Consider the following 55117-nt stretch of genomic DNA (forward strand, 5'->3'; position numbering starts at 1 on the left):
AATTAATGTATCGCACACTTAAAGGTCTTGGTCGCAGAAACTGCACTAACAACCATCAATTCGGTTATTCAGTTTTGCGATAGATTGTAGAACAACCCACCGACCAGAATTAACCGAACCGACAAAAATCCTCGTCAGACAGGAAACAACTCCCGTCTCCATTAAAAGATAACAGAGATTTGTTTGAACCATCACACTTTTGCTGTGTGAGGGATTGCTAACATAGCATTCTTGGTATATAAAGGTTTTGATTCAGGCAATTTTTACGCACAGTTTCAGACAAATTCAGAAGTTCTGCCCGAAATCATGTACTTTGCCTCCCGATCAGGAAAGATCGGATCATGGACCTTTGCTCACACAATTGAGCTGTGTGAGGGATTGCTAACATAGCATTCTTGGTATATAAACCTTCTCATCCAGGAGAAGATCGAACAATTTTAATGTGAATTTTGAAGAGCCAAAGGAATTCAAAAGAGTTGTACTTTCGAATCCATCAATTGGACCGTTTTTATGAGCCGCCATATTCAGGCAACTTATCCAAGTACCTTTTACTTCCGTTTTTTCAATTTCCGTCTTGGGGTACCTTTAAGCTCGTTTTTCTAATTCTGTTTTTACTTCCCGGATAGCTTGTTACGCTCTGAGAAGCAACCCTAGAATGGGGCATCTAGTATATATAGTTTCCTATTAAAAATCAAGAAAGTAAACTTACAGAATCCTATTGAAAAGTTCATTTAAATACTACGTGGCGTTTATATACCAGAAACATACATCCATGTAGATGATTACCATGGATGTAACAACTGAAAGAAGGGATCGATTTTTACATCGAACCCATGCAGAATAAGAAAGTAAGCGTTTTTGACACCACACTGCGTGATGGAGAACAGACCCCGGGAGTATCCCTGACTTCTACCCAGAAGCTGGAAATCGCCCATCAACTTGACAAACTCGGGGTAGACATTATAGAAGCGGGGTTCCCAATCTCCTCGGAAGGAGACAAAGAATCCGTAAGATCGATTTCTAATGCCGGGCTTGATGCGGTAGTCTGCGGACTTGCTCGAGTGCTGAAAAAAGATATCGATGCCTGTTTTGAAAGCGACGTTGGCCTTGTGCACACTTTCGTCCCGACCTCGGATGTACAGAGGATTTATACCATCAAAAAGAGCCGGGAAGAAGTCGTCGAACTGGCTGTAGAAGCTGTCCAGTACATCAAGGACCACGGGCTGAAATGTATGTTTTCTGCTATGGACGCCACAAGGACCGAACCTGCCTATCTCAAAGAGGTCTTCAAAGCTGTCCAGGAAGCAGGATGCGATATCATCAACGTGCCCGATACAGTGGGCATTATGGTTCCGTCCGCGATGTACAGGCAGATTAAGGACATTGCAGCCGAGATAACGATTCCCATAGATGTGCACTGCCACAACGACTTCGGGCTTGCGGTAGCAAACAGCCTGATGGCGGTGGAGGCAGGGGCGTCCCAGGTCCAGGTCACAGTAAACGGTATCGGAGAACGTGCAGGAAATGCTGACATTTCCCAGACCGTGATGGGCCTTACGGCAATCTACGGAGCAAAGACGAACATCAGGACCGAATACCTGGTTGAGACTTCGAAGATGGTGGAAAACTACACTGGAGTCAGGCTTCCGCCAAACACTCCGGTTGTCGGGCAAAACGCCTTTTCCCACGAGTCCGGAATACACAGCCAGGGAGTGCTTGAAAAATCCGAAACCTTCGAGCCGGGCATCATGACCCCGGAGATGGTGGGGCACAGGAGGCGCATAGTCCTTGGCAAACATACAGGCAAACACGCAGTTAAGCAGTCCCTCGAATCTGCTGGTATAAAAACAAATGACAAGCAGCTCGATGAGATTGTGTTCAGAATCAAGGAAATCGCAAACAAAGGAAAACAGATCACCGACGCCGACCTTTACGCGGTTGCTTCTGCCGTGCTCGGGAAGGCAAGCTCTGAGGAAGAGCTGATCAAACTTAAGGAAGTCTCGGTGATGACGGGCAACATCCTGACGCCCACTGCCGTAGTTAAAGCAGATATCGACGGCAAAGAAATAGTAGCCGCAAGAACAGGAGTTGGCCCTGTGGATGCCGCCCTCAAGGCTGTCCGGGATATCCTGGGCGAAAGCAACCACTTCAAACTCCATGAGTTTAGGATCGATGCCATCACAGGTGGGGCCGATGCCCTTGCAGATGTGTATATAGGCCTCGAAAACGAAAAAGGCAGGATCGTAACTGCCAGGTCCGCAAACCCGGACATTGTCATGGCCTCAGTAGAAGCCCTTGTAAACGCCATGAACCTGCTGTATAAAAAGTGAATTAATGAGCAAAAAGCAAGCATAAAACCAGATAAGGCAAGTGCCCTGTTAGTTTTTGGGCCTGTATTCCACAATGAATGTATAAAAAGTAAAATAAAATGAAATGGAATACAGGACCCATGCCTTATCCAATCATTGATTCCCACTGCCATCTTGATTTTCCCAAATTCAACCGCGACCGGCACGAGGTTATCCTCCGGGCCCGGGAAGCCGGGGTTGTCGGAATGGTCAACTCCGGAATTTCCCTGAAGGGAAACCTTATGAGCCTTGAACTTGCGGAGAGCTACGAGGACATCCATGCCGTCCTGGGCCTCAGCCCTGACATCGGAAGGGAAGGCAGCGCCGAAGAGATCGATGCAATCCTGGCCCAGATAGAAGCAAATGCCGAAAAAGCCGCAGGAATCGGGGAGGCTGGCCTGGATTTCCAGGACTGTAAAACAAATAAAGAGCGGGAAAGGCAGACCGCTTCGTTCGAAAAGGTCATCGAGCTTGCAAAAACCCTGGAAAAACCCCTGGTGGTGCACGCCCGGCTGGCCGAAGCTGAAGTCCTGGAACTTGTCAGGGGAATGGACACCGTTATCTACCACTGCTACAGCGGCTCTGTTGAGACCATGAAAGAAATCGTGGACGCAGGCTATTATATTTCCCTGGCAACCCTCGTCTGTTTTTCCGAACACCACCAAACCCTTGCAGCTGAAGTTCCCCTTGAAAACCTGCTCCTGGAAACCGATAGTCCTTTCCTCTCCCCCCGCAAAGGAAGAAACGAGCCTGCGTTTATAACGGACTCGATCCCCGTGGTCGCACAGCTTAAGGAGATGGAGCCGGCAGAAGTTGCAAAAGCCGCAACTGAAAATGCACACAGGGTTTTTAACATCTAAGACTTTAAGGTTTTAAGGTTTTAAGATTTTAAAACGTCAAGAGATTCCACATTGATAAAATGGCAAAAGAGAGGAAAAAAGGAGAAAACCATGGAAGTCCAGTACATTTGCCCTACGGCCTATGATTCCAGCGTCTACCTTGTAAACAGAAAGGTCCTGATTGATGCGGGTATGAACAGCGCACTGATCATCAAAGAACTGGAGAAATACATCAAGCTCAACGAACTTGAACTCATAATCCTGACCCACTGCCACTATGATCACACAGCTGCAGCCGCGTCCATTTCAGAAAAGAGTGGGGCGAAGGTAGGGATCCACAAAGCAGACCTTGAAGGCGTAAACGACGAGTACCTCAGTGTCTCCGTGCTTTTCGGAGAGAAATCCCCCACTGTCAAGCCTGTCATCACTTACGAGGAAGGGGACCAGATCCCAATAGGAAACGGGGAGTTCCTGGAAGTTATCCACACCCCAGGACATTCAAGGGGGAGCATCTGCCTCTACGAACCCGCCTCAAAGAGCCTTTTTTCCGGAGACACGGTGTTTCCCGGCGGAGGGTTCGGAAGAATGGACTTTGAAGGCTCGGAGCCTGAAAAGATGCTCGGCTCCGTGGAAAAACTCACAAAACTCGACGTGAAAAACCTGTACTCGGGGCACGGAGCTCCCACAGACAGGGACGGAAACAAACAGATCATGGCCTCTTACAGGATGTTAAGTATGATGATGGGAGTATGATAGCCGGGAGTATGATAGCCGGGGATATATAGTCGGAGACATATAGTCGGAGACATATAGTCGGAGACATATAGCCGGAGACATATAGTCGGAGACATATAGCCGGAGACATATAGCCAGGGGAAATGACAGGAACAGGAATAAGGAAACAATTAGAAATAGGGACCACCTGAACGGGAAAACTATTTAAAAGCTAAGAAAGAGGTACGGGAGCCTGGAAGCTGATCATGAAAAAAGAAGCAGAAGTTCCGAAGGAAAAGAAAAAGTTCCACAAAGAAAGGTCAAACAGGGAAAAGTTAGATGGGAAAAAACCAGACCGGGAAAATACAAACAAGGGAAGACCAGATAGAGAAAGGCAAGAAAGGGAAACGGGTTTTTTTGTTTCAAGAAAAACAATAAAGAAAACACAGGCACCTGAAACTGAAACAAAAAGAGAAGTAAAAAAAGAAGTTAAAAAAGAGAAAAAGACGGGCCCTGAAACAAAATACGGAGAAAAAACAGTAAATAGGGAGGTAACGAAGCCTGAAAGAAAGCCCGGAACAAAAACCCCAAAATACCTTTCTTCACCCTTATCCACTTCAAAATTCCTTCCCATGAGCCTGGAAGAAGCAAAAGCCCGGGGATGGAAGGAACTTGATATCATCCTGGTCACAGGCGACGCCTATGTTGACCACTCCAGTTTCGGGACTGCGATCATCGGAAGGGTGCTCGAAGATGCCGGCTTCAAGGTCGGGATCATTGCCCAGCCCCGCTGGGACAACCCTGAGGAATTTAAGAAACTGGGGAAGCCCAGGCTCTTTTTTTCCGTAAGTGCGGGAAACACGGACTCCATTGTCAGCAACCTGACGCCGGGACTGAAGCCGCGGGAAAAGGACGCATACTCCCCCGGAGGCAGGCCGGGCCTGCGCCCTAACCGGGCTGTGATCATCTATTCTAACAGGATAAAAGAGGCCTTCCCTGATGTACCCATTGTAATAGGAGGAATAGAGGCTTCCCTGCGCCGCTTTGCCCATTACGATTATCTTTCGGATAAGGTCAGGCAGTCCATCCTGGCCGATGCCCCGGCCGACCTGCTGGTCTACGGCATGGGAGAACTTCAGGTCGTAGAGCTTGCAAAGAGGCTGCAGGCGGGAGAAGATGTCAAAGAGGTAAGGGACATCCCCGGCACGGTCTGGAAAATGGAGGTTAAGGCCTGGAAAGACCTGAAAGTAGAGGGCAGAGAAAGAGATTCCGAAAACTGCATCGAAATCCCCTCTTTCTCCGAGGTCTCGCAGGACAAAGCTGCCTTCGCAAAAGCCTTCCGCATGTATTTCATGGAACAAAACCCTGTCACTGGAAAAAGCGTTATCCAGCCCCACCCGAAAACCGTGGTCGTGCAGAACAGGCCCATGCGCGCCCTGACTGAAGCTGAACTTGACCATGTTTATGAGCTGCCCTTCACAGGTGAAACCCATCCCTCTTACACCGAGACCGTCCCTGCCCTGGAGATGGTGAAGTTCTCCCTTACCACGCACAGGGGCTGCTTCGGAGGCTGCGCCTTCTGTGCCATTACCCAGCACCAGGGGCGCATGATTGCAAGCCGCAGCCCCGAGTCCTTGCTCCGCGAAGCAAGGAGGCTTACGGAAAAACCTGACTTCAAGGGCATTATCAACGGCGTAGGCGGGCCCACGGCCAACATGTACGGCATGGAGTGCAGGACCTGGGCAAAGAAGGGGGCCTGCCTGGACAAAGCCTGCCTCCACCCCGGGATCTGCCCTGCCCTTGACACGAGCCACAAAAAACTGCTCGAACTCCTCCGCAGCCTGCGAGAACTTCACGGGGTCAAACAGGTCTTTACCGGCTACGGGGTGCGTTACGACCTTGCCCTTGAGGACGAGGAGTACTTAGAAGAACTCTGCGCCCACCACATCAGCGGACAGCTCAGGGTCGCCCCGGAACATTTCTCAAAGCGGGTCACGGACGCAATGTGCAAGCCGGACAGGAAAGTCTACGAGAAGTTTGCCGAAAAGTTCAAAATCCTTAACAAAAAGTGCGGCAAGGAGCAGTACATCGTAAACTACCTGATGTCGAGCCACCCGGACTGCACCCTGGAAGACATGATCGAGATGGCCGAGTACATGCGGGACCGCGGCGGGTACACCGAACAGGTCCAGGACTTCACCCCGACCCCGATGACCGTGTCCACCTGCATGTATTATACAGGACTCGATCCCTTCACGGGTAAAAAAGTGTACGTGGCTCGGGACAAAAAAGAAAAAGCCATGCAAAGAGCCCTCATGCACTATAAGAATCCTGCAAATTACGAGCTTGTATATGAGGCCCTGGAAAGGGCAGGAAGGCTGGACCTTGTGGGAAATGCCTGGAACTGCTTGATAAGGAGAAGAGAAAGGAAAGAGAAGAAAGAGAGGAAAGAACAGGAAAGATAATTGCTTCTTAAGTACTTTGCTTCTAAGTACTCACCACGGGATCCGGGAAAATAATTTTCGGGAAAATAATTTTCGGGAAAACAGGATTAACTTTTTTTTGATTTTTGAAAAATCTCCCGGCATCTCCCGCCGCCTTTTCTGGCGGTTTCCCACAAAAGAAAAAAAATAAAAGATCTAAAGGGCTTTTTGGTGAGAATAATTTCATAAAGCCCTGATCATTCAGTATTATTTATTTAGGGCGGGACCAGCCTGATACAGTCACAGCCGTAATAATACTTATAGTAACAGCCATTCCAACACTTAAATACGATGTACAGTTTATTTGCATCCGGAGGGCATCCATAAACGTCCAGGTCTTTAAATTGCACAGTAATATCTTTACCGTACTTTACCTTATAGCAATCGTAATTCAGAGGAATTTTATTTCCATCCTTCAACAAACCCACGGCCACAACTTTAATACATTCACAATCTTGAAGCTCACAATCGCGGTCAATATTAACTGTTACTACGCCGTTGCTGCCAAGGTTGAGCGCATTAGGTTTGACATCTATAGATACTTCTTTATAACATCTATCATTTGAGCCTGTTGCACTGACGTTTGATGCAGAAGCCAGTAAAGCCAGCGCTACTAGCAAAGCTACAGTTAATTTAATCCCTTTCATATTTTTCCCCCTTTTTATAAAACAAACCACTGACCAGCAAGTATGGATTCGGGTTTAAATCCATTTAGAAAACGGTCAGGGGAAGGTTTTTATTTTTTTAAGGATTATAAAATTCGTTTTTATATTATTACAGGCAATAATATTCCCTTTGTATAGAAAAATATGCACTAAACTCAGGTTTGGAAGAATCATTCTGATAATTGATATGCTCATTGAAGCAAAATGAAGTAAATAAAAAATACGCTTCCAGAACTGTAAAAATCAGGATTTTTGTTTTAATACCCCTGACATTCCCTCATGAAAGACCTGAGTTTTCCGCTCACCTGTCCGCAGTAGAAATGCCAGGGCTTTTCCTTGACCTCAATTACAAGATGTTCTTCCCCGTCCCAGCTGAAATGGGCCACTATGCCGTTTCCTTCCAGCATTCCGGAATTTCCCGGCGTGACTTCCATCCCATATACCTGCAATTTTTTCTTCATGCAGGAAAAAACCTCAGGAGTTACGTCCTTAAATTTAATCCCCCGGCATCCTTCCTCTTTCAGTCTCCTTCCGCCCATATCCGGTTTCCTCCCTGTTCTTTCCGCAAATTATCCCGCTTCTTTTGCTGGTACAAAACAAAGTATAGAATTTTATTAATGCTCGGGACTATAAAAAATAATCTTAGACAAACCCAAACCAGAATATAATTTTTGGCTATACCCCCAGAAATCAATAGAAAAGAATTAAACAGATTGGAAGACCAGATTTTGAAGGAGATGCATGAAATTTCCGATGAAAAAAGAGGAGCAGGAAAAGTAAATTTTATAATTTCAGGGGAACTGCCCCCCACTAATTATGGATTTACATTTTCCTGCCTGAATGAAAAATCCTTCAAAAATATCATTTTTTTTGCTTTTCGTTACTATCAAGTTCATCGAAATTTACGGGTGCGAACCTGATTTCATCAAATGAATTAAAGATTTCATCACCGCAACTGCTGTATGCATATACATAGAAACGAACTTCTTTACCCTCATACATAGAAGGATCAAAACATCCAAAGATATCCTGAGTTCTGAATTTCATTATGAGATCTGGACAATCATCGGTACCATCATAATTTTCATAGCCTCTTTCTTCCACAGAACCTACAAGACATGTCACATCTTCGATGTTGAGCTTTAACTTATCAATGTCATTTTCCGTGAATTCCTTCCAGGTTGCCCATTTCCAACATGGCGTCTCAGCATCATTATCATAATATTTAATCACAACTTTAATCATTGCAATGTCATTTTTTAATTCCTCTGCTTCCAAGTTCACCGCTGAACACGCAATTCCCACAGGAATTACTCCATTGTTGCATACGTTAATGGAATTGGGCCATGAACCTGGTTTGACATCAACGAAACAAGCTGAGGCGCTTGGCATGGAACTCAGCAAAACTAACAATACCGCCAAAGGTAAGACAAATTTTATCCCCTTAATATTAAGACCCCCATTTGAATAAATAAAGCACTATAAACATTTTATACAGTGTTTATGGAAAAATACCATCATGGTATATTTATTTATATCACTCGTTTTATACACATAGTAAAATAATACAAATATGTAAAAAAGGATATGGGAAACAAAATTTATAAAAAATGATCCTGAACAAGATTATTTTTTTAAAAAAGATTGTATAAAATTCATTCATACATCTAGAATTTAAATAGCTGATTTTCCTTTCGGTAAGAATTTTCAGATACGTTTTCAGGTGTTACGGGCTTCAGGCTATTCCACACTTTCAGCCATCTTTCCGCAGGCCTTTAATTACCCTGAATCGGGAGAATAAATCCCCGAATTACCCGGGATACAAAAGAAGTAACTTTCCGCAACCCGGGTCCAGAGAATGAGACGTTTTTTAGAGAGCTGTACGTTTTACAGAGATGCGATTTTTACAGAGGCGAGACAAGAGGAATTCCCATACTTAAATTTTCAGCTTAATTTCCATGGCACTGGTGAACGAAATCCTGAATTTTTCCGATCACTGTTCCGCAGCTGATAAAGAAGGGTTTCTCTTTGACCGTAATCGTTAGATTTGTCGAACCGTCCCAGTCGAAATCGGCAACAACGCCCTGTCCTGAAAGTTCACCTTTGTTTCCTGGGGGTACGTGAATGCCCGCAGCCTCAAGTTTTTGTTTCATACAATTGAATACGTCCGGTGTGACACTGTGAAATGTTACTGGAGTACATGCCATAATTCTCTTTCTCCTTCTTATTTTTATAGAGGTTCTTACTTTTATCGGAGGCTCTTATTTTTATAAGGGGCAGATGTTTGGCTGTGCAACTTATAGACAGGAACACTGATAGAAAGTAGAATGTGTTCATAACAATAGCAGATGGAATTCATACCCGGCACACACCCGAACATCTGCAAAATAGTTTAACACTTCTAAGTATAAAAATGTTGCTAACATATTAAAAATAATTCATATTTTCATACGCCTGAAAGGGTGGAAAAGAAAAGGAAAAGAGTAAAGAGTAAAGAGTAAAGAGCCGAAAGGGCAAAGATACGTGCAGGACGCCCTGATTTTTACCTGGTATCAGGCCAGAATCCCGAAACTTCTCTCGGGAAACGTCTCCCGAATTTGTCCTCAGGACCCGTGGCACTCTTTTACGAAGCCCTTTATTTTCCCCGCGGCTGCTCCGCAGCTGACGATAAACGGTTTCTCCGTGATGGTGATGGTGAGGTGAGATTCCCCATCCCACTCAAACTCTGCAGTAACCCCTTTACCTGAAATTTCTCCCCTGTTACCCGGAGGGACATGGATGCCATATTCTTGAAGCTTTTTCTTCATGCAATTAAACACATCAGGCGGAACGTTGCGGAATTTAATCGGCGTACAACTCACGACCCTATCCTCCAATATATTTCTAAAGCTTATTCCCTCTATGATTCAATAAACAAAAGTCGCCTTCCAGAGATAAAAATATAGTGCTGGCAGATGGTGGACATCTTATCGTTGTGTGTATCAAAAATGATAAAAATTATACGACGTTTACGACTAAAAATAATTGAGATTAAAAAACGGAAAGTGCAAAAAAATAATTATTGAGTTTAAATAATTATTGACTTCACATCAGGAAAAACCGCTTCCTGGAGCAGAAAAAGAAATCAGTTAAGCCGGAGTGGGACCAGCCCGAGCCGGCAAAACCAATCAATACAAGGTCAATACACGATAAACCATAGCAGCTAAACTTACATCAGCAGCTAAACTTATTCCAGCGCCATTGCCACAAGCTCGACTATATCGATTACCTCGACATCCCCGGCTGCGTCCCTGAGGTTCCTCACGCAGAGGGGGCAGGAAGTGACGAGGTAGTCCACGCCTTCGGGCACGTCTTCGATACGCTTTTTTGCAAGTTCGAGGGAGATGTCGGGATAGCCGATCCGGACCCCGCCTCCGCCGCCGCAGCAGCGGGAGTTTTCTTTTATGTTTTTCATCTCCTTGAGGGTGCAGATGGCTTTTATGACCTCCCGGGGAGCGTCGTAGACCTTGTTGTGCCTGCCCAGGTGGCAGGGGTCATGGTAGGTGACGGTGAGGGGGAGGCGTTTGAGCTTCAGGTCGCCGAGGTGCTCGGCCAGGAACTCGGGGAGGCTGATTACCCTGAGCTTTTCAGGGTAATTGTTCTTGAGAGTTGTATAGCAGCCGGCGCAGCCCGTGATGATCGTGTGGGCGCCAACTTTCCTTATCTGCTCAAGGTTGTGCTCCATGATTCTTCCTGCGTCTTCCCTGAAGCCTGTGCGCAGGAGGGGAGAAGCGCAGCACTGCTCGTCCGGAAGGAGGGTGACTCCGAAGCGCTGCAGGACCTCAAAGGTCTTCTTTGCAAACTCTGGGTAGCGGTAAGAATCGAAACAGCCCACGAAGTAGACGTAATCGGACTTTTCTGGAAGCCCTAAGCGTTCGGACTCGGGGAGCCAGTGCAGGCGGGATTTGGTTTCCCCGAATGAGTTGCCGCTGGTTGTGACCGCAGACCTTAGCTTTTCCTGGCCTTCCGTTGTGATTCCGCATTTCACAAGTTGGGCGCGGGCAGCTTCCACGACTTCAGGGGGGTTTGCCCCGGCCGGGCATTTGGCGGCACAGATCCCGCAGGTCGTACAGGTTGCTAGGCTTGGGAGGACGTCTTCCGAAGGTTCCCTGCCTTCGAGCAGGCTCTTGATGATAAGCATGCGGCCGCGGGTATTGGCGGATTCCCAGCCCACCACATCAAAGACCGGGCAGACCGAGCGGCAGGTCCCGCACTGAACGCATTTGTAGACCGACCTGCGGTCGATCTCAAAATTTTCGCATAATTTACCTGCCTTCTTTATTTCACCTGCCTTCATTTCTTTTGCCTTCTCAGTTTCTTTTTTTCCTTCGTTTTTCATTCTCTCACAATCCCAGTTTGCCCGGATTAAGGACCCCCTTCGGGTCAAGGGCTTTTTTGATCGTCCGCATCACTTCAAAAGCAGGGCCCCACTGGGCTTCCATGTACTGGCCCCGGGCAGCACCCACACCGTGTTCGGAACTGACCGTGCCTCCGAGTTCGATTGCGGTCCTGTGGATCCTGTCTGCAGCTTTGTTCAGGCGGTCCCACTCGTCTTCGTCCAGGACATCGATAAACAGAGCGAGGTGAAGGTTTCCATCCCCTATGTGCCCGTACTTCATGGCAGGAAGGTTGAATTCCTCGGAAATTTCCTGCGCCCGCCGGAGAAGTTCGGGGACCTGCTTCATGGGGACTCCAACGTCTTCTCCCACGTAAATCCGGGTCTTGGTGGGGTCCAGGCGGGAAACTGCAGCCCCGACAAGCTTCCTGGCCGCCCAGATGTCTGCCATCTCCTTTTCACTTTCCGCAAGCTTGATGGAAAGGGCAAGGGGGGAACAGACCTCTATTATCTGTTCTGCAGCTTCATGCGCCGAATTTTCCGTGCCGTCCACCTCGAAGAGGATAACGTCCCCTTCTGCAGGAAGCACAAGCTTCGGGTCATAGCGCTTCAGGACCTGCAGGGAAACCCTGTCCAGGATCTCGCAGGCTGAGGGGGTGACACCGTTTGAAAAGGTCTTTACAACCGCCTTTCCTGCAAGTTCCGCGCTTTCAAAGGCCGCAATGACCAGTTTCCGGGCCTTCGGGAGAGGGGCGATCTTCAGGCCTGCTTTTGTTATGATCCCAAGAGTGCCTTCGGACCCTATCAACAGCTGGGTCAGGTCATAACCTGCTGCGGATTTCAGCATCTTCGAACCCGTGTGGATGACAGTCCCATCCGCAAGCACCACTTCCAGGTCCCGGACATAGTTCCTGGTAGTTCCGTATTTGACGCAGCGCATTCCGCTTGCGTTGTAAGCGATCATTCCCCCGATGGTGCACATGGCAGAACTGCCCGGGTTAGGGGGGAAGAAAAAGCCGTATGGCTTTAACACGTCGTTTAAGGCGTCCTGGATGACTCCGGGTTCCACGACTACCTGGATGTTATCAATATCGATTTCAAGGATGCGGTTCATGCCCGACATATCCAGCACTATGCCCCCTTTTACGGGGACGGCTCCGCCTGCAAGCCCCGTACCTGCTCCCCTGGCAGTCACCGGGATTTCATTTTCATAGGCAAGTCTGACAATGCGGCTGACTTCTTCCGTGCTTTCCGGGCGTACCACGTACTCGGGCATCCCCTTGACCTGGGATGCGTCAGAAGAATAACAATAAAGTTCCGAAGGCGAGACCGAGAAGCGCACGCCAACGATTTCTCGAAGCTCTGCAGTTATATCCATTATAGACCTCAAGTTTGGAATTCAGATGCAAAAATAGAAACTCTGTCAAAGGTAAAGACAGACAGGAGATAGATAATTTGCAGCACATAATCAAGATTAATAATATATAAGAATATACCATCCTCCTTCCCCCCTATAAGGCATATTACTTTAATGTAACCACTGTAAAACAGATCACTACAAAGAAATCACTGTAAATCATAAACGAAAAAGCAAAACCTCCTCAGGAGAGGAAGCAGGGCAAAGCTTTAATCCGGACAGACATAAGAGGACAGACATGACACGATACTTTGAGGTAGAACAGAGAGACGGAGCAGCAAGGGTAGGAAAACTCCTGCTTTCCTCCGAAATTCGCACCCCCTGCGTCCTGCACACGGCAGACCTGGGAAACCTTGAGACCCCGGGCCCAATTGTAGATGCAGGCAGCTTCTGGAGTGAGAAGTCCCCGGAAGAGCAGGAAGCACATATAAAGCAAATCCGGGAAAAAGCAGGAGAAGGAGCCATCATAATCCTGCCCCACCAGGCCTATCCTCCGGCTGTCCCTGCCGATTCAAGGGGAAAAGCCGAAACCTCTGCCCGGGAAAGCGCCGAAAAGGCGGCAGTAGAAGGACCAACGGGTTCCCTCCTCAGGGCATGGGAAGAGCCCAAAAAAAGTGACCTCTATGTCATGGAAGGGGCCGGGACCCTTGAGAACAACGCACGGAGGTTTCTGGAAACTCTCCTTGACCTGAAGAGCAGGATTCCCCCGGATACTGCCCTCTACGCGCCCTCCCTTGCCCTTCCGGAAAATGCAGCAATGCTTGCCTACCTCGGAATCGATGTCCTGGACGACACCCGGACGGAAACTGCGGCCTATTCCGACCATTACCTGACTGCTGCAGGCAGGTTCTACCTTGATGCCCTGACCGAGTTTCCCTGCAGGTGCAGGGTCTGTGCCTCCACCACTCCCGAAGAATTCCGGGCTCTTCCAAAGGTCGACAGGGCAAAGCTACTTGCAGCCCACAACCGTGACGCACTTGAAGCCGAGCTGGCTCTTGTCCGGGAGAAAATCCGGGCAGGAACCCTGAGGGAATACGTAGAAGGCCAGTGCAGGGTCAGGCCCTGGCTGACCGCCCTGCTCCGCCTGGGCGATTTCGAGTATGCCTACCTGGAAGAAAAGGTCCCGGCGTTCCGGCAAAACCAGCTCCTTGCGGATACTTCCGAATCCCTTACCAGGATCGAGGTGGCAAGGTTTGCAAGGAGGGTACAGGAAAGGTACACTCCCCCCGACCTGGACATCCTCCTGCTCCTCCCCTGCGCAGCCAAAAAGCCTTATTCCATTTCCCAGTCCCACCAGAAGTTCATGCTGGCCCTTGGCAAATACCGGAAATTCGTCCACGAAGTCATCATCACCTCTCCCCTGGGAATCGTTCCCCGGGAACTGGAACTGACCTACCCTGCCGCTCACTACGACACCGCAGTTACCGGGCACTGGGACGAGGAGGAAAAAGCCTGGGTTTCCGGCTGCCTCGAAGCCTATCTTGAAAAATACAGGTATAAGGCAGTCCTTGCCCACGTAGACGGAGCCTACAGGGAAATCTGCGAAATGGTGGGAAAAAAGCTTGGAATCGAGATCATCTACACGGCAGAAGAAAGCCTCACGTCTTTTGAAGCCCTTTCAAGCCTGAAAAATGCCGTCGAAGCCCTCTGCACATCCGAAAATTTCAGCCGGAAGAGCCAGAATTCGGAAGAGGAAAAAAAGAACTTTGTGCGGGCAATTGCAGGCTACCAGTTCGGAGAAGCTGCAGGGCTCCTCTTCCCTGAGGAAGCCGGAAGCCTTGCCGTGAAAGGGCGCTTCCCGAAATACCAGCTCTTTTCCGGGAAAAAACAGCTTGCAACTCTGGTGCCCCAGTACGGGATGCTGGCCCTTTCTCCTGAAGGTGCGGAGCTGATGGTAAAAAGTGGTAACTACGTGGTACAAATTGACGACTTTATCCCAAAAGGCTCTATTCTGGCACCAGGCGTGGTTGCGGCAGACCCCGGGATCCGGCCGAATGATGAGGTAATCATCCTCGGGAAAAGAGCCCTCTGCGTGGGCAGGGCCCTTATGAGCGGGCAGGAAATGGAAAAAGCAAGCAGAGGAATTGCCGTAGCTGTCAGGCATGTTAAAAAGCTCTGAGCCGCTAAAACCCTGGCCCCGGATCTCAGGGAGAAGTAGCACCTGTTCCCCGGTAGATAAGCCTGAACCCGGACAGCAGGTTAAAGTGAAATATAAAAGGCAGACCAGCCTGAAATAAATACATGCAAGCCTGAAATAAATACATTTAAGACTGAAATCAGAGCAACTGGCTTGAAAATTAGGAGATCAGGCTGCAGGAAAGAATGCCGGCCTGGAAAAGCCTCCTGGAATGGGGGCCTCCATTCGAAGAAGTAATTAAAAGGCAGGGACATATATTAAGTTATGATAAGGCATTTCACACCCGAGGACTTTCAGGAAATCGTCGAAATTGAGATGGAGGCTTTTTCGGAACACAACCCCCTGGTGTATATGAATTTTTATGAAATGGTGGGGGATGGGCTCCTTGTCGCAGAGGAGGACGGAAGAGTCGTGGGGTACGTTGTAGGTTACCGTTCCGCAGAAAACGAAGGCCATATTTTTTCTATCGGCGTAAGAGAAGAATACAGGGGAAGAGGGATCGGTACGGAACTGATCTACTCCATTTGCGACCTCTTTGTTGCAAACGGCCTCAAGTACGCAAGGCTGGAAGTGAGAAACAGCAATACAGGAGCGCAAAAACTGTACAGGTCCATAGGGTTCACATCCTGCTGGACCGAAAAAAAGTATTATTCAGATGGGGAAGATGGGATGGTAATGAAAATGCACCTTCACCCATACCGCCTATTGATATCCAAACAAAGATATCTCGAACCGGATTTTTCAAGTAATGAATTCTTTTCCACTATCCGGGGCCAGGTCAGTTATTACCCATAATTTTGAGGGCGGAAGTTATGGTTTCCCTCATCTGAGCAGAGGCTTCCTCAAAAAGGGGATCGTCTCTGGACATCAGATTTGCAAGCTCGCCTCCTAAAATAAAAATTGCGCGCTTGTGATCCGCCTTGCTCCGGTGAATATGGACAGGGCTTATGGACAAAGCCTTGTACTCATCGAATTCTTGCGTTACTCCGTGCCTTTCAAAATATCTCTTCATTTGGGCCATATATGTGTGCAGTTGTATGAGTTCTTCCTTGTGCATAGCGAACAGACCTACAATTTTACAAGATCAATTAAATATTATCTTGATCCGAATAAAAGAATTGCCCGAGGAAAATTGGTTCCTACTTATAATAGATAAGCTTTTCTATATAATGTATATGATAAATCATGATAGATGGAAGAAGATAGTGTGAATTAATACCCAATAGTGTGAAATTATACCAAATCGTAGTGTTACTGTCAGGACTTGTAGCTGCATATGCACAATAAAATAATAATACAGATATAAAGGATGGGGAAGCTGAAAAGAGAAATTAAATATCACTCCCCGAAAAAGTCCCAGTAATAAAAGGCAATTCAGCAAGCTAAAAAAGAATAGATTAGGAAAAAGAAGCAAAAAAGGAATGAAAACAAAAAAAGAATAATAAACGAAGAAAAGGAAGTAAAAAAGGGATGAAGACAAAAAATAAGATGTAAGGAAAAGGGAACAAAAAAGAATGAAAGATAAAAAACAAAACAAAGAAAAAGAAAAATGAAAACTGTAAGGCGGGAATAAAAGGCCTTACAGCATACCTGTTGTCAAAACTTCCATATCTGTGGGAACTTTTGCGAGGTTTCCGATTTTAACCCCTACAAGATTCTTTATGGAGTTGCTGGAGGCGATATCAACAAGCCTCTGGGTAATAACTCCGTCAAAGACCACGCTTTTGACACTATCCCTGTAGGTCTTCAGCCTGCTTGCAAGGTCTCTGACTGCAATTTCTTCAATAACCTTATCTTCAGAGTCCAGGATCCTGGCGGTCAGGGTTCCTTTAAGGGCCTCAGCATGGGACCTGAACCTGGCAGCCTCCGGAGAAACTGCGCGGACTTCCGGAACACGGGCCGGAGCGGAAGATACTTTCACAGCCTCCCTTGGCTGGACTTTCACAGCCTCTCTTGGAGAGACCCTCACGGCTTCCCTTGGAGAAACTTTTACAGCCGAAACCTTTTCGACCTGAGGCTTGCCCCTGGGAACTTTTTCCGGAACGGGCTTTTCAACAGGAGGCCTGAATTCAACTTTTTCTGCCTGGAAGGGCTTTTCCGGAGCTGCTTCTTCCATTTCTTCTTCAGCATGCTCCTCATCATAGAGAGCCGACTTGGAAGAGACCCTGTGCACCTTGACTCTCTTGTGCAGCTTTTTCTCAGCAACCCGCGGAACAACTTCCGGTGCCCTCAATTTATTTCGCTTGGGAACACGTTCAGGAACACGTTCAGGAACACGTTCGGAAACACGTTCCATTCTGCCAGCGCTGACCTGCTCACTTTCCTTTTCCTGCATCCCATACTTCTCAATGATCTGTTCCACAGGAACTTTCCGGCGAAGGGCCCGGATAATTTCTTTCTGGACCAGGTCTTCCACACACTTGCCGTCAGGAGGCCGGGCAACATAGTCGATGTCTGCAACCTGCAGGAGTTCCCTGATAATGAGTTCTCCTCCCCTGTCCCCGTCCGTAAAAGCGGTTACGGTCTTCTTTTTCGTAAGTTCTGCAACTTCAGGGGGGATGTTTGTCCCGCCCACGCAGATAGTATTCTTGATTCCGTAGCGGAGCAGGTTCAGGATGTCAGCCCTGCCCTCCACAATAATAATGGCGTCCGAGTTGACCACGTTGGGCCCGCAGGGAATCCTGGACTTCCCATAGTAAGTAAGTTCGTCAACCCTCACGGACTGCCGGACTTCCTCGGCAAGTTCCTGGGACTCCGGCACGGTATCGTCAAACATCTTGGTGAAGATGAGCTTTGCCCTGTCGATGATCCTCTTGCGCTTCACAGCCCTTACGTCCTCAATCTGGAAAACCTCGATCTTGGCACTGCAGGGCCCCACCCTGTCAATGGTTTCCAGAGAAGCCGCAAGAATAGATGTCTCGACCTTGTCAAGGCTGGAGGGGACAAAGATGTTCCCCTTTGTCTTTCCTGCCTTGGCGGTGACCATCACCTCGATCCTTCCGATCCTGCCGGTCTTCTGCAGGTCGCGCAGATCAAGATCTGCCCCAAGCAGCCCCTCAGTCTGCCCGAAAATTGCGCCGACGATATCAGGCCTTTCAATAACCCCATCGGCATTGATTTTGGAGTGGATGATATACTTCGTGGTATCCGTATTTTGCATATGAATTCTCCTTGGACTCTTGTGAAAGAATTTATCGTGAATGATTTTTGAATGATTTTCTTTGAGATTTTTGAATGATTTTACCGGGATTGGTTTTACGTGTTTAATATTCTCGAACAACCCGGGTATAGTCTTCCGGGGGTCTGGCTTTCGATTGGAAATATCAACTTCAAGGCAGCTTGAAGTACAAACCTAACCCTATTCCGGAACCCGTAAAGCGCCAGGTAATGCAAAAATAGTAGAAATCAGATTTATCAGGCCCTGGCAAAGGAATAAACCCTTTAAGCGGCAGATTTATAGAATCGAAGATATCTAACGACCGGGAAAGTAAATCCCGAATCTGCCGACAAATGTCCATATTGCCTATGACAGCAGGTAGTCCGGCTGACTGCCCCGGACTGCTGTTATTGGGTGAAACCTTTTTTATCTGTGGAGAACTCCGGTCCTGCTACAGACACGGGTTAAAGCTCTTAAAGATAAAGCTGTTCCTGACTTTCGACTCAGCAGTAGAAAGCAGCACCTGCCGTGTTCCGGAGGTTTCTGCACCTGCCCGAAAAAGTCCTTGCCCAACAAAAGCTCTGTATTAAGAACCCTGAAATTAGTTTCTCAGAGCCCAAAGTCAAGTTTTTCTTATGTATATCATTCAATGCAGGATAATACTGAAACACTGAAATTTCCAGAAATGCCCCCCAGGATCGGGGTACTTTCCGGCACAAGCAGCCAAACGATGCCAGGCGCCTTATTCCCCTAAACAAGGAACTCTCAAATGATAAGTGGTAAAGCAATAAATGAACATGTATCAGGTTTATTAGAACGTGCACCGATTTGACTTGTGGTTGATGATGCAATGAATTCTTATATTTTTACATTGAATGATGTACTGCCCTGCGTACGGTGAATTTGTGTAAATCTGAAATTTCTATTAAATTTGCACTTTAATTTGAATTCTTTGAATTCAGCTGTATCTAATTCAGCTATTTGTTAGCTTTACGAATCCCGTGATGATGAATGGATAAAGTTGTTAATTTATGATATGACCTGACAAAACAGTACCCGCCCGACTTCAAAGGAAGTGCGGCAAACTCGGGACCCTGTATGCCATATTTTTAATTTCATATGACTAATGCCTGCTGGCTTTAAGAACTTTGTGGTAATTTAAATAGTTCCGCCAGACCCAAATTTTTGCCTCTTCCCGACTCTTAACCGGGAACTGAAAACCTCCGGAAACTGTAGAAGATTTGAAGGAAAAAGAGCCAGGCACCGAAAAATTTAGAAAAGTATAAATAAAACATAAGAGTTTTAACATTTTGAACGGGCGAGACTTACACACTATTTTTGTGCACTAACCCCCCCACTCCCAAACTCGTCCGTTCGACTAATACTGCTTCTAGCAAGAACTTTTTTATTACTATAAACAAAAAAATGTAGTTTAATCGGCAAAAGGTATGCATAAACATACAAAAAATATTTTTTGTGTCTTACGAAGTAATACTTTGTGAAACAAATTTACTGAAATCGTTTTACTAAAATTGATTGATTGAAATTGATTGATTGAAATTGATTGATTGATTGAAATTGATTGATTGATTGAAATTGATTGATTGATTGAAATTGATTGATTGAAATTGATTTTTGGATTAATCCCACAAAAATACCGGTAGAGAATCCTTGCCGTCCTTTTAAAAAGCCTATAATATGACCTGATTCAATTATACAGGGCATGGGAAGCGAGTTTGGCTCACAAAATACCGAAAACAAAAAAATCCAGATCAAAAGTATTAAGGCTGCAGCAGAAGTCCCGGAAAAAACTCCAGTAAAAGTTATTATTATTGGAGGCGGAGCCTGTGGAATGGCGGTTGCCACCAAGGTCCGAAGGCAGAGTAATTTTGAAATAACAGTGCTTTCCAGGGACTCCCATACCGCCTACAGCCACTGCGGAATTCCCTTTGTCCTGGGCCGGGAAATCGAGAGTTTTGAAAGGCTTGTTGTAAAGCCCTCAGACTTTTTTAAGAAAAACAGGATTAATGTCCAGCTCAACAGTGAAGTCCGGGAAATAGACCTGGCTTCAAAGGCTGTACGGACCCGAGACGGGACCTATCCCTTTGACAAATTGGTCATTGCTACCGGGAGCCTACCCCTTGTGCCGCGAAAAAGCCAGGCAAACATTCTCCCTTACGGCGTTTTTACCCTGAGAAGCCTGGCTGACGGGATACTTTTCGGAAAAGCCCTAGAAAAAGCAGAAAAGGTCTGCATCATAGGGGGGGGGACGATAGGGGTCGAATGTGCCGCGGCCCTGGCGAAGCGGAAGATCGGCACTGTGCTTGTAACCAGGAGCAAAAACCTCCTGTCCCGCCAGCTTGACCCGGATATGGCAGCAATTGTCCGGGAACATCTGGAAGCCCTGGGAGTGGAGATCATTTCAGGGGAACCCGTGGTCTTCCCTGAAGAGTTCAGGAAAGAAAAAACCGTACGTGTCGGGGACAGGCAGGTTCAGGCTGATCTCGTGCTCCTGGCAAGCGGGGCAAAACCCGAAACCGGCCTGGCCAGGGATGCAGGGATCGAAATAGGGACAGCCGGAGGAATCATTGTAAACGAAAAGCTCCAGGTAAAGGCAGGAGCAGGATTCCTCCCCCACGTGTATGCAGGCGGGGAATGCGCAGAGGTTACAGACCTCATAACAGGAAAACACAGGCTCAGCCAGCTGGGCACCACCGCCCGGAGAATGGCGGATGTGATCGGGGACAACATCACAGGGACTGAAGCAACCTTCGGGCCCCTGGCAGATCCCTGGGTAGCCGTAATCGGAAGCCTGCAGTTCGGAGGGGTTGGGCTTAGCACCGGGGAGGCTGAGAGGCAAGGGATAAAAGTTGTCACAGGTTTTTCCCGGGGGCGAACACGGGCTTCCTATTACCCGGGACGAAAAGACCTCTACATCAAACTCATTTTCAGGGACAACTGCCTTGCAGGGGCACAGCTGGCCGGCGGGGAAGGAGTGAAGGAAAGGATTGACGCCCTCTCCCTCGCGGTCAGGAAAAAAGCTACGGTGCAGGAACTCCTGGACCTGGAAACCTGCTATGCTCCCCCCGTTTCCATGCTTGTGGACCCCCTCTACCCTGCAGTAAAAGCCGCTTTCAAAAACATGCAGAAAAAGGGAGATTAATACGAAAAATACGAGAACAACAAAAATAATACAGGGTAAAGCAGGGAAATAAAAGATAATAGAAAGTAATACAGGATAATAAAGGGTAATACAGGGGGAAGAAAGATGATGGAAATCGACGGCTCTTACGGGGAAGGCGGAGGGCAGCTTGTCAGGACCGCAGTGGCCCTTTCCGCAGTCACGGGAAAAGCTGTAAAGATCAGGAATATCAGAAAAAACCGCCCCAATCCCGGCCTGAAGCAGCAGCATATGAAAGCCCTGGAAACCGCAGCCAGGATCTGCGAGGCCCGGGTCTCGGGGCTTTTTCCGGGCTCCACGGAATTTTCCTTTGCTCCAGTGGAAATAAGGGGGGGCAAATACGACGTTGACATAGGGACCGCAGGAAGTATTACCCTGCTCCTCCAGTGCCTGATGCCGGCCCTGCCCTTTGCAAAAGAGAAGGTCGAACTCAGGGTGAGAGGGGGGACGGACGTGGCCTGGTCCCCGACCATTGACTACCTCCGGCACGTAACTTTTCCGGCTCTTGAGCAGATGGGCTATTCAGGCAGGGTTACCCTGAAAGAGCGCGGTTACTACCCGAAAGGAGGGGGAACGGTCTCTGCCTCCTTTGAACCCTGTAAACTCCGGGGTTTTCACTTCAGAAAAGAAGAAATAAGGACAGGAGAAGCCCCGAAGGAAGGAGCAGGAATTCACGGGGTTTCTCATGCTTCAAACCTCCCGCCCCATGTGCCCTCCCGCCAGGCCGAAGCTGCCAGGGACAGGCTCCTTGAAGAAGGCTATCCCGCAGAAATGGAAATCCAGTGCCTTGAAGCTTTTTCCACCGGAAGCGGGATCACCCTCTGGTCAGGCTATTACGGGGGCAGCGCCCTGGGAAAGAAAGGGCTTCCTGCCGAAAAGGTGGGCCGGCAAGCCGCAGAGGAAATCCTCCCGGAACTCAGGGCAGGTGCCGCGGTGGATGTGCACCTGGCAGACCAGCTTATACCCTACATGGCCCTGGCCGGAAACAGTTCCTATACTGTCCGCGAACTTTCCCTGCATGCAGCAACAAACATCTGGGTTACGGAACAGATTCTGGGAGTGAAATTCAGGGTAGAGGAAAAAGAAGGTCTCTTCGAGGTTTCGGTGGACTGAACCGACGGAAAGAAACCGGAATAAACAGGAAAGAAAAAAAGAAGAAAAAGTGAAAAATAATCCGAAAAACGGGAAAAGAAAAACGGGAAAAAATAATCCGAAAAATGGGAAAAATAACAGAAGAGAAGTAATGTAAGAAAAGTAATGTTAGAGAGCCGGAAAAAAGCCCTCAAAAATTAATCCTCGACGACAAACAGGTACTCTGGAGGGATTTTTTCCGCAAGTACGATGTAGTCGGTTGCAAGCTTCAGGGAGAGCCCGTCCGTCCTGGCTTTCTGAGCATCGATTTGCAGGATCACGGGACTTTCAGTGTGGACCAGAGCCACTTCCGCTGCCTTTTCATAGGAAGTGCTGAGGTGAACATAGCGCTGCTTGATCGGGAAAATCCCGTTTTCCAGCAGGACATCAACCTCTTCGGGGCTTGCCCCGTAGTACACATAGGGAAAGTCGCTTTCCCGGTAGTCAAGGTCAACATTGACGGAATGCCCGTAGCGAGCTCTGATCAGGCGGCCCCTTATCTCATACCTCCCCTTTTCATCGGATTCCACAAGGGCGTACAGGTGTTCCTTCCTCATCCACCTGTAGCGGTTTTTCATAACATCACAAAGAGCATTCAGGTCCACCCAGCCGCACTCGTCCATTTCAACTCCCGCAGATGCCGGGAAATGCCGGAGGCTACCTGACACAAACCTGCCGAGCTTCTCCTCCCTGACGTCATCCAGCACGTACCTGCCAGGGTGTTCACACTGCGGACAGCTGCCACCTCTAAAATAGCCGTGCTCAGTGCATTGTCGAATCATAGTATCATGTACATAATGAAACCTAACCATAAATATACTTTGTTAAAAGGATGCAGGGGAAAATCCTGCCCTCTTGAGTCCTGACTGGAGTTCCGCCTGGAGTCCTGACTGAAGCCCTGACTGAAGCCCTGACTTTTCAACTCTCTTTTTTGCGGGCAGCCCTACCGAACACTTTGAAAAGCAAGAAGCCCAGGATAGAAGAGAGGGCAGCCCCTAACATTGTTGCTTCAAAGCCGAAGCTCTGGGAAAAGAAACCTCCTAGCAGGGCCCCGGCAACCCCTGCCGCCCCGATCATGGAGTTGATAAGGCCCGCTGCCGTGGCTTTGTCCGGGTTTAATTCCACAACCCGCCGCGTGGAGCCTACGTAGAGGAAGGACCAGGAACAGGCAATTACGAACATCCCCGGGATGATGTAAAGGTATGTAGGGGCAAAGATGTAGCTGACAAAGCCGACTACGGAAAGCAGGTAGCCTGCCCGGATCAGCTTCTCGTTTTCTACCGAATCAAGCCTGCGCATAATCAGGAACTGGACAGCCGGGTTGATGGCATAGATCAGCCCGATCCAGAAATCGCTTGCTCCGAGCTGCCTGAGATAGAGAGGAAAAATCGTCCAGACCCCCACAGCTCCCGTATGCCGCAGGAAAAGGGAAAAATAAGTCCCGGAGTTTCTAAGCAGGGTGTCCAGGGAAAAGTAGGGAACATTCAGCTGCGGCTTTTCAATGTCTTTGAGCCACAAAATCTGCAGGAAACAGAATACGTAGAAAAGGGACGACAGCAGGAAAAGCAGGTCCATGTGTTCTCCGATCACCCCTGCCACGAAAAAGCCCGCCATCCAGCCCAGGGAACCCAGGGAGATGAACCTGCCCAGGCTCTGCTTCTGGTAATGCACATAGGCTATAAGGGCTCCCGGAAAAATCCCCACACTGAACCCCGTAAGGGCCCTTGCCAGCGTGAGGGAGAGAGGGTCGAGCGCAAAGACTTGAAGGAAGAAGGATAAAGCTGCAAATCCGAACCCGAAGATGAGCACGGTGCGCAGGTGGTGGAGGTCGGCAAGCCTCCCGAAAATGAAGGAAGAGAGCAGGGTTGTTGCAGAGTAGATGCCCACAATAAACCCTATCTCGATATAGGAAGCTCCAAGGGACCCGGCAAAAACAGGAATGAAAAGCAGGGACAGCACATTCGCCATGTTTGAGAGAAATTGTACGTTATTTATCCGCATCAAGCCGATCAGCACCTGAAGAGCATGGGGCATAGGTTATTATATTTTTTCCTATATGTTGAACGCAAAAAATAGTTTCACCCAGCATGCGGTAGTCTTTAGTAGGACGCATCTCATACCGTAGCGGTAGATCTCCGGGAAGAAAACCCAAACTTCATTTCAGGATGAGCTCAATTTCAGGAAGGGCTCAAATACAAAAAAGAGAACTTACAAAGAGAAATTCGCAGATAATATTTAACTACGATAATAACTACGATAATACAGAACTTACCAAATAATATTACCAAATAATATTTAATTAAGATAATCGAGAACTTTTAATTACTATAATAAGAACTTACCAAATAATATTTAATTTACTGAACCATTCTTATTATCCATTCCTTGCAGGGCCTGCCGCACATTTCCTGCAAAACACAGCATACAGGAATATTGCATATACATATAACAAATACCCGAAAAATAAATGCCAGAAAAGGCTTTTAGAACAGGCTTTTGATACACTACGCTTACACTAATAATTATACATTGTCATGCTTGATAACTGTAATTTGTCATGCCGGGACAGGATTTTAAAAGCAAGCATTGAGGGAACACCATGACCGATATTGACGCGATCTATGAAAAGCTCAGCCACGCCATCAGCAAAGAAGATTTCCTGCAGCGCATCCAGGAAAAAGTTGAGAACATGGGAGGGCTCTGCGACGAAGCAATGGCTGCCATGCTGGTTGCTAACGAACTGGGCTTCTCGGACGTAGGCCGGGACAGCGTGAAAATTGAGAATATCACAGCCGGAAGCGGGAATGTTAACTTTGTTGCCAGGGTCATTTCCGCTTTTGAACCAAGGGAGTTTACCCGAAATGACGGGACCACCGGAAGGGTCGGAAACCTGATGGTTGGAGACGAGACCGGAAAAATCAGGGTGACCCTCTGGGACAACATGGCAGACCTGATTAAATCCGGAAAAATCAAGATAGGCCAGACCGTCCAGATCAGCGGGTATGCAAAACAGGGCTATTCCGGGGTCGAGGTCAATATCGGAAACAACGGGGTCCTGGCAGAAAGTGAGGAGGAGATTGAGGAGGTGGCCGCAAGCTCCCAGCAGATAAAGGATATCAAGGACGGCATGGGTGACCTGAACCTCACGGGAAAAGTCCTGGAAATTTCAGAAATCCGGACCTTCCAGCGCAAAGACGGGACTGCCGGGAAAGTAGGAAACCTCCTGCTCGGAGACGCCACAGGCACAATTAGGGTGACTCTCTGGGATGAGAAGACTGACTTTTTAAGTGAAGTAGACTACGGAGACACCGTGGAGGTTATCAACGGCTACGCCCGGGAAAACGCTTTCAGCCAGAAAGTGGAAATGCAGATCGGAAACCGGGGTTTGATCCGGAAAAGTGAAAAAGAGATCGAATACGAAGAGGAGTTCACCCCTATCGAAGACATTACACCTGAAATGAACGATATCAACGTCTCGGGAAGAGTGCTGGACATTTCGGAGGTGAGGACTTTCGAGAAAAAAGACGGGTCTCCCGGAAGGGTCGGAAACCTCCTGCTCGGGGATGGCACGGGTAAGATAAGGGTAACCCTCTGGGATGAAAAGACTGATTTCCTGGACGAGACGGACTTTGACGAGACCGTAGAAATCCTCCATGCCTATGCCCGGGAAAACGCTTTCAGCCAGCAGGTAGAACTGAACCTTGGAGCCAGGGGAGTAGTCCGGAAGAGCGAAAAAGCAGTCGAATACAGGGAAAAGTTCACGGACATTGCCAGCATAGTTCCCGGAGAAAGCTATTCAGTCCAGGGGAAGGTCTCCGACCTCGGAGAACTCCGGGAGTTCGAACGGGAAGATGGGACCGAAAGCGTGGTTGCAAACCTCGAACTCACAGACGAGACAGCAAGCATCCGTATAACCCTCTGGGGAGAACAGGCTTACGTTATCGAGGACCTGGACATCGATTCCGAAATCCAGATCATTGACGCCTATGCAAAGTACGGCCTTAATGAGGAAATAGAACTGAGCGTGGGAAACCGGAGCAGAGTGATCATCCTTTGATCATTCTCCATCCTTTGATCATTCTCTGATTTCTTATCCGATTTTCTGTTTTATTTCATCTCCAATTTTATGTTTTATTTCATCTCCAATTTTATGTTTTATTTCTTATCCAATTTTCTGCTTTCTTTTTATTTCATTGCCCATTTCTCCGTTTATTCATAAAATAATTTGGGACGGAATTCCAGTGGAAACGAGGGGGTTCTGAAAAATTTCCCGGCGAGAAATCAATAGCATAGAAAATATAATTATAGGCATATATCTATAGCTATTTTATAGCTTTTTACATATTATGTTTTTACCTGATATTCGGCCTTTTCTCAAAATATATACCTATTCTCAGCAAAAACCTCCAGTGGAAATAAAGGGGTTCTGAAAAATTTCCGGCCGTACTTCCTTAAACTATTACCAAGGAAGAAAGAAGGCAATGATTCCAAAAACAAATGCTGTAAGGACTTTACGTATACCACTGATCGGCCTCTGAACGACATAGGATCTATCTCCGATTCATCTCCTATTCCTCTCTGTCTCTTCAAAGAAAAGAAATGCCGTTATCATTATGTACCATTGACTCGTATATATTAAGTGTCATAAAAACGTCCGGGAAGTGCTGGAGAGGCACTATCGGGGAAACGGACGTATAGACATATCCGGGATCAGCAGGCTTTAACTGGCATATTAAGTGACATCCAAAATAAAAAAGCCTGAAGTGGAAAACTGCATAAAAGGGGGAAACTGAAAAGAATCTGGAAGGGTTTTTCCACAGGAAGTGTTTCCACGGGAAACTGGGAACCGGTATAGACCTGACGGGATGAATTTTATCTGGTTTTTGGGATGCAGAGAAAATAAAGGGGGAACGGCAGTCAATGGTGGTCAACCCTAAGAGGGAAATGGAAACCGACATTCAAATAAAAGAAATTGAAACTGAGATGTCGGTTTCGGAAGTGATGAACAAGACCGTCGTCACAATGGACATCAACACTGAGGTCCCTGTCATTGCAAGGGAAATGGTCAGGCACGATATAGGAAGCGTGATCATTACCGAAAATGGAAAGGCAATGGGGATCATCACGGAAAGAGACCTTGTGAGGGACATAATTACAAAGGATAAAAGGCCCAGCAAGGTGCATGCAAGTAAGATCGTGTCCACCCCGCTGGTAACTGTAAAGCCTACAACCAGTGTGATAGAAGCTTCCGGAATCATGCTGAAATCCGACATCAAGAGGCTTCCAGTCCTGGAAAACGGAAACATCTTAGGGATAGTTTCGAATACTGACATCCTCATGGTGACTCCGGGGCTCAGCACCATCCTCAAGGACCTTATTGAGATGAACCGGGAATCCCTCCTCGCTACAAGTGAGGAAGAAGGACCGGAATTCAACAGTGGGGTCTGTGAGTCCTGCGGATATTTTTCCGAGGACCTGGAAATGGTAAACGGCAGGCTTTTGTGCCGGGACTGCCGGGACGTTGAAGAGGATTATTACGACTGAGTTTTACGGCTGAATTCTCGATTTTTGCAGATTCTTCCGGATTCTTCCGGCAATCAAAGCCCGGGAGTGTCTACCTGCAACCTTACCAAATAACTGCAACCTTACCAAATAACTGCAACCTTACCAAATAACTGCAACCTTACCAAATCACTACAGTATCAAAACACAGCAGTACTGAAAAACACTACCCAGAAATAGCACAAACAAAGCAGAGAAAGGGTAAACACATGAATGTCAGCGAAATTATGTCAGAAGGGCCCATCTGTGTGAAAGAGGGGGATTTCGTAACTCATGCCCGCCAGCTGATGCGTGATTATTTACTGCGCGGCCTTGTTGTCGTTGACGAAGAGAACAGGCTTGTGGGGATGCTGAGCGACCAGGATATCCTTCGGGTCACTTCCACCCGTTCGAATGTCACAGTGAGCGGCTATGCCCGGGAATGCCCGACAGTAACCCCGGACATGGGCATCATGAAAGCTGCAAAACTGATGGCGGAATCGAAGGAAAACCGGGTCCCTGTGGTTATGTCAACCACGGACCGAAATGTAGTGGGAGTTCTGAGCGATGTGGATATCCTGAAGAACGTGGAGCTTCCGAAAAACGCTCCCGGGACCATTGCAGAAATAATGACAAAGAAAGTCGAGACATGTTCTCCCGACGAAAGGGTTGCCAAAGTGTGGGGGCACATGCTCGAGAAAAACTACACAGGCATTCCCGTGGTGTCCGGGAAAGGAGAACCTATCGGAATGATAACCAGGAGGGACATAATCAAATCCGGTGCTGTGAGGATGGCGGTGGAAGATACCCGGGCCATAAGGCCGAATGAAAGCCCGAAAGTGGAGAAGATAATGTCAACCCCGGTTTATACCCTTACAGAACATGACTCCGTCCTGAATGCTTCGAAGCTGATAACCTACCGTGATGTGGGAAGGATCACCATCGTCAATGAACAGGGTAAAGTCTGCGGCATCGTGGACAGGCAGGACCTTCTGGGAGCCTTTATCAGCGGAGGAAATGAATAAGCTCAGACTGAATAAGCTCAGACCGCGTAAGTTCAGGGACGAATAAGCAGACCGAGTAAGCAGACCGAGTAAGCAGACCGAGTAATCTCAGGCCGAATAAGCTCGGGCTTAAAGTCCTTTAACGTCCTTTTAACCGACTTTCTTTATTCTGTAAATCGGTTTCCGTACTGAACAATGAAGAAATTAGTACCAATTAGTAACTGCTACCAATTAGTGTCCTGGGGCAGCATTTCCCTAAAAGTAGGAGAAGAATCTCACGCAAAAGGGTTATAATGCTCAAAGATTATAATTAATAATGATTATAGATTAAGAAAAAAAGAGGAGTTTTCAGAAAAAGAGAAATTTTCGGTAAGATTCGAGAAAGATTTGCTTAAGGTTTTGTTTTTTCCAGAAGCATATTCCTGCAAGCAGGTGGGAAGAGGAAAAACGGCAGATGAAAAAAAGCAACTAACGGCAACTCGAATTCGGTGATCCAGTTGAACAAAAATACGACATTTGCGTCAGCCGAAAAAATGAAAGTTCAGGCAAAACTGAACAAAGTGAACAGAGGAGTGCAGCGGAACGACCCGAAGATGATCAGCAGTACGGGCACAATGGACAAAGGTCCACTTGATTTCAAGTCCCGCATCTCGGAACATGAAGGGCGCATCCTGCCCCTGGCAACAAGGGACGTGGTAACCCTTCCCCCCACAGCAACAATCATGGAAGCTATCAAGATTATGACCGAGAGAAGGTTCAGGCGCATTCCGATTACTGATGCAGGGACAGGGAGGCTGGAAGGAGTCGTCACTTCCGTGGACATCATCGACTTCCTTGGAGGCGGGAGCAGGAACCTGCTTGTTGAAAACCGCTTTAAGGGCAACCTGCTGGCTGCAATAAACGAGGAAGTAAGGGAGATTATGCAAACCGACGCACCCTACCTTCACGAACATGCAGATCTCAAAGATGCCGTATCAACCATGCTCGAAAAGAAGAGGGGAGGCCTGCCCATAGTGAACGATGAGATGCAGGTCGTCGCGATCTTTACCGAAAGAAACGCTGTGGAGCTGATGAGCGGACTTGTGACGAACCGGACCGTCGAGGAATACATGACAAAGAACGTCACAATGGTATCCACAGATACTCCCATCGGCCATGCAGCAAAAATTATGGTGCAAAACTGGTTCCGAAGACTCCCCGTGGTCAAGGATGGGATCTTTGCGGGGATGGTTACAGCCTCCGATATCGTCCACTTTCTGGGGAGGGGGGACGCCTTTAACAAGCTTGTAACCGGGAACATCCATGAAGCCCTGGACCAGCCCGTAGGTTCCATTGTCTCAAAGGAACTGATCTGGACAGGCCCGGACACGGACATGGGAAAAGCCCTGGAAATTATGCTCGAGAAAAAGATAGGATCCCTTCCTATTCTGGAAGACGGAATCCTGCGAGGCATCATTACGGAGAGCGATTTCCTGAGAGCCCTTGAATTCTAAATCAAACCCCCCGATCAAACTCCTGAAATGGGCCCAGGCCAAAAACAGGATCGAAAGCCAGATTGAAAGCCAGATTGAAAGCCAGATTGAGAGCTAGATTGAGAGCTAGATTGAAAGCCAGATTGAGAGCTAGATCTAAAGCCGGGACCTGTTTTCCAGGCCCGGCATTTCAGGAGATGGAAAAGGGGGAGTGAACTTCCAGGCCGGATAGGCGGATGTGCCCTTCAGAGCGCAGCTGGTTCTAAATATAAAAATCTGCTGTAAAGCAGGCTGCGGTTTTGCAAGAAGTGGGTAGATAAAATATAAAAATTGGGAAGTTTGAGGATAAAAATTAAGAAGTTCACATTCAATTCAAAAACTATAATTATTGATACTTATATATTATAAAAATGAAGGAGGTATTTCATGAATGTGGCGGACATCATGAGTTCACCTGTGTATGTTATAGACGCAGAAGAACCCGTGTCTCATGCAAGAAATCTGATGTTAAGACATAAAATCAGTACGGTGCTTGTCCTGAACGAGGGCAAGATGGTGGGAATTGTCACGAAATCAGACCTCAGCAACCGCCTGGCCCAGGCCGAACCTCTCTGGAGAAGGAGGCCCATAGACCAGATCCCTATCAAGTTGCTGATGAGTGAATCCGTAATCACCATCTATCCCGAGGCCTCGATTTCCCAGGCAGCTTCCCTGATGCTTGAGAACGGAGTCCATGATATCCCTGTGGTAAAGAACGATGTTGTCGGCATCGTTACCAGGACGGATATCGTGCGCTATGTTGCCGAGAAAGCCGAAGAAATAAACACGAAGGTCTCCAAACTGATGAATGAGGATGTCGTTTCTGTCCACAGGCACCACACAATCAACCATGTGATTGATGAGATGAACAGAAACGAAATTGAAAGAGTGATAGTCAAAGATGATGCAGGAAAGCCAGTGGGGATAATTTCCAGGAGAAACCTTGCCCTGAACCTCTTCACCGACAATGAAGGCAAGCTTTCTACGAAAAGCATCAAGATGGCCCGGAAATCCTCCCCGGGTGGCCAGAAGACCTACAGGTACGTAAAAGAAGTGCCTCTTACCGCAGAAGATATCATGTCTTCCCCGATAATATCCCTTGATACCGGTGAAAACATAAGAGAAGCTGCAAGGAAAATGATTGAAGAAGAAGTGACGGCACTGCCGGTAAGTGACGGCGAGGAAATTGTTGGAATAATCAGCAGGACCGATGTCATGAAAGCGGTAATATGAATTACGGCATAAAGTTACAGCATAAACTATAGCATAAATAAAAGGAACGGCAACAGAAAAGCGGGGCAATGCGAAGCGAAAACAGGATGCAGAAAAACGCAACTGCCCGGAAAAACGAAGACACGAAAGGATACGAAAACCAACATTAGCGTAAAACAAGAATGAAAATTCTGGATACGCATGAGGTGAATTGCATGCAAGTTAAAGACATAATGGTACAGCCACACAAGATTGACAAGTCAGACACCATATCCCACGCCCTTGATCTCATGGAGAAAAAGGATACAAAGCGCCTGCTGGTAGTCCATGACGACCAGATGCTGGGTGTCCTGACCATGAGAAGTCTGACAGAACAGCTCGGAACCCGCAAGAAACTGAGCAAACCCGCATCCTCCCTGCATGTTGCAACAGCCGTATCCGACAACTTTGTAAAAGTCCTGCCCGATACCGACATTAAAGACGCCCTGACCCTTATGAAAAAGAAGGGAGGCGTGATCATTGTATCCAACAACGGAGGAGCCCTGGGCTGGGTGACCCCCAAGGAACTCATGGAGACGAACCACTTCACAGGCTTTACCGGGGAAATCATGGAAAGAAGCCCTATAACAGTCAGCCCCTCCGACCGGGTGAGCCACGCCAGGCGCCTCATCCTGGACAACAACGTGGGAAGGCTTCCTGTAATTGAAAACGGGAAACTTGTGGGAATCGTCGCAGAAGAAGATATCGCCTCTGCCATGCGCGCCTTCAGGGACCTGGTGGCAGATAACCAGCAGGATTCAAGGATTAAAAACCTGCTCGTGGGAGATATCATGACCCGAAGCGTGATCAGTGTGCGCACAAACACCCCCATTTCGGAAGCTGTCAAGACCATGCTGGAACACGATGTAGGAGGCGTCCCCGTCCTCAACCTGGAAGACGAACTTGTGGGCTTCCTTGCCCGCAGGAATATCATAAACACGCTCGCGGAATGAGCTAGTGAGAGAGATAAGAGAAAGAAAGAAGCAAGGAAAGAAAAAAGAGTACTTAAAGACAAGTACTTAAAGACAAGTACTTAAAGAAAAGAAGCCTGTCCCGTAAGGGGCAGGACTTTTTTGATTCTCATCCGGCATTCCGGAAAAATCTGAATTTTTTTGTAACTGTTGTCTCTTTTACTTTGGCGATTTTATTGCTGACGGTTTTATCGTTGCTTTTTTAGAATGAACGGTCTCCGCCAAGCAGGCCTCCCAGGAGGTCGTCGCCTATGCCGGCAGCGCCGCTCCGTTCTCCGCGGTTCTGGCGGTAGGCTGAGGCTGCAAAGATCCTGTCAGCGAGGCGGGAGAAGGGCAGGCTCTGCATGTACACCGTGCCCGGACCCGTGAGGGTTGCAAGGACGACTCCTTCGCCTCCGAAGAGGGCGTTTTTGAAGTCCCGGGACCAGGTGATATCATAACTTACGGTTTCGGTAAAGGCAGCCACGCAGCCCGTGTCCACATGATAGGTCTCGCCCGGGGCCAGTTCCTTCCTGACCACCGTGCCACCTACATGAATGAAGGCCATGCCGTTGCCCCGCAGCCTCTGCAGGATGAAACCTTCACCACCGAAGAACCCTGCCCCAAGCTTGCGTGTGAACGCTACGTCTACTTCCACACCCCGGGCAGCACAGAGGAAAGCATCTTTCTGGCAGAGGACGCTGCCTCCGAATTCGGAAAGATCCATGGGGATGACTTTGCCCGGAAACGGAGCCCCGAAGGCAACATGCCCTTTTCCAGAACCCCTGTGGGTAAAGTTCGTAATGAAGAAACTCTCCCCGGTAAGTGCCCGCTTCAAGCCTTTTTTCAGGCCCCCCAGGAGTCCGCCCCCTTCGCCGCCTGTGGTGGTCTGCATCTGGATTCCTGGCCCCATGTACATCATCGCCCCGGCTTCTGCCTGGACAGCCTCCCCGGGGTCGAGTTCTACTTCCACGATCTGCATGTCGTCGCCAATAATCTTGTAATCAATATCATCTGCCATATCTGTATCTCCGGTCACTATATCCGGTCACTGTATCCCGGCCACTATATCCTGTCACCGTATCCGATCTATTTCTTGTCCAAATATGCTTACGTTCTACAGTGAAAATTAAATTTCAATGGGAATTAGAACCCCATACTTAAAAAGATTCTTGATGAATTATCCCACACTTAAAAAAGTTCTTGAAAAAATGTTCTTGACAGATTTTCCGGCCCGCTTCCGGGGAATGATAACTTATTTCAGGGCTGAAAGCAGATAAATAAATATGAAAAGAGAGGGGAATGAGGAAGTGGATCAGGATTTTGCAGCAAAGCTTGCCGCTCATCTGGGATTTGAGGAGGAGAAGGTCAATCACCTTTTTGAGAAAAAATACCTTGCCTGGAACTGGGGAGAACATGAACACCTGCTCCGTTTTGATAAGGAAATTTCCCATATCGAGCGGGGGACCGTGCTTTATGAGAAAGACGGTGCTTTTGAAATGGTCCTGGGTTTTCCGAAGATCCGGAGGGCCATGGTCCTTTATCCCACACTCGAAAAGCAGTTCAGCGGCCTTAAGACAGTAGCCGTGGAAGAGAAGATGAACGGGTACAACGTCCGGGTAGCCCGGATAAACGGGGACATCCTTGCAGTTACCAGGAGCGGGTATATCTGCCCCTATACAACGGAAAGGGCAAAGGTGAAACTGAACCTCAGCTTTTTTGACGATTTCCCGGAACTTGTGCTCTACGGGGAAATGGTGGGGCCGGACAACCCCTACGTCCCGAAAGAGATCTACAATATCGAGTCCGTGGAGTTTTACATTTTCGATATCCGGGAGAAAAACACGGGCAACCCCCTTTCCACAGCGCGGAGGCGGGAAATCCTGGAAAAATACGGCTTTTTTCAGGTAAGGTCTTTTGGGGAAATCCCCCTTGAAACGGCCCCTGAAGAAATCGCAAAAATCGTTAGGGAACTCGGAAAAATCGAGCATGAAGGCGTGGTAATCAAGGACCCTGAAATGGTTCTTCCCCCTGTGAAGTACACCTCATCCCGGAGCAACTGCTCGGACCTGAGGCATGCCTTCAAGTTCTACAACGAATCCGGAAGGGACTACATGCTCTCCAGAATAGTCAGGGAAGGTTTCCAGGCCGTGGAATGGGAGGAAAGCGAAGCCGATTTCAAAAAACGCTGCATGCAGCTTGGGGAAAGCATCCTGGCCCCCCTGCGGGAGTCTGTCCGGAGCGTAAAAGAAGGCCAGAGGCTCTATGATGAGGTCCGGATCCGGGTAAAAACCTTAAAAACAGCCGCAGATTTCGAAGATTACCTGAAAAGGCTTGGCGTTGATGCCATTTTCGAACCCCCGCTTCCGGCAGGAGATGAGTACCTCATAATGGTCAGGAAAGTCAACAAGAGCACAAACGACAAGACCCAGGCTATCTGGGAAGGAGAACTCTGGTGAGTTTCGAAAAGAAATATATTGCAGTGTATATTATACCAGTGACAGGTTTATACCAGTGACAGACTTATACCAGTGGCAGATACCAAAAGTACTGCAGAAAATTAATACCTGCGGCAGATACCAAAAGTACTGCAAAAAACTTGAAACACTTGATATTGATCCACCTCGCATTGATCCATACAAAATCAAGTAAAGGTACTCACCAATAAAGTAAAGGGACCTATCATGACAAACGTTGCAATCATCGGGACAGAAAAAAGCGGGAGGACTACCCTTGCCGCAAACCTGGGGAAAAAAGGGACGTCTTCGGACATAACCCTGTACAATAATGATAAGGAAGACGTGAAACTGGCTTTTGTGGACTCGCACAGCTATCCCAAGACCCTGAAATCCCTGGTTACGGCACTGAACATTGCGGACATGGCAATACTCTGCATCCCTCCCCAGGGCCTGGACGCCCACACCGGAGAGTGCATCATTGCCCTGGACCTGCTCGGCTATAAGCACGGGATCATCACCCTTACGAGGTCTGACAGCACCCACATGCATGCGATAGACGAGCTGAAAGCAAAGATAAAAGCAATCACTGCAGGCACCGCACTCCAGGACTGGGAATGCATTTCCATTAACACGAACAAAAGCGCAAAGGTCCCCTTTGAAGGTGTCGAAGAGCTCAAAGCCAAAATCCACGCCATGGCAGAAAAAATCGCAGCCGAACAGGCCGAATTAAACAGCCTTCCGGCACGGGTCTTCATCGACCACGCCTTCAATGTCACGGGAAAGGGCTGCGTAGTCCTCGGGGTTGTCAAGCAGGGCATTTCCAGGGACAAAGACAAGACTAAAATCTACCCCATGGACCGGGACATAGAAATCCGCTCCATCCAGAGCCACGACGTGGACATCACCGAAGCCCCTACAGGCACAAGGGTAGGTATGCGCTTGAAAAACGTCCAGGCAAAGGACATCGAGAGGGGCTTCATCATCTCCGATAAGGAAATCGTGAGCACCGACTACACCCTGGAATGCACCCTCTCAAAGTTCACCAGAAAGGTTGAAACTGCAAGCGTGCTCCACCTCTTTGTGGGCCTGGAGTCCGAGCCCGTGCGCGTGGAAAAAATACTCGTGGACGGACAGGAAGTTAAGGAAGCAAAACCGGGCACCACCTGCGTCCTGGAACTTTCCGGGAACAAAAAGGTCGCCTACAGCAAGGAGGACCGTTTCCTTCTGGCAAACCTGGACCTGACCCAGCGTTTTGCAGCTTACGGTTTTTCAAAATAATCCTAAAGATTTTCCCCGGGGGCATCTTCATGGAAAACGATTCGGGAAACAATAGGGTTCATGAGAAGGACATGACTCTTTACGGCAGCGTATTTCATAGAAATGTCTGCTGGCAGCGCTCCTACCACCGGGCAGAGGGCGAAGAGCTCATAATGGCACTTTACGGCAGCCTGCGAAACGGCCTCTACAACAGCCGGCGCTTTGACCTCCCGAACAAATCGGAACTCCTGGGGACAACCAGAATTCCGGGATACGCCCTCTATTCCCTCGGCCCCTACCCTGCCATTTACCCTTCGGAAACCGGCTCCGTGGTCGCGGAGGTGCGAAGGTTTTCAGGCAAGAAGCAGATTGAGATTGCGAAGTCCATCGATTACATGGAACTTTTCGGGGGCTACCACAGGGAATACGTTGACCTTGAAATCGAGGGAAAAAAGATAAGGGGCTTCATTTACGTCTACGATGAGGATCCTGGGACGGAAAAAATCGAGCATGGGGATTGGGTAGAACACCTGAAAAAGAAAGAAGAAAGTTGAACCGCCCGAATTGCGCTTCCCGAGTTGCGCCTCGGGAGAACGCGTCCTTTTCACTCACTTCGTTCGCTCAAGAGGACAAAAAGACAGGTGAGGGGATGAGAGTCGAATTAAACCGGGGCAACCGGAATACCTTACCAAACGTGTATTGTCCGCTTGCTTGCAAGCGGCCTTCTTCTTAATGAAGAATAAAAATACGAATCGTAAGAATAAACACGAAACAAAAACCGGATAAAAGCTTTGTAAAAACCGCTACCGCCTTCGAAACCTCAGCATTAGTAAGCATCTGGCCCTACCAGAGGCAGCGGTTCAAGATCTCCTTCTCTTCGTCCGGCGGCTTCGTGCGCTTCAGGACTTCGGACTTCACACGTGTTATCCTTCAATTCCCATATAAAGTGGAAAGTAGAGTGGTAAAGGGGAGGGGTTAAATTTCCCTCAGGACACGGAAACCGAGGTAGTAGATGCGGCGGTCGGGGTCGTCGCTGCCGCGGGCCGCCGACCGGCAGTCCTCGGCGCTGCTGAGCCAGCTGCCACCCCGCTTGATCCGGAAAGAGCTACTTCCATTTTCCCAGGCACTGCCATCAGAAGGAGCGCCGTTATAATCTGAATAATACCAGTCCTGACACCATTCCCAGACATTGCCATGCATGTCATAAAGACCCCAGGGATTGGGCTTCTTCTGACCAACAGGATAAGTCTTCTGATTTGAATTATCCCTATAACATGCATAATCCCCGGGTTCCAATTCACTATCTCCAAAGGAATACATGGTTGTAGTCCCGGCACGGCAGGCATATTCCCATTCGGCTTCCGAGGGCAGGCGGTACTTATCAGTCCCTTCCTTTTCATTGAGTTTTTCAATGAATTCCTGGGCATCATCCCATGATACCTGTTCAACGGGTAGCTCATCACCTTTGAAATAAGAAGGATCGTTGCCCATCACTTCACGCCATTGTTCCTGAGTTACTTCGTATTTACCCAAGTAGTAAGGCTCTTCAATCGTAACTTTATGGACAGGACCTTCGTCATCTCTGTCTTCTTCGCCTGAAGGAGAGCCCATATTGAATTCCCCGGCAGGGACCTTCATGAATTCCATGCCAATGGAATTGGTGTAGTCAGGTTCCGGTTCAATTGAATCATTGTGGTCAGGCCCCGGTTCTTCGGGCTCGGTGCAACCCAGGACTCCGCAAAAAAGGAGCATAATTAACAAGGTACTAAAAATTTTAGTCACTCTTTTAACCACTTTATATCACCATCAGAAGATCCATGTTACAACACAAGTTAGAAGGCTAAGCACCTCAGGGCCAGCAGCTTCGCACGTTTCGGGACTTCATACCCACGCTTGATTTCTACATCCGCCATTTTTGAACACCTACGCTTTTTTTATACATTTAAGCTATAAAGATATTTTTGTTTTACACTTTGTTTGACACAGGAGACGAAGCCGAAAGCTATTAATAAGAAACCCTGAAAGTATTTGATAATGAACAACAACTGAAGTATTCTGTTTTATTGAAAGTGTTAACCGTTGATCGCAGATATTGGGTCTAACCGTTGATCGCAGATATTGGGTCTAACCGTTGATCGCAGATATTGGGTCTAACCGTTGATCGTAGATATGGAGTCCGCGAAGTTGGAAAGGAGGGCTCGTTTATGAATTTTACAGATATTATTGAGTTTACAAAGAAACCGCAAATCTATGCAGAAGGAAATGCTGTCATGTGGACAGATTCCCACATTTCAAAACAGTTGTTGGACATTCATCTGAATCCGGATATCGACCTGGCAAGCCGGAGGAGGTCAAGCATTGAGAGTACTGCAGACTGGATTTTAAATTCGGTCAATATGGAAAAAATGAATATTCTTGATCTGGGATGCGGACCGGGATTGTATGCCGAGATCATGGCAAAGAGGGGGCATAAAGTAATAGGTGTCGATTTCTCCAGGAATTCAATCGAATACGCCAGAAACGAAGCCTTAAAGAAAAACCTGGATATAGAATACGTAAACCGGAATTACCTCGAACTACGTGAGGAAAATAAATATGATCTTGTAATGATGGTTTTTACTGACTTTGGCGTCTTACTGCCGCAGGAAAGAAAGACATTATTACAGAACGTTTACAGGGCTTTAAAACCTGGCGGAACTTTTATTTTTGATGTTCTGAGCGATAAGGACATCGAAATGAAAGTTGCTAAGAAATCATGGGAAATGGAAGAGAGCGGCTTTTGGAAAGACAAACCGTACCTGATTCTTTCAGACTCTTTTTACTACCCGGAAGACAAAGTGATATTGTACCAGCATATCTTAATAGATAACTCGGATAATTTCGATGTATATCGTTTTTGGACTCATTTCTTTACGTCCGATGTCCTGAACAAGATTCTGGGACAGGAAGGCTTTGAGAAAATCGAGTGGTATGATAATGTATTGCCGGATCTCGATCTCTGGAATGGAAACAATGTTATCTTTTGCAAGGCAACTAAGCAAGGCAACTAAGCAAGGCAACTAAAAAGGAATTTTAATAGTGAAAATGGAAAGCAGAGCCTCGAAAACTCACAGTTTCCTTAAAAACTCACAGTTTCCTTAAGAATTCGAGGCTCTTGATCCCTTCTTCAACAGAAGCCATTTCCGTAACAAAGATCCCCCTATAATCCGAGAGCTTTTCCATAACATTTTTCCAGTCCACAGTGCCTCCTCCCAGGGGGAGGTGTTCGTCTTTTTGGCCCATGTTGTCATGGATGTGTACGTGAGAGATCCGGTCTCCCAGCTGGTCCAGAAACTCGTCTGTAAGCCCCACGGTGTTGGCATGCCCCACATCGAAGGTGAAACCCACGTTGTGGCTTCCGACCGAATCGAGCATTTCCTGCATTTCGTCGGGGTATTTTCCAAAGATTTTCGGAAAGTCAGGCATGTTCTCGACTGCAACCAGGACCCCGAAATCGGCTGCAAAATCGCAGATTTCCCGGAGGGAGGCAAGGTTGGTCTGGTAGGCTTCGTAGGGGACCTGAGCCCCGTAGGGGGAAAGGTAGCCAGGGTGGACCACGGCAAGGTTGACGTAGCTTGAAGCCAGAGTCAGGTAATGCTTCATCTGCCTGATAACTTCCCCACGGATGGAGTCGTTTAAGCCTGCCAGGTTCATGTCCGAAAAGGGCAGGTGCAGGGTCAGTTCTAAGCTGGTGGTCTCATAGATGTTTTTCACGTTCTGGATGGTCTTGCTGTTCAGGCACTGAGACCCTTCCTGCACGATCTCCCAGCCCGTGTACCCGTGGTCTTCAAGCGTGTAGGCCCATTTGAAAGGGTCTTCAACGGCCGAACGCGACGAAAAACTGATCCTATGAAGCTGCATGGCGACAATTCATTCCTTTTCAATTGATTTTACATAGCTTTTCTACTGGCTTACATAAAGTTGTGGACGGGAATTAAGATATAATTAACTAAGCCTGAATATACTGAAACCGGGCTTCAGATAACGAAACTTCAGTTGACTGCACTTCAGATAACGAAACTTCAGTTGACCGCACTTCAGTTGACCGGGCTTCAACTAACAAAGATTCAGTTAACCGAGCTTCATTCCCTTTCCACGTAGTCCATCCCGACTTCAACAACCGGCTTCCCGTCTTCGGTAAGAGGCAGAAGCCACTCAATCAGCCTTTCCAGTTCTTCGGGAGAATCCGCTTTGATAAGGACCTCAATGGACCCCAGGGACCCTTCTTCCGCAGGAATGCTGGGGACCCCGACAAAGGCTACCTGCTTATTGAGGAAAAAACGGACAGAAAGCCCCTCACAGGACAGGCCTTTACTGAAGACCTTGTTGCGGATGCTATCTATGATCGCTTCCCTGCGAATGAGCTCGTGCAGGGAAAGCAGGAGGTCAAGCCCCCCATGGCCTGAGAGGGAAAAGGAAGGAGACGGGCCTTTTCCGGGCTCTGCTACCCCCAGAGATTTCCTTTCAATTTCGATTCCTGAGAAAAGCTTCGAGATTCCCACAGCAACCTTTTCAGGGTCTTCTGTGGGATAGACAGGTGCTGAAACCTCAACATGTATCATGAATTTACTCCATGGATTTGAACTGATGGCCTTAAGTCGGCAGATATATTAAAGTGAATTCACTCAACCGGATTTTCTCTGGAATAGTTTTTCAGGACCTCAATGACCTTTTCTTTGAAAGCCTCAAGGGTGGAATCGTTTTCAATTTCTGCATTGGAAGCTATTATGGCGTCACCCATTCCCCAGCCGAGTTCACGCTCATCCCTGTTGCGCAGACCGTCTATGCTGTCCATGTCATCACTCCTGCCCCTCTTCTGTACCCTGCCGAAGCGGGTATCTAAGGGAGCGTAGACGGCTATAAGGATAAAACTTTTTCCGAATTCCCGCCTGAAGCATTCCAGTTCGGCAATCCCACGGACCCCGTCAACTACAACAAGCTCCGAGCCGCTTTCCCGGATCTGGGAGACACAGCGTTTGGCAACGGCATCCATGCCTTCTCGCTTCCTGAGATCCGTTGCAACCATCCCTGTGTTTGCGTCGCTGGGCTCGAGCCCCTGTTTCAACACTTCTTTCCTTATCACGTCCCCCATGTTAACCACGGGGACGCCCATCTCAGAGGCGGTTCTGGCAGCTTCGGATTTTCCCGAGGCCGGCATGCCTACAAATGCTATTATCTTCATCAAAAATTACCTTGTAAACTTGAATAATTAAACCTGAATTATGAAACATATGAAGCTGAATTATGAAGTTGAATTATGAAACATATGAATCTGCATATAAAACCATGTGATTTCACATATAAAGTATGTAATATGATCCTAGTCAAACCACAGGATAATATATATTATTTCCTGAAAAATTGAATTTTTTAAAACTGATTCTTAAAACTGATTCCTAAAAAAGGCATGAGCTTTTCCCCAAATAGGTGAAGGCATAGAGGGTCGGACAGGAAGGCCTTCGAGAGGATAAAGGGAAAATATGAGGGAAAAGCTGGCCCTGGCAGGACTTTGAAGGGGAGCCTGCTTTTATGAAAAACTTATGAGAACATCTTGTTAAAGACTGAGGTCTTGAAGTCCACCAGTGGCTTCAGCCTGTAATCTTCAAGAAGCACCCTGCGGGTGTTTTCCACGGGGACGCTCAGGGAGATTTCTTTTGTGCGGCCGTATCGGCCTTTGCTTACCACAACGGCATTGACGATGCCCAGCATGTCAAGTTCGGACATGAGGTCTGTTACCCTGCGCTGGGTCAGGATGTCCACATCGATGTGGTGACAGAGCTGGCGGTAGACGTTATACATTTCCCCGGTGGTGACGTTCTTGCCTTCTCTGCCCCGGTTCCGGAGCATTATGATACTGTAGAGCACGAGCTTGGACTGGGTGGGGAGGGTCCGAACCACTTCTACCACGCGGTCGATTTCTATCTTTTCCTGGGCGCGGCGCACATGTTCTTCCAGGACCTGCGGCTGGTTCTCTCTTTCCGCAATTTCCCCGGAGACCCGCAGTAAGTCAAGCGCCCGACGGGCGTCGCCGTGTTCCTGGGCGGCAAAGGCGGCACAGAGGGGGATCACCATTTCTCCAAGGACCCCGTCGTTGTAGGCCATTTTTGCCCTCTGCTTCAGGATGTCGCTGATCTGCTCGGCGTCGTAGGGAGGGAAGATCAGTTCCTCTTCACCAAGGGAACTCTTTACCCTCGGATCCAGAAATTCCGTGAATTTCAGGTCGTTGGACACCCCTATCATGCTGACCTTGGCTTTCTTAAGGTCCGTGTTAATCCTCGAGAGGTTGTAGAGGACGTCGTCGCCTTTCTTGATCAGCTTGTCAATCTCGTCCAGGATGATGATTATGACCTGGTCCCTGGAATCAATTGCTTCCTTGAACTTCATGAAGACCTGGTCCGTGGGCCACCCGGTCATAGGGACCTCTTCTTCAAAGTGCCGCGCAAGGTTTGCAAGAAGCCGGTACTGGGTATCGATGACCTCACAGTTAATATAGACCACGGAACAGAAAATCGACTTGTCTTCACTTACCCTTTCGAGTTCCTTTCCCACATACCGGGTCACAGCAGTCTTTCCTGTCCCTGTTTTCCCGTAGATCAACACATTTGAGGGCGTTTCTCCCCGAAGCGCAGAGACCAGAATGGTCGCAAGGCTATTGATCTGTTCATTCCTGTGGAGCAGCAGGTCCGGCGTATACGAAGGCCGAAGAACCTCTTTGTTTTTGAAAATGGACTGCCCGTCAAGTAATTTTTCGAACAAACCGTCTAATGATTGAGCTTTAATCATGAATGACCCTCTTCTTACAAAAATTGATAACAAATGATGGAATGGATTCGCACAATTTACGAGACATTAACGTTTTTCCCTTTAAGATCAATAATTTAGATCATAATTTAGATCAATAATTTATATTCACCAATTTCAATAACTGGACGCTGCCTAACTGGAAATCTTCCGTTAGCAAGTTTTTTGGGGCTTCCGGTTACGGAATTTCCAATGGTTATTGCCATCTGCTGAGGACCCGGATACCGGCAACATGAGGCTGCCTTCACATTTATAGGTATATTCAAACTGTTCATTTCACAGGTTACCGGGTTCATACATGGGGGATCGTTGTTGGACCTTTGACTTCCACAATTTTCCTTTTTACGATTTTCTGTGCCTGCTGACCCGAACTCTCTGGACAAATTTCAAGCGCAAGCACAAATTGGAAAGCACACAGATTGGAAAGCATGCATATTGGAAAGCGTGCAAATATAGTTTTCCGAGTTTTATACGGGTTTGGGGGACTACCCCATCAATTAAAACCCTTGTGAATACTGTGGCCTCACTTAATTTTACCCTTCACTGTAGCAGGCTATTTAATTTTCAGCGAAGTTCGGTGAAGGGACAGGTGCATGGCCTCAAGGTCGATAGTCTTAAGGTCGGCGCCGGAAGAGGATGTTCTCAAGCTGTCAAAAGCTATCATAAGCTAATTAGAACATCCCCACAAAGCACTCTTAAAGCACCGATAAAACCTGTCACGTGGAACTACTCTAAACAAAATTCTAGCCCATATGAGTATATAAATCATTGAATTTAGATCATATTTGCAGTAGATGCAATGGAAGTGCACGGTATTAATAGTTATGGTAAAGACCCCTTTATTTCCAGTGGAGGTATTCTATAATATAAATACTGCAGGAAAAATCAATATGATAAGACCCTGGAGAAGAATAAAGAAAATTTCGCAACTCCAGAGCATCTGGAGGTGTAGACAAGACCCCCTTTTTCAGATGGAGAAAATTGCAAAAAAATTAACCCCTTTATTTCCACTGAAAAAAATAAAAAAAATTCACATTTAAAAAAGTTATATCAAAAATAGTGAATAAAAACTGCATGAAAACTGTATAGAAAGTTGTATGAAAATAGAAAGTTGTATGAAAAGTTGTATAAAAAGTTGTATAAAAAGTTGTATGAAAAAGAGTTATTGTGTTTCCTGAGCTACTTTTGACCCCTGCAAAAAAACACGGTAAAATTTCTCATAAAACCATTATATAGATTCTCTATGCAAATTCATTTCAAAGTCATTATGTAAATGATTTATTTAATTACTTATATAGTAAATTTGACTCTATTTCCATGCCTTTAACTTTGTAAAAAATAACATGAAAGTTAATGAAGTTTTCGAAAAACTTATAAAAAATATAAGGGATACAGGAAAGTATCTATTGTATCTAGAATACCTGGTCAGTCAAGTATAAAGTCAAACATTATAGGACTGACAGGACAAGAATTATAAAAATAATAAAGAATTATTGGCATAGTTAATTCCAGCCCTATTTCCTTGAAAACAGACCTAAAACCCTGAAATGAAGGTTCATATGTTCGCAATCCAACCTCAAAAGTAGATTATGTACCTTTCAATTCAGTAATGCAGATATTTGTTATCAGAGCTGCCAGAAATAGAGTGCAATAAGAGTGTTTGTATTAAGTATTGATGCAAGTATTGATGCAAGTATTGATGCAAAGCCCTGTAATGCAAAATTCCCGGACTTCTGTGATCCCCTGAGAGATAAGCGATCTAAAAATGCCCGGAACCCGAATTGCAGGTAAATGCAGAGATAAAAATGCGTTGGAACAAATTGTAAAAAAGTCTTATAGAAGGGAGTTGGAAATCAAGCCCTTAGGGAAATATAAAAGGGAATCGGAAATGAAAACCCCCTTATGAAAAACCTGGAGTTAGACAATGGTATCGGACAATTTTAGCATTATATTAGTTTTTGCAGTATACCTGCTTTTCATGATATCTATCGGGGTTATCTATTATAGAAGAACAGAAAACCTCGCTGATTATATTCTTGGAGGCCGAAAGTTAAACAGCTGGGTAACAGCTTTAAGTTCCCAGGCCTCAGACATGAGCGGCTGGCTGCTGCTCGGGCTTCCCGGGTATGCATATCTGGCCGGAATGGAATCCATCTGGATAGGGATCGGACTGGCTGTCGGAACCTATCTTAACTGGAAATTCGTAGCAAAAAAACTGCGCCAGTACACCTATATAGCAGGCGACGCCATCACCATCCCGGTGTACTTTGAAAACAGGTTCAGGGACAAATCCCACGCCCTCAGAATCATCTCAGCCATTTTGATTCTGGTCTTCTTCCTGCTCTATACCTCCTCGGGACTTGTGGCAGGCGGAAAGCTCTTTAACACCGTTTTTGAAGTCCCATATCAGCAGGCCCTTCTTATCGGGGCTCTCGTGATTATAAGCTATACCTTCCTTGGAGGGTTCATGGCTGTTTGCTGGACTGACTTCTTCCAGGGCATGCTCATGGTCTGCGCAATCGTCCTGGTGCCCGTGGCGGCCATGAAAGGCATAGGAGGATACGGCTCAACCATAGACATTATAAACAACATCGACCCCCAGCTCCTCAACCCCTGGACCGCCCTTGCAGGCGGGGCAATTCCCCTGATCTCAAACCTGGCCTGGGGCTTTGGGTACTTCGGAATGCCGCACATCCTGGTCCGCTTCATGGCCATTGAATCCGCTGACAAGATCAAGCAGGCAAGGCTCATTGCCATGGTCTGGGTAGTGATTTCCCTGCTTTTCGCAGTGGTCGTCGGACTTGTGGGAAGGGCTTACCTCTACCCCGAATTCCTGGGAGACACCGGAAGCGAGACTATTTTCATGGTCATGGTAAACAACATGTTCCCCCCGATCCTCGCAGGCCTTCTCCTGGCAGCCATCCTTGCAGCCATCATGAGCACTGCTGACTCCCAGCTCCTTGTAGCCGCATCCGCCTTTACGGAAGATATCTACAGGATCGTCATGAAAAAGGATGCAAGCGAGAAGGAACTTGTCTGGCTCGGCAGGCTCGCAGTTATTGCAATTTCCGCAATTGCCTACATGATTGCCAGAGACCCCAACAACTCAGTCATGGGCCTGGTCTCCTACGCCTGGGCAGGTTTCGGAGCTGCTTTCGGACCCATCATCCTCTTCTCCCTCTTCTGGAGAAGGACCACCAGGAACGCAGCCCTCGGCGGAATGATCTCAGGAGGCCTCATGGTCATCCTCTGGAAAAACCTCTCCGGCGGGATCTTCGACCTTTACGAGATAGTGCCCGGCTTTGTCCTGTCATGCATCGTGATCTACATTGTCTCAATCCTGGACAAAGAAGGTCCCTCAGAGGAAATCCTCAAAGAGTTCGACCGTGTTAACCACGTTGTCCTTACCGGAGCAACGATCACACACGAAGACATACAACCCGTAGAACTCTAATTCACGAAGCAAAAAGAAAACGGAAAAAGGGAAATAACGAAAAAAATCTGGTTTATCAGTGCAGTTTCTGAACAAAATGTACAAAAGAAGCCTTGCACTGATAACCTGATATTAAAAGTTGTACTACAAAGATTACATCAAGAAATATTCATTAAAAAATACATAAGAAATTTACCTTACGAAACTACGTCACTTTTCTATTCAAAATCGGACAGAATGTGGTTCAGGTCCTTTTGGTTTCATTTTTGTAAATTTATGGCTTCACAAGAACGTCCTTATAATCGGTTAGGAAGGACTATTTTATATCTCCTGAGATAAAACCCTACAATCTTACAGGTAGCTTCAAACCGATTTTGTCAGTAATAGATAAAGAAAATGTAGAAAGTTATCAAGGTTCCTGGCCAGATTCTATCCTAAATTTACCCCGGATCTACCCTGATTTTGGTATTATCTTGTTTTGCTAATTGTGTGATATTACCAGATTCCATGATATTGTCAGTTACCAGAATAGGAATAGATCCCTAAAATATTTTTAATTTCAGACCTATTCTCATATAGTTACTTCTGGCAATTTACTAAAAAGAAGTAGAAAAAATAACTTCTGAATAAAAAGAAGTTTTTACGAAGATTGATAAGAAAATAGAAAAGTTTCAACAAAAATTTAACTTTTTAATAAAATGCATGTTTTGCACCATGTTTTGGCCGCACCGAGATGACCCCCTTATTTCTACTGGAGAGTTTATATAGCACCCAGACCCTATGATTTCCACTGGAAGGAGTTTGAGTTTAAAAGCAACAAAATAAAACAGAGTTTTATTTAGTTATGGCAAAAAAATAATGTTGTTGTGTTATCACATTAATAGTATATATATGTTGTTAAAAATGTACCATAAATCCTTCTTTTTTCCGGACAACTATATTCAAAATTTTCAAATATCCTATTTTTGCTTTTCAGTTTTCTAGCCTTCTCAAAAAACCCCTCCACTGGAAACAAAGGGGTCCCCCTCTGACCCCAAATAAACAATCTCGTATGAAAAATTGAAAATTCTGAAAGTTCTTTGTTTATTCTATCTTTATTCTATCTTTATTGTATTTTCTATGCAAAATTTTTACAGCCTTAATTTGCTAAAATTGTAATGTAAATTTCTAACGTAATTTCTCAGGTAAATTTGTATTGAGTTGTAATATAAATTTGTAATGTAAGTCTATATTTAAATTTATACTGTATCTCCTTTGACTAAATTTTCATTTTTTGCTTCAATATTTTTTTCTTGAACTTTCCCTTCAATAACATTCCTTTGAACAGTTTTATTCTTCAGAGGTGTTCTTCAGAGTTATTCTTTTGAAGTATAGTTCTATTCTTCAGAGTTATAGCTCTGGAGGGTCATTCCATAAGTCTTTTAAATAGAATTGTTTTTACTTTATCTACATGAATGAGCAGGGTCTTTCTGAAAAAGAGATTTTTTCCCTTCTGGAAAAGGCAAAGTCCGAAGATACGGATTATTATCGGGTTTTGAGTTCGATGTGCACTCACCCTCATAAGATTGCAGTGGAGGCTCACAGGCTTTTCATAGAAGCCAACCTCGGAGATCTCGGGCTTTTTGCAGGGACTCACGGGCTTGAAATGGAGGTTGTGAGGATGCTGGGAGAGCTCCTCCACGCTCCTTCTATTGATTTTTCTTGCGATTCCGGGCACAATTCAGGGAATAAAGTTCCGGAGACAGGTTCAGGTTCAGGTTCAGGTTCGGGTTCAGGTTCAGGTTCGGGTTCAGGTTCAGGTTCAGGTTTGGGTAAAGCTTCAGGTGAAAATTCTGTCTGCGGCTACCTTACTACAGGAGGGACTGAGTCCAACATCCAGGCTATCCGTGGCATGAAGAACATGGGGACTGCCGGTATGGGCATGATCGGGATTCCCAATGTTGTTATTCCTGAATCGGCTCATTTTTCTTTTGATAAGGTTGCCAATATGATGGGGATAGAAATTAGAAGGGCGTCTCTTGACCCCGAGTTCAGGGTTGACCTTGCTTCCGTGGAAAGCCTGATAGATGCAAATACTATCGGGCTTGTGGGCATAGCCGGAAACACGGAGTTCGGACAGATTGACCCGATTGAGGAACTCTCTAAGCTCGCTCTTGAAAATAAGCTCTTCTTCCACGTGGATGCGGCATTCGGAGGCTTTGTAATTCCTTTCCTGAAAAAGCCCTATCCTTTTGACTTCAAAGTTCCCGGGGTCACTTCCATTGCCGTCGACCCCCACAAGATGGGGCTGTCCACCATTCCTTCGGGAGCCCTGCTCTTCAGGTCCCCTGCCTTCCTTGCCTCTCTCCAGGTCAAGACCCCCTACCTCACGACAAAGTCCCAGTTTACCCTCACAGGCACCCGGAGCGGAGCTGCAGCTGCTGCTACCTGCGCCGTCATGAAGCACCTTGGAAGGGAAGGTTACAGGAAAAATGTGGATTACTGCATGCAGCTCACCGCAAAACTCGTAAAAGAGGCTCGGGAACTCGGCTTTGAACCCCTGCTCGAACCTGTTATGAATGTCGTTGCCCTTAAAGTTCCCAAACCCGACCTTGTCCGGGAACAACTCCTCGACAAATCTGGCTGGAACGTTTCAATAACCCGAACTCCCAGATCCCTGCGCCTGGTCTTGATGCCCCACACAACACCCCAGGACGTCGAAGAGTTCCTGCAGGACCTTAAAACAGTGACAGAACAGCTCTAAGCCAATTCTTTTCTCTCTTTTTAACCTTCCTGCTCTTTTTCTCTCTTTTTAACCTTCCTGCTCTTTTTCTCTCTTTTTTAACCTTCCTGCTCTTTTTTCTCTTTTTAACCTTCGTGCTCTTTTTTATCCATTTTTTGGTTCTGTACAAGCAAATATCTATAATAGTATTGCCAAATAGTACATGGGGAGAATCCATGTCTTATATTTGCTGTCTTTCTTTGTTTCCTTTAATTGTATGATTTCCTTTGTATCATACTGAGCGTCAGTTACCCATTAAATTATGAAAAAACTTTAGCTATCAAAACTTTAGCTATCATACTGACATTATCTATCATACTGACAGTTATTTACGTACTCAGGTCTCATGATAAGATAATTATACAATCTAAAATAATATTACCTATAGTCATCAGATCCTTTATACAGGTAAGAATTTAGCATTTAAATTAGCACTTAAATTAGCATTTATAAATTCAAGTTTGGAAGTGGAGTTCATAGTTCAATTTTAAGAGTTTAATTTCGCGTTAGAGATCCTAATAGGGGGTATTTCACTTCATGCAATCTTCACTGAAAATAGGAAGTGTAATGGGTATACCGATCAAGCTTCACATCACCTTTCTCCTGATCCTGCCGGTTTTTGCCTATGTCTTTGCAATCAATCCGCAGCCTTTCGGGTTTGCGGGAGTTGAACCGGCGATGACCAGGTACGTGCTTTCGACCCTGACGGCTGTTCTGCTTTTCGTATCCATTCTACTGCACGAGCTTGCGCATTCCTACCTGGCAAAACGGTACGGGGTCGATATTGAAAGCATTACGCTTTTCCTTTTCGGGGGAGTTTCCGCTATGGAAGAGATGCCAAGGGAACCCGCTCAGGAAGCCAAAATGGCATTTGTGGGGCCTCTTACGAGCCTGGTTATAGGTTTTGTATGCCTTTTTGTCTATGGAAACTTCATAGCCCCCAATACTGCGCTTGCGGAAAGCCCCACGTACCTCACCATCTGGATCCTTGGGGCTATGAACGTGGTACTTGGAGTCTTTAACCTGCTGCCCGCTTTTCCCATGGACGGGGGAAGGGTGCTCAGGGCCCTTTATGCCAGGAAGATGTCATATGTCAGGGCTACCCAGAGCGCAGCTGCGGTCGGGAAGTTCTTTGCCATTCTCATGGCGATTTTCGGGATCCTGGTTGGCAACCTCTGGTTCCCCCTGATCGCCCTCTTCATCTATGTCGGGGCATCGGAAGAGGAACGTTCCACCCGGGCCACGGTGACCCTTGAAAATGTCTCTGTCCGGGATATAATGTCCCCAAATGTGGTTTCGGTCTCTTCTTCCATGAGCGTTGAAGACCTTATCCAGTTCATGTTCGAAAAAAAGCATATGGGGTACCCTGTCATGGAAGGCGGCATCCTGAGAGGGGTCGTGTCTTTCACCGATGTCCAGAGGGTACCCATTCTCGAACGCCCCGTGCTGCTCGTCTCGGACATCATGACCAAGCAGATCATATCCGTTCCTCCGGAGGCCCAGGCAAGTGATGCCCTGAAGCTTATCTCGTCCCATAATATCGGAAGGCTCTTGGTAATTGATAATGGGTCTCTCGTAGGGATCCTTTCCAGAACTGATTTGGTACGGACCCTGAGGCTTATGACCGAATGATAACGATGACCGAACGATAACGATGACCGGACGATAACGATGACCGAATAATGACAGATGATAGAATAGCGACAGACGACAGAATGATGATAGATGATAGAATAGTGACAGACGACAGAATGATGACAGATGACCGAATGATTTCTTTCCAGACCATGTGTTGCTTCCTTCAAGGTGACGCTTCCTTCAAAGCGTTACTTCCTGAGAATTATTGTTTTCGGGGAAATTGCGGAAGCAGCAAATTATAAATTGATGGCAGGTAATTACCACGGAGGTAATTATCTGCTTACAGTAAAATTATCTGCTTATAGCTAAATATTTAAACCTGATATTTTTAACGGGCGGCATTGAGGGCATTTGAGGTTCAGAAAGCTGTTTATTTGCTTTATGATCCGCGCTTTCTGACCCGCCGCAGCAGAGAGACTGATAATGGACAAATCTGAAGTCACAGATTCTCAGGATAAGACACCTGAATACCACTTTGAAAGTTCGTCTCAGGAGTCGGTATACTCCGTGGATAAACTTGTGACGGAATCTGCGGAGCATAGCGCTTCCGCAGGAAAGTCTGAACTTTCTGATTCTTCGGATTCAGGGTCAAAGAAGGCCAAGGCTTCGATACTGAAAAATTCGGCAGAAGCCGGTTTTGAGGTGGAAAGAAAGCTTGATTTAAGTTCCGAGCTTATTGCAGAGCCTCTGCCGGACTCAGCTTCGGAACTTCCGGTTATTTTTCCGGGTCAGGCCTTTACCCAGGAAGGGCAGCCTGCCGAACGCCAGCCTTCAAAGCTTGTGCTCATAGGGACAGCTCATGTCTCGGAAAAAAGCGTGGCTGAGGTTAAAGCTGCAATCAGGAACCTGAAACCCGATATTGTGGCCGTGGAACTTTGCCGGGGGCGTTATGACGCCCTGAAGGGCAACGTCCAGGAAACCCAGCTGCCAGTCAAGGAAATTTTGAGTGAAGGGAAAGTCTATTACTACCTTATCCACTGGCTGCTTGCATATGTGCAGAAAAAGATAGGGGAAGACATGGGGGTTAAGCCCGGGGCCGAGATGCTTTCAGCCATCGAGGAAGCCGAAGCTATTGGGGCCAGGGTAGCTTTAATCGACCGGGATATCCAGGTGACCCTTCAGCGTTTCTGGGGCCGGATGAGTTTTATGGAAAAAATCCGGATGCTTGGCTCCCTCATAGGCGGCCTGATCGGAATCGGGAAAGGAGCTGATATCGATATCGATAGCATCACGGAACAGGACGTTGTCACGGCTCTTGTAAGTGAGCTCCGGGACTTTGCTCCGACTGCAGCTGAAGTCCTGATTGATGAGCGGGACGCTTACCTGGCAGGCAGCATACTCAGGGTAGCTGCAGGCGGAAACAAAACAATTGTATCGGTAATCGGGGCGGGACACAAGCCCGGGGTACTAAATTACCTGAAAAACCCAAAGAGCATCCCTCCCCTGAACACCCTCGTCCAGCTCCCGAAGAAGCGGTTCGGTGCCGGAAAAGTCGTCGGTTTAGGGATTGTCGGCCTAGCGATTGCTGTTTTCCTCCTCATGCTCCTCTCAGGCACGTCCCTGAAACTCCTTCTGATAGCCTTTGGCTGGTGGTTTATCATCAACGGGACTCTCAGTGCAGCCGGGACCCTGATTGCAGGCGGGCATCCTTATTCCATTCTCACCGCCTTTTCAGTCGCCTGGCTGACCTCCCTGAACCCCATGATGGCCGCAGGCTGGTTTGCCGGCCTTGTGGAAGCAAAACAGCGCAACCCAACCACTGAAGACATCAAAGCCCTTGCCGGGATCGAGACCTTCAAGGAGATGTTCAAAAACAGGTTCATGCGCGTCCTTCTAGTTGCAAGCTTCGCAAACATTGGAAGTGTGATCGGGACCTTCCTCGGCGTCTGGGTGATGATCCAGGTCACGGGAATAGACCCCAGGGATTTGATCCTTTCAGGATTCAGCGCTCTGGGACTTTGAAAAAGTTCTTTCTGTTTAAGAGGGCCTTGGTTAAGAGGGCCTGATCCACAATTGGCCAGGCACCTTAGCCTCAATAAGGTTTCAAGCATTTGATGCTGAAACCTTTCTTTTTTATAAAGTTTCCCTTTTTACAAAGGTTCGCAGATCTCTGTTATTTCTGTTTTTTCTTTTCTTTTCCTGAAAAAATTCCTTGTTGTGTACACAATCCAGTGCCAGTGAAGTATAAGATGGACAACTATAATAATCGTCATCAGGATCCCGGCTCTGCTGTGTATCCAGACCCAGGTAGCTTTTGTGAGGCCCATATACACCACATACTTGCCCCTTGGAATTCCCGAAGGCATGAAAAAATACATGAGAAGTCCTGTGCCTGCAACTCCCAGAAACAGGGTTGTAAGGATTAAGTCTACTATGTAGTTTAGTTTTGTCCTGTTCAGTCTTCCACTTCCATTGTTTATGATATTACTTCATTTCTTAATCCACAAATAAATAATGCATAATATGGTCACAGAAGCACAATATGATCACAGAATGGAGTAAAGACGGAGAAGAACGAAGCAAAGACAGAGAAGAACGAAGCAAAGACAGAGAAGAACGAAGCAAAGACAGAGAAGAACGAAGCAAAGACAGAGAAGAACGAAGCAAAGACAGAGAAGAACGAAGCAAAGACAGAGAAGAACGAAGCAAAGATGGAGAAAGCAGAAGAAAGTAAAAAATGAAAACAAAAAAGAATAAAAGTAAAAAAGAAAGAAAAATGTCGAGCTCAGAGGAGCTCGTGGAGTTTGAACTGGTATTTTCCAAGCTTTCCGCCGTAGTTTCCTGCGGAGATCTTCTTAATTCCGGGCACTTTAACGGCTGCCTCGATTCCTGCTTTCATGGCTGCTTTTATGCTGGCTTCGTCTATCCCATTGATGACGATTTCATAGACAGCGTTGACGTCAGCCGGGATTTCGGTGTTTTCCACTTTGTCTTTAATTGAGGGGCAGAACTTTTCGTTTGCGGTGGCTTTCAGGAACTTGTATTTGTTTGCCCCTGCTTTGGATCCGCTGGCCACTATGCCTCCCGGGAAGGGGGTGATGGTGCCTTCGAGCTCGGAGATTGCTTCCACGGCAACTTCGGCTGCAGTCAGGGCGCTCATCTGGGAGTCCCCGAAGATGAAAAAGTTTCCGCCTGCAATGCCTGCTACGGCTCCGAAGTTTTCTTCGGTCAGGAAGTCCCCTTCCATGATCGGGATCCTGTATACCTTGCGGCCTGAGATGTCAGTTTCGGATTCCATGCCGTCTCCGAAGAACTTGAGTTTGAAGCCTACGTTGAACTGCTTTTCAGCATCAGGAAGCCCGTTAAAGACTGAAGTTGTAGGGGCTGTGAGCACGCACTGTCCGATCCTTTCGAGAAGCTGTTCTTCCAGAGCCTCGTACTTAAAGGTGCAGATCTGGATGTAAACTCCGGGCCTGCCGTCAGGGGTCTCGCTGGGGCTTGCAAACTTTTCGATACCCGCTTCTGCAGGGCACATGATAACTGAAGTCCCAAAACCCGTAGCTTCCGTAGCGGCCACCTGTGCCCAGTGCCTGGTTGCGCCCGTTATGAGGACCCGTGAAATCTTGATTGGAAACGCTTCTGCATATGTGTCTTCGATTTCTACGCCATTGAGTTCTATAAAAATCCCCTCGTGTGTTTTTTGTTTTAATTTTCGAATCTCAGGGTTCTACTTCAAGGTCTTTATAGGCCTTAAGGTCTTTTTGGCATTTTTTCCTGCTATCGGTCAGATGTCTGTTGCCGTAAGAAAATGTTACTTAATCGCAGGGAATACATTTTAAGTTTTATGATACATTTGGTTTTAATTAATGTCAATTATAATATTTATATCGGATATATAATTTTTCAGGGAAAAAGGACAGATGAATAAATTGGAGGAAAAATCGCAAGACTCAGATAAAAGACTCAGATAAAAGACTCAGATAAAAGACTCAGATAAAAGACTCAGATAAAAGACTCAGATAAAAGACTCAGATAAAAGACTCAGATAAAAGACTCAGATAAAAGACTCAGATAAAAGACTCAGA

43 protein-coding genes are annotated in these 55117 nt (G+C 47.0%); 22 read left to right on the forward strand and 21 right to left on the reverse strand.

All coding sequences use genetic code 11. The annotated features are described in order from the left end of the window. Window positions 1–833 precede the first annotated feature (833 nt). The 3 genes from FTO70_RS14365 (at window position 834) to FTO70_RS14375 (ending at window position 3940) form a co-directional block, all read left to right on the forward strand. Window positions 834–2330: a 2-isopropylmalate synthase gene (locus FTO70_RS14365; protein WP_255336451.1), complete on the forward strand. Its 1497-nt coding sequence runs from the start codon at window positions 834–836 to the stop codon at window positions 2328–2330. A 119-nt stretch (window positions 2331–2449) separates the two neighbouring features. After that, window positions 2450–3208: a TatD family hydrolase gene (locus FTO70_RS14370; RefSeq protein WP_255336452.1), complete on the forward strand. Its 759-nt coding sequence runs from the start codon at window positions 2450–2452 to the stop codon at window positions 3206–3208. Between the two features lie 90 nt (window positions 3209–3298). Then, entirely contained in the window at window positions 3299–3940 is a 642-nt protein-coding gene (locus FTO70_RS14375) for an MBL fold metallo-hydrolase (RefSeq protein ID WP_255336453.1), read from the forward strand. A gap of 193 nt (window positions 3941–4133) precedes the next feature. Here the strand turns inward: FTO70_RS14375 and FTO70_RS14380 are convergent, their stop codons facing one another. After that, window positions 4134–4517 (reverse strand): hypothetical protein, encoded by a 384-nt coding sequence (locus FTO70_RS14380; RefSeq protein WP_255336454.1) that lies wholly within the window; start codon window positions 4515–4517, stop codon window positions 4134–4136. Window positions 4518–4533: 16 nt separating this feature from the next. Here FTO70_RS14380 and FTO70_RS14385 point away from each other — a divergent pair, with 16 nt between their 5' ends. Then, on the forward strand, window positions 4534–6366 hold the full coding sequence (locus FTO70_RS14385) for a YgiQ family radical SAM protein (RefSeq protein WP_255336455.1): 1833 nt from the start codon (window positions 4534–4536) through the stop codon (window positions 6364–6366). A 233-nt stretch (window positions 6367–6599) separates the two neighbouring features. On the opposite strand, the gene FTO70_RS14390 is transcribed toward FTO70_RS14385, so the two are convergent. The 7 genes from FTO70_RS14390 to FTO70_RS14420 all read right to left on the reverse strand — a co-directional run bounded on the left by FTO70_RS14390 (window position 6600) and on the right by FTO70_RS14420 (window position 12802). After that, window positions 6600–7031: a hypothetical protein gene (locus tag FTO70_RS14390; RefSeq protein WP_255336456.1), complete on the reverse strand. Its 432-nt coding sequence runs from the start codon at window positions 7029–7031 to the stop codon at window positions 6600–6602. Between the two features lie 275 nt (window positions 7032–7306). Then, the gene (locus tag FTO70_RS14395; RefSeq protein ID WP_255336457.1) at window positions 7307–7588 is read right to left on the reverse strand and encodes a hypothetical protein; all 282 of its coding nucleotides are present in this window, start codon (window positions 7586–7588) and stop codon (window positions 7307–7309) included. A gap of 322 nt (window positions 7589–7910) precedes the next feature. Then, on the reverse strand, window positions 7911–8441 hold the full coding sequence (locus FTO70_RS14400) for a hypothetical protein (protein ID WP_255336458.1): 531 nt from the start codon (window positions 8439–8441) through the stop codon (window positions 7911–7913). A gap of 557 nt (window positions 8442–8998) precedes the next feature. Then, complete coding sequence (locus tag FTO70_RS14405) at window positions 8999–9202, reverse strand: hypothetical protein (RefSeq protein WP_255336459.1); 204 nt, start codon at window positions 9200–9202, stop codon at window positions 8999–9001. 450 nt (window positions 9203–9652) lie between these two features. Further along, entirely contained in the window at window positions 9653–9856 is a 204-nt protein-coding gene (locus tag FTO70_RS14410; RefSeq protein WP_255336460.1) for a hypothetical protein, read from the reverse strand. A gap of 419 nt (window positions 9857–10275) precedes the next feature. Then, on the reverse strand, window positions 10276–11427 hold the full coding sequence (locus FTO70_RS14415) for a (Fe-S)-binding protein (RefSeq protein ID WP_255336461.1): 1152 nt from the start codon (window positions 11425–11427) through the stop codon (window positions 10276–10278). A gap of 4 nt (window positions 11428–11431) precedes the next feature. Further along, on the reverse strand, window positions 11432–12802 hold the full coding sequence (locus tag FTO70_RS14420) for an FAD-binding oxidoreductase (RefSeq protein WP_255336462.1): 1371 nt from the start codon (window positions 12800–12802) through the stop codon (window positions 11432–11434). A gap of 277 nt (window positions 12803–13079) precedes the next feature. On the opposite strand from FTO70_RS14420, the gene arcS reads away from it, so the two are divergent. Both arcS and rimI read left to right on the forward strand, forming a co-directional pair. After that, the gene (arcS, locus tag FTO70_RS14425) at window positions 13080–14960 is read left to right on the forward strand and encodes an archaeosine synthase subunit alpha (protein WP_255336463.1); all 1881 of its coding nucleotides are present in this window, start codon (window positions 13080–13082) and stop codon (window positions 14958–14960) included. 282 nt (window positions 14961–15242) lie between these two features. Next, a complete protein-coding gene (rimI, locus tag FTO70_RS14430; protein ID WP_255336464.1) occupies window positions 15243–15773 on the forward strand; it encodes a ribosomal protein S18-alanine N-acetyltransferase in 531 nt (176 codons plus the stop codon). Here the strand turns inward: rimI and FTO70_RS14435 are convergent. Together FTO70_RS14435 and dnaG are read right to left on the reverse strand one after the other, a co-directional pair. Beyond that, the gene (locus FTO70_RS14435; protein ID WP_255336465.1) at window positions 15757–16035 is read right to left on the reverse strand and encodes a UPF0058 family protein; all 279 of its coding nucleotides are present in this window, start codon (window positions 16033–16035) and stop codon (window positions 15757–15759) included. The genes rimI and FTO70_RS14435 overlap by 17 nt on opposite strands. Before the next feature lie 522 nt (window positions 16036–16557). Beyond that, window positions 16558–18138: a DNA primase DnaG gene (gene dnaG, locus FTO70_RS14440; RefSeq protein ID WP_255336466.1), complete on the reverse strand. Its 1581-nt coding sequence runs from the start codon at window positions 18136–18138 to the stop codon at window positions 16558–16560. A 1720-nt stretch (window positions 18139–19858) separates the two neighbouring features. Here dnaG and FTO70_RS14445 point away from each other — a divergent pair. Together FTO70_RS14445 and rtcA are read left to right on the forward strand one after the other, a co-directional pair. Next, on the forward strand, window positions 19859–21298 hold the full coding sequence (locus tag FTO70_RS14445; RefSeq protein WP_255336467.1) for an NAD(P)/FAD-dependent oxidoreductase: 1440 nt from the start codon (window positions 19859–19861) through the stop codon (window positions 21296–21298). 105 nt (window positions 21299–21403) lie between these two features. Next, the gene (gene rtcA, locus FTO70_RS14450; protein ID WP_255336468.1) at window positions 21404–22429 is read left to right on the forward strand and encodes an RNA 3'-terminal phosphate cyclase; all 1026 of its coding nucleotides are present in this window, start codon (window positions 21404–21406) and stop codon (window positions 22427–22429) included. A gap of 176 nt (window positions 22430–22605) precedes the next feature. Here the strand turns inward: rtcA and FTO70_RS14455 are convergent, their stop codons facing one another. Both FTO70_RS14455 and FTO70_RS14460 read right to left on the reverse strand, forming a co-directional pair. Continuing rightward, entirely contained in the window at window positions 22606–23229 is a 624-nt protein-coding gene (locus tag FTO70_RS14455) for an RNA 2'-phosphotransferase (protein ID WP_255336469.1), read from the reverse strand. 136 nt (window positions 23230–23365) lie between these two features. Continuing rightward, the gene (locus tag FTO70_RS14460) at window positions 23366–24481 is read right to left on the reverse strand and encodes an MFS transporter (RefSeq protein WP_255336470.1); all 1116 of its coding nucleotides are present in this window, start codon (window positions 24479–24481) and stop codon (window positions 23366–23368) included. A 565-nt stretch (window positions 24482–25046) separates the two neighbouring features. Here FTO70_RS14460 and FTO70_RS14465 point away from each other — a divergent pair. The 6 genes from FTO70_RS14465 (at window position 25047) to FTO70_RS14490 (ending at window position 32707) form a co-directional block, all read left to right on the forward strand. Next, entirely contained in the window at window positions 25047–26504 is a 1458-nt protein-coding gene (locus FTO70_RS14465; protein WP_255336471.1) for an OB-fold nucleic acid binding domain-containing protein, read from the forward strand. An 863-nt stretch (window positions 26505–27367) separates the two neighbouring features. After that, window positions 27368–27991 (forward strand): CBS domain-containing protein, encoded by a 624-nt coding sequence (locus FTO70_RS14470; protein WP_255336472.1) that lies wholly within the window; start codon window positions 27368–27370, stop codon window positions 27989–27991. Between the two features lie 227 nt (window positions 27992–28218). After that, window positions 28219–29013: an HPP family protein gene (locus FTO70_RS14475; RefSeq protein ID WP_255336473.1), complete on the forward strand. Its 795-nt coding sequence runs from the start codon at window positions 28219–28221 to the stop codon at window positions 29011–29013. A gap of 512 nt (window positions 29014–29525) precedes the next feature. Then, window positions 29526–30485 carry a CBS domain-containing protein gene (locus FTO70_RS14480; RefSeq protein WP_255336474.1) on the forward strand — a complete coding sequence of 320 codons (960 nt, stop codon included), beginning with the start codon at window positions 29526–29528 and terminating at the stop codon, window positions 30483–30485. 405 nt (window positions 30486–30890) lie between these two features. Then, window positions 30891–31736, forward strand: a complete 846-nt coding sequence (locus FTO70_RS14485) for an HPP family protein (RefSeq protein ID WP_255336475.1) — start codon at window positions 30891–30893, stop codon at window positions 31734–31736. A 194-nt stretch (window positions 31737–31930) separates the two neighbouring features. After that, complete coding sequence (locus FTO70_RS14490; RefSeq protein ID WP_255336476.1) at window positions 31931–32707, forward strand: CBS domain-containing protein; 777 nt, start codon at window positions 31931–31933, stop codon at window positions 32705–32707. 220 nt (window positions 32708–32927) lie between these two features. On the opposite strand, the gene FTO70_RS14495 is transcribed toward FTO70_RS14490, so the two are convergent. Next, window positions 32928–33725, reverse strand: coding sequence for a TIGR00266 family protein (locus FTO70_RS14495; RefSeq protein WP_255336477.1), 798 nt, complete (start codon window positions 33723–33725; stop codon window positions 32928–32930). A gap of 289 nt (window positions 33726–34014) precedes the next feature. On the opposite strand from FTO70_RS14495, the gene FTO70_RS14500 reads away from it, so the two are divergent. The 3 genes from FTO70_RS14500 to FTO70_RS14510 all read left to right on the forward strand — a co-directional run bounded on the left by FTO70_RS14500 (window position 34015) and on the right by FTO70_RS14510 (window position 36974). Continuing rightward, entirely contained in the window at window positions 34015–35163 is a 1149-nt protein-coding gene (locus FTO70_RS14500) for an RNA ligase (protein ID WP_369694378.1), read from the forward strand. A 225-nt stretch (window positions 35164–35388) separates the two neighbouring features. After that, a complete protein-coding gene (locus tag FTO70_RS14505; protein ID WP_255336479.1) occupies window positions 35389–36441 on the forward strand; it encodes an elongation factor Tu in 1053 nt (350 codons plus the stop codon). 29 nt (window positions 36442–36470) lie between these two features. Further along, window positions 36471–36974, forward strand: a complete 504-nt coding sequence (locus FTO70_RS14510; RefSeq protein ID WP_255336480.1) for a gamma-glutamylcyclotransferase — start codon at window positions 36471–36473, stop codon at window positions 36972–36974. A gap of 421 nt (window positions 36975–37395) precedes the next feature. On the opposite strand, the gene FTO70_RS14515 is transcribed toward FTO70_RS14510, so the two are convergent. Further along, the gene (locus FTO70_RS14515) at window positions 37396–38172 is read right to left on the reverse strand and encodes a formylglycine-generating enzyme family protein (RefSeq protein WP_255336491.1); all 777 of its coding nucleotides are present in this window, start codon (window positions 38170–38172) and stop codon (window positions 37396–37398) included. Window positions 38173–38624: 452 nt separating this feature from the next. Here FTO70_RS14515 and FTO70_RS14520 point away from each other — a divergent pair, with 452 nt between their 5' ends. Next, complete coding sequence (locus tag FTO70_RS14520; RefSeq protein ID WP_255336481.1) at window positions 38625–39470, forward strand: class I SAM-dependent methyltransferase; 846 nt, start codon at window positions 38625–38627, stop codon at window positions 39468–39470. A gap of 76 nt (window positions 39471–39546) precedes the next feature. On the opposite strand, the gene FTO70_RS14525 is transcribed toward FTO70_RS14520, so the two are convergent. From FTO70_RS14525 to FTO70_RS14540, 4 genes are all read right to left on the reverse strand, one after another. Next, window positions 39547–40320, reverse strand: a complete 774-nt coding sequence (locus tag FTO70_RS14525; RefSeq protein ID WP_255336482.1) for a sugar phosphate isomerase/epimerase family protein — start codon at window positions 40318–40320, stop codon at window positions 39547–39549. Between the two features lie 221 nt (window positions 40321–40541). Then, window positions 40542–41021: an RNA-binding domain-containing protein gene (locus FTO70_RS14530; protein ID WP_255336483.1), complete on the reverse strand. Its 480-nt coding sequence runs from the start codon at window positions 41019–41021 to the stop codon at window positions 40542–40544. Window positions 41022–41080: 59 nt separating this feature from the next. Continuing rightward, window positions 41081–41641, reverse strand: a complete 561-nt coding sequence (locus FTO70_RS14535; protein WP_255336484.1) for a dephospho-CoA kinase — start codon at window positions 41639–41641, stop codon at window positions 41081–41083. Window positions 41642–41997: 356 nt separating this feature from the next. After that, window positions 41998–43242: an ORC1-type DNA replication protein gene (locus FTO70_RS14540; protein ID WP_255336485.1), complete on the reverse strand. Its 1245-nt coding sequence runs from the start codon at window positions 43240–43242 to the stop codon at window positions 41998–42000. Window positions 43243–45184: 1942 nt separating this feature from the next. Between FTO70_RS14540 and putP the strand changes: the two genes are divergently transcribed. Together putP and mfnA are read left to right on the forward strand one after the other, a co-directional pair. Continuing rightward, a complete protein-coding gene (putP, locus tag FTO70_RS14545) occupies window positions 45185–46714 on the forward strand; it encodes a sodium/proline symporter PutP (RefSeq protein ID WP_255336486.1) in 1530 nt (509 codons plus the stop codon). A gap of 1429 nt (window positions 46715–48143) precedes the next feature. Beyond that, the gene (mfnA, locus tag FTO70_RS14550; protein WP_255336487.1) at window positions 48144–49436 is read left to right on the forward strand and encodes a tyrosine decarboxylase MfnA; all 1293 of its coding nucleotides are present in this window, start codon (window positions 48144–48146) and stop codon (window positions 49434–49436) included. On the opposite strand, the gene FTO70_RS14555 is transcribed toward mfnA, so the two are convergent. Beyond that, complete coding sequence (locus tag FTO70_RS14555; protein ID WP_255336488.1) at window positions 49411–49632, reverse strand: hypothetical protein; 222 nt, start codon at window positions 49630–49632, stop codon at window positions 49411–49413. The genes mfnA and FTO70_RS14555 overlap by 26 nt on opposite strands. A 359-nt stretch (window positions 49633–49991) precedes the next feature. Here FTO70_RS14555 and FTO70_RS14560 point away from each other — a divergent pair, with 359 nt between their 5' ends. Both FTO70_RS14560 and FTO70_RS14565 read left to right on the forward strand, forming a co-directional pair. Next, complete coding sequence (locus FTO70_RS14560) at window positions 49992–51086, forward strand: CBS domain-containing protein (protein ID WP_255336489.1); 1095 nt, start codon at window positions 49992–49994, stop codon at window positions 51084–51086. Between the two features lie 429 nt (window positions 51087–51515). Continuing rightward, window positions 51516–53054 carry a TraB/GumN family protein gene (locus tag FTO70_RS14565; RefSeq protein WP_255336490.1) on the forward strand — a complete coding sequence of 513 codons (1539 nt, stop codon included), beginning with the start codon at window positions 51516–51518 and terminating at the stop codon, window positions 53052–53054. A 128-nt stretch (window positions 53055–53182) separates the two neighbouring features. Here FTO70_RS14565 and FTO70_RS14570 read toward each other — a convergent pair whose 3' ends face one another. Both FTO70_RS14570 and fhcD read right to left on the reverse strand, forming a co-directional pair. After that, on the reverse strand, window positions 53183–53515 hold the full coding sequence (locus FTO70_RS14570; protein WP_369694380.1) for a DUF4405 domain-containing protein: 333 nt from the start codon (window positions 53513–53515) through the stop codon (window positions 53183–53185). Between the two features lie 302 nt (window positions 53516–53817). Beyond that, window positions 53818–54711, reverse strand: coding sequence for a formylmethanofuran--tetrahydromethanopterin N-formyltransferase (gene fhcD / locus FTO70_RS14575; RefSeq protein ID WP_255336493.1), 894 nt, complete (start codon window positions 54709–54711; stop codon window positions 53818–53820). Window positions 54712–55117: the final 406 nt, after the last annotated feature.

It is taken from the genome of Methanosarcina sp. KYL-1, from assembly GCF_024372725.1.
Classification (GTDB): Archaea; Halobacteriota; Methanosarcinia; order Methanosarcinales; family Methanosarcinaceae; genus Methanosarcina.

Excerpts from the sequence above, each read along its gene's own strand:
- FTO70_RS14490 (WP_255336476.1), top strand. The coding sequence starts at position 31,931 with ATGCAAGTTAAAGACATAATGGTACAGCCACACAAGATTGACAAGTCA.
- FTO70_RS14480 (WP_255336474.1), top strand. The coding sequence starts at position 29,526 with ATGAAAGTTCAGGCAAAACTGAACAAAGTGAACAGAGGAGTGCAGCGG.
- FTO70_RS14395 (WP_255336457.1), bottom strand. The coding sequence starts at position 7,588 with ATGGGCGGAAGGAGACTGAAAGAGGAAGGATGCCGGGGGATTAAATTT.
- FTO70_RS14515 (WP_255336491.1), bottom strand. The coding sequence starts at position 38,172 with ATGCTCCTTTTTTGCGGAGTCCTGGGTTGCACCGAGCCCGAAGAACCG.
- FTO70_RS14475 (WP_255336473.1), top strand. The coding sequence starts at position 28,219 with ATGAATGTCAGCGAAATTATGTCAGAAGGGCCCATCTGTGTGAAAGAG.
- FTO70_RS14495 (WP_255336477.1), bottom strand. The coding sequence starts at position 33,725 with ATGGCAGATGATATTGATTACAAGATTATTGGCGACGACATGCAGATC.
- FTO70_RS14555 (WP_255336488.1), bottom strand. The coding sequence starts at position 49,632 with ATGGATTCTCCCCATGTACTATTTGGCAATACTATTATAGATATTTGC.
- rtcA (WP_255336468.1), top strand. The coding sequence starts at position 21,404 with ATGATGGAAATCGACGGCTCTTACGGGGAAGGCGGAGGGCAGCTTGTC.
- FTO70_RS14525 (WP_255336482.1), bottom strand. The coding sequence starts at position 40,320 with ATGCAGCTTCATAGGATCAGTTTTTCGTCGCGTTCGGCCGTTGAAGAC.
- FTO70_RS14465 (WP_255336471.1), top strand. The coding sequence starts at position 25,047 with ATGACCGATATTGACGCGATCTATGAAAAGCTCAGCCACGCCATCAGC.
- FTO70_RS14370 (WP_255336452.1), top strand. The coding sequence starts at position 2,450 with ATGCCTTATCCAATCATTGATTCCCACTGCCATCTTGATTTTCCCAAA.
- FTO70_RS14420 (WP_255336462.1), bottom strand. The coding sequence starts at position 12,802 with ATGGATATAACTGCAGAGCTTCGAGAAATCGTTGGCGTGCGCTTCTCG.
- FTO70_RS14530 (WP_255336483.1), bottom strand. The coding sequence starts at position 41,021 with ATGATACATGTTGAGGTTTCAGCACCTGTCTATCCCACAGAAGACCCT.
- FTO70_RS14535 (WP_255336484.1), bottom strand. The coding sequence starts at position 41,641 with ATGAAGATAATAGCATTTGTAGGCATGCCGGCCTCGGGAAAATCCGAA.
- FTO70_RS14435 (WP_255336465.1), bottom strand. The coding sequence starts at position 16,035 with ATGCACAAGGAAGAACTCATACAACTGCACACATATATGGCCCAAATG.
- FTO70_RS14455 (WP_255336469.1), bottom strand. The coding sequence starts at position 23,229 with ATGATTCGACAATGCACTGAGCACGGCTATTTTAGAGGTGGCAGCTGT.
- FTO70_RS14385 (WP_255336455.1), top strand. The coding sequence starts at position 4,534 with ATGAGCCTGGAAGAAGCAAAAGCCCGGGGATGGAAGGAACTTGATATC.
- rimI (WP_255336464.1), top strand. The coding sequence starts at position 15,243 with ATGATAAGGCATTTCACACCCGAGGACTTTCAGGAAATCGTCGAAATT.
- FTO70_RS14505 (WP_255336479.1), top strand. The coding sequence starts at position 35,389 with ATGACAAACGTTGCAATCATCGGGACAGAAAAAAGCGGGAGGACTACC.
- FTO70_RS14470 (WP_255336472.1), top strand. The coding sequence starts at position 27,368 with ATGGTGGTCAACCCTAAGAGGGAAATGGAAACCGACATTCAAATAAAA.
- FTO70_RS14565 (WP_255336490.1), top strand. The coding sequence starts at position 51,516 with ATGGACAAATCTGAAGTCACAGATTCTCAGGATAAGACACCTGAATAC.
- FTO70_RS14460 (WP_255336470.1), bottom strand. The coding sequence starts at position 24,481 with ATGCCCCATGCTCTTCAGGTGCTGATCGGCTTGATGCGGATAAATAAC.
- FTO70_RS14365 (WP_255336451.1), top strand. The coding sequence starts at position 834 with ATGCAGAATAAGAAAGTAAGCGTTTTTGACACCACACTGCGTGATGGA.
- FTO70_RS14560 (WP_255336489.1), top strand. The coding sequence starts at position 49,992 with ATGCAATCTTCACTGAAAATAGGAAGTGTAATGGGTATACCGATCAAG.
- dnaG (WP_255336466.1), bottom strand. The coding sequence starts at position 18,138 with ATGCAAAATACGGATACCACGAAGTATATCATCCACTCCAAAATCAAT.
- FTO70_RS14400 (WP_255336458.1), bottom strand. The coding sequence starts at position 8,441 with ATGCCAAGCGCCTCAGCTTGTTTCGTTGATGTCAAACCAGGTTCATGG.
- FTO70_RS14410 (WP_255336460.1), bottom strand. The coding sequence starts at position 9,856 with ATGAAGAAAAAGCTTCAAGAATATGGCATCCATGTCCCTCCGGGTAAC.
- FTO70_RS14540 (WP_255336485.1), bottom strand. The coding sequence starts at position 43,242 with ATGATTAAAGCTCAATCATTAGACGGTTTGTTCGAAAAATTACTTGAC.
- FTO70_RS14390 (WP_255336456.1), bottom strand. The coding sequence starts at position 7,031 with ATGAAAGGGATTAAATTAACTGTAGCTTTGCTAGTAGCGCTGGCTTTA.
- FTO70_RS14445 (WP_255336467.1), top strand. The coding sequence starts at position 19,859 with ATGGGAAGCGAGTTTGGCTCACAAAATACCGAAAACAAAAAAATCCAG.
- FTO70_RS14415 (WP_255336461.1), bottom strand. The coding sequence starts at position 11,427 with ATGAAAAACGAAGGAAAAAAAGAAACTGAGAAGGCAAAAGAAATGAAG.
- FTO70_RS14375 (WP_255336453.1), top strand. The coding sequence starts at position 3,299 with ATGGAAGTCCAGTACATTTGCCCTACGGCCTATGATTCCAGCGTCTAC.
- FTO70_RS14405 (WP_255336459.1), bottom strand. The coding sequence starts at position 9,202 with ATGAAACAAAAACTTGAGGCTGCGGGCATTCACGTACCCCCAGGAAAC.
- FTO70_RS14485 (WP_255336475.1), top strand. The coding sequence starts at position 30,891 with ATGAATGTGGCGGACATCATGAGTTCACCTGTGTATGTTATAGACGCA.
- mfnA (WP_255336487.1), top strand. The coding sequence starts at position 48,144 with ATGAATGAGCAGGGTCTTTCTGAAAAAGAGATTTTTTCCCTTCTGGAA.
- FTO70_RS14520 (WP_255336481.1), top strand. The coding sequence starts at position 38,625 with ATGAATTTTACAGATATTATTGAGTTTACAAAGAAACCGCAAATCTAT.
- FTO70_RS14510 (WP_255336480.1), top strand. The coding sequence starts at position 36,471 with ATGGAAAACGATTCGGGAAACAATAGGGTTCATGAGAAGGACATGACT.
- putP (WP_255336486.1), top strand. The coding sequence starts at position 45,185 with ATGGTATCGGACAATTTTAGCATTATATTAGTTTTTGCAGTATACCTG.
- arcS (WP_255336463.1), top strand. The coding sequence starts at position 13,080 with ATGACACGATACTTTGAGGTAGAACAGAGAGACGGAGCAGCAAGGGTA.